Raw genomic sequence first — 49010 nt, 5'->3', positions numbered from 1 at the left:
GTCGGATGAGATCGTCCACCCGGCCCGGTGAGCCGCACGGGACGGATGAGATCGTCCACCCGGCCCGGTGAGCCGCACGGGACGGATGAGATCGTCCAGCAGGCCTGGTGAGCCGCACGGGACGGATGAGGCGGCCGAATACGACAGAATGGTCCCCGAGGTCGGAGAGGGGGCCAGATGGACATCGACTTCTGGCTTCTTCTGGGCGCGGGCGTGGTGATAGCGGCCATCGTCGCGGTGCGCATCGCCCACCGCACCGGCCTGCCCAGCCTCCTCATCTTCCTCGGCATCGGCCTGCTCGTCGGCGAGGCCGGCCTGGGCCTGCAGTTCGAGAACCCGCAGCTCGCCCAGCAGATAGGGATGATCGCCCTGGCCGTCATCCTCGCCGAGGGCGGCCTGACCACCAACTGGAACCACGTCAAGAAGGCCGTCCCCCTCGCGGCGGTGCTCGCCACCGTCGGCGTGGGGGTGAGCATCGTGGCCGTCGCCGTACCGGTCCACCTGCTGCTCCACATGGACCTGCGCACCTCCCTGATCATCGGCGCGGTGCTCGCCTCGACCGACGCCGCGGCCGTCTTCTCCGTCCTGCGCCGGCTGCCGCTGCCACGCCACCTCGCGGGCATCCTGGAGGCCGAGTCCGGGTTCAACGACGCCCCCACCGTCATCGCGGTGGTGCTGCTGAGCGCGGCGGGCTCCTCCTCGGTGGAGCACGCGCTGCTGGAGGTGGTCGTCGAGCTGGCGGTGGGCGCCGCCGCCGGCCTGGTTATCGGGCCCCTGGGCGTGTACGCGCTGCGCCGGATCGCGCTGCCGGTCTCCGGCCTCTACCCGATCGCCGTGCTGGCCCTGGCGTTCGTCGCCTACTCCGGGGCCGTCCACCTGGGCGGCAGCGGCTTCCTCGCGGTCTACCTCGCCGCACTGATCATGGGCAACTCCCGGATGCCGCACCGCGCCGCAACCCGAGGGTTCGCCGAAGGGGTGGCCTGGCTCGCGCAGATCGGCCTGTTCGTCATGCTCGGCCTGCTGGCCAGCCCCTCGGAGATGCCGTCGGCGATCATCCCGGGCCTGGTGGCCGGATTCATCCTGGTCGCGGTGGCCCGGCCGCTGTCGATCATGGTCTCCGCCTTCCTGGTACGGATCGCCCGGGTGGACCGGCTCGGCTGGCGCGAACAGGCGTTCCTGTCGTGGGCGGGACTGCGCGGCGCGGTCCCCATCGTGCTCGCCACCATCCCCTGGGCGGCGAGCACGGGCGGCGACGGCTCCGCCAAGCTCGTGTTCAACGAGGTGTTCGTCATCGTGGTCGTCTACACCCTGATCCAGGGGCCGACGCTGCCCTTCGTGGCCACGCGGCTCGGCCTGTCGAAGGTGGACGAGGCGCAGGACCTGGAAGTGGAGTCGGCGCCGCTGGAGGAGCTCAACGCCGACCTGCTGCAGATAAAGATCCCGCCGACCTCCAAGCTGCAGGGCGTGGAGATCTTCGAACTCCGGCTGCCCTCCGACGCCCAGGTCACGCTGATCGTGAGGGACGGCCGGACGTTCGTGCCCACCGACACCACCAGGATCAAGGTCGACGACCAGCTCCTGGTCGTGACCACCGCCGCCTGCCGCGACTCGGTCGAGCGGCGGATCAGGGCGATCAGCCGCCGGGGCAAGCTGGCGGGCTGGTTCGGCGAACTCGGCCGCTGACCCGCCGCCGGTCCGCTGTTGATCGACCGTCGGTCGCTTGCCGGCTGGTCGCCGGTTGCCGGTTGCCTGCTGACCGGAGGCTTTCCGGTTGCGGCCGTGTCGCCGGGCTTCGGGGGCCGGTGGCCTTCGCCGTACCGCCGATCATCCGAGCACTGCGCGGCGGGCCGCGGCGGCACGGTGGAATGGCAAGGGCCCGACTCGCGTTCACCCCTGTCAGCCGAATACCATTAGCAGTCGCGTCCGTAGAGTGCCAACCGGCGTGAACCAACGAGGAGGAGCGCGTGCCCACCTACCAGTACGCCTGCAACACGTGCGGCAACGAGTTCGAGATCGTCCAGAAGTTCTCCGACGACGCCCTGACCGAGTGCCCGTCGTGCTCCGGCCAGCTCCGCAAGGTGTTCTCGGCGGTCGGCATCGTCTTCAAGGGCTCCGGCTTCTACCGGACCGACAGCCGGTCCTCCTCCACCAGCACCGTGGGTTCCGCCGGCTCGTCGAGCTCCTCCGGATCCTCGGGCTCGTCGGACTCCTCGGCGTCGTCGAGCTCCTCAGGGTCGTCGGGATCGTCGAGCTCGTCCGGCGAGTCGAAGCCGTCCGGCTCCTCGTCCGAGTCCAAGAGCAAGGCCTCCGCCTCGGCGAGCAGCTCGGCCCCCGCCGCCTGATCGCGCCCGCTCCCAGCCGGGAGCGGACCCGCGGCATGAGCCGCCCGAGCCGACCCGCGGCACGAGCCGTCCGCACTGACCTACGGCATGAGCCGTCCGGGGCGCCGGCGGCTCACGGCGGAAGCGGGCGGCGGCACGCGGTGGCGGTCGCGATGGCGAGCCTCCCAGGCAGGAATGCCCTTCCATGCGGGGCGGCCTTCCAGGCAGGAGCCTCCTCCCGAACGGGAGCGGCCCCCAGGCAGGGCAGGCGAGAGCGGTTCCCCACGCGAGACACCGTCACACCGCCAGGCCGTCCCGCCCAGGTTGTCCACAGGCGAGGCCCGGCACCCGCCCGTTGTCCACAGGCACGGTCCGGTCTCATCGCCGGGCCGCCGGCCGCGCTAGTCTCGGCTCCATGGTCACTCGCGCGGAAATCGGGGTCATCGGCGGCTCCGGCTTCTACTCCCTGCTCGACGACGCCACCGAGGTCGAGGTCTCCACGCCCTACGGCCCGCCCAGCGACGTCATCACCGTCGGCCGCACCGGCTCCCGTACGGTCGCCTTCCTCCCCCGCCACGGGCGCGACCACCGTTTCGCGCCCCACCTCATCCCCTACCGCGCCAACCTGTGGGCCCTGCGCTCCCTCGGCGTCCGCCAGGTCCTGGCCCCCAGCGCGGTCGGCTCCCTGCGCCCCGAGGTGGGCCCCGGCGCCCTGGTCGTCCCCGACCAGCTCATCGACCGCACCTCCGGCCGCGTCCAGACGTACTACGACACCGACGGCGTCGTACACGTCGCCTTCGCCGACCCCTACTGCCCGGCCGGGCGCGCGGCGGCCGTCTCCACCGCCCGCTCCGCCCAGTGGGATCTGGTCGACAGCGGCACCCTCGTGGTCATCGAGGGCCCCCGCTTCTCCAGCCGCGCGGAGTCCCGCTGGTTCGGCTCCAACGGGTGGACGATCGTCGGCATGACCGGCTTCCCCGAGTCGATCCTCGCCCGCGAGCTGGCCATGTGCTACACCTCGCTGTCCCTGGTCACCGACCACGACGCCGGGGTCGAGGCAGGCGAGGGCGTCACCCACGAGGAGGTCCTGGCCTTCTTCGCCGCCAACGTCGAGCGCATGCGCTCCCTCGTCACCGAGGTCGTCACCGCCCTCCCGGAGGAGCGCGCCTGCCCCTGCTCCACCGCCCTCGACGGCCTCAAACTCCCCTTCGACCTCCCGGAGTGACCGCCCGTCCCGCCGGCCGGTGACGACCGGCGCCCGCCGTCCACGAACCGCCGGCTGATCCAGACCGGCCCCGCCGGTCGGCTCAAGCCGGTCCCGCCGGTCGGCTCAAGCCGGTCCCGCCGTGCGGTGACGGCCGAGGAATCGCCGTCACCGCCTCCCGGCAGACCGATCTCCCCACAGACCGCCTTTCCAGCAGACCGCCTGCCCCGCCGTACGGGGGAGCGCGGTCGCCCAGTCATCCACGGGTACCGCGCCACCCGGTTCTTCCCACTCTCACGATGGAGTCCGTCATGCGCGCGTTCCGCCGCCTTCTCGGCCGGTACCACCGCCTCGCCGCCACCGTTGTCACCGCTCTGGCCGCCACGTGCGCCATCGTCGCGCTGCGACCGGAGACCGCCTCGGTGACCGTCCTGGTGGCGGCCAGGAACCTCCCCGGGGGCGTGCTGGCCGCGCGCGACCTCACCACGGCCGCCCTCCGGCCGGAGACGGTCCCCGACGGCGCGCTCAGGCCCGGCGCACCGGTCGCCGGGAAGGTCCTGGCCGGCCCGGCCCTCCGAGGGGAGCCCATCACCGACGTGCGCCTCCTCGGTCCGGGCCTGCTGGCCGCGCACGGCCCGGGAACGGTCGCCACACCGGTCCGCGTCGCGGACTCCGCGGCGGCCCGGCTACTGTCACCCGGCGATGTCGTCAACGTCCTGGCCGCCTCCGCCAGCTGGGAGGGAGCGGTTCCGGCCCGGGTCGTGGCCGAGGGGGTCACCGTACTGGCCGATCTCGGCGACCGGTCGGACCGCGACGCCCTGGTCGTGCTGGCCACCACCGCCGAGCAGGCCGTAAGGCTGGCCTCGGCCCAGGCGGGCGGCCACCTGTCGATCACCATCGGCCCACGCGCCCGGTAGGGCCCGTGCTCCGACCGGCTGGTCCTCCGCTCAGCCCGTAAAGACCGGAAGGGCCGGAGGGGACGGAAGACCCCGAGATCCGTCCCAGGAGGGCATCACAGCAGCGAGCCGAGCTTGGGGTCGTACTCCCAGTGCCAGGGCTCGAAGGGGCTGACGTAGGCCCACTTCGGGTGGAACCACCCGAACTTCTTGCTGTTGGCCTCCAGCCAGTTGAACGGGGCCGACCGGAACTGCTGCACCCCGCCGCACAGGTCGACGGCGAGCCCAAGGCCGTGGTTGCTCCGCCCCGGAACGGCCGCGAAGCCCGGGCGGCGGTAGTAGACCGACTGCTGCTCGGCGAGGCTCCGGTAGCTGTCGGTCACGCACATCGACTTGCCGAACCGCTTCTTGTACGCCTCGTTCATGCTGATGAACGCGAGCGCCGCGTCCCCGCGCAGCTCGCTGCCGGGCTGCGGGAGCGGGCAGAGGTACGCCTTGGGGATCAGCCCGTTGGAGAACTGGTCCGACATGCCCACCTGGACCGGGTTGCATCCCTGGGCCGGCTGGCCCGACTTGTCGACCTTGACGCCCAGCTTCACCAGCGCCTGGGTCAGCGACTTAACGATCTTTCCTGACCGCGCCCGGAGAGCCTCGATCTCGGCGTTCGCCTGCGCCTCGGACAGCAGGGTGTCGGCCCGCAGTTCCTGGGCCTGGGCGGCCAGCTTCTCGCGTTCAGTCTGCAGGCGACCGCTCTCCGCGAGGACGCGGTCCCGCGCGGCGACGATCTGGGTGACGTCGGCCATTGCCTGCAACGTGTCCTCGTTCGTCTCCCCGGACAGGAAACCGGCCAGGTCCCCGCCCGTGGGCTGCTGGTAGAGCAGGCCGACGACGTCCGACAGCGGCTGCCGCATCTGGGCGAAGGCGCGGTCGGCGGCCTGGAGCTCGCGCAGCTTGCCCGACAGCTCCTTCTCCGAGGCCCGGATCTTTGCCTGCCGGTCCCGGAGCACCTTCGTCGCGTCCTCCAGCTCCTTGGTCGCCTTCTCGGCCTCGCGGCGCAGCTCCAGGAGGGTCGTCGGGTCACGCCGTAGCTCGGCCTCGGCGGAGACCTGCGATGCCGGCCGGCCCTGCGCGGAGAGCGGAGACCCCGACCGGGCCTGCACGGAGATCAGGGCTCCGGACCGGGCCTGAGCGGAGAGCGAGGATCCCGGTCGGGCCGGAGCGGAGGCCAGGGATCCTGACCGGTCCTGGGTGGAGAACGGGAGCCCTGACCTGGCCTGGCCGGAGGCCGTCGATCCGGTTCGCGCCTCCGCGGCCGCGGGGATGAGGGAGGTCATGGTCGCGACAACGGCGATCAGACCCACTGATCGACGAGGTGGCACTTTACGACCCCTCCGTTTGCGAACTCGTGACCTGGGTCAGGCACGCACGTTACTACAGCTCCCCAAGTGTCCGAGCCAGAGACGGTGCAGCCGTTATGTACGGAACTCACCTTTTGTCAGCCTGCTACCTCAAGCACCCTCCCACTCCTGTTCCTCGCACACCTCCCACAACCAGGTCCCCCACCACTCCTTCGGACACTCGAACACGGCGTCCGCGCTCTCCGGCCGCGGCGTCTCCGACACCTCGGGCGTCGGCTCCGCCTCCGGCCGCGGCGTCTCCGTGGGCTCCGCCGTCCGCTCGTCCCTCGGAACGGCCCCCCTGGGCACCGCCGGACGCCTCGCAGACTCCCTGACGGGCTCCGCCGGCCGGCGCGGCCGGGCCACCACGACCCCCGGCATCCACCCCTCGTACATCCGGTCGGGCCGAGGTGGAGGAGGCACCCACCTCGGCCCGAAGGCCGCGTCCGGAACAGGGACGACCACGTAAGGCAGAGCCGCGATGACGCCCCCCTCGGATGCCCCGCCGGCACCGGCGTCCCGGACGGCCTCGCCGTACCCGGTGAGGTCGGCCACCAGCAGGCCGATGGCGAGAAGCGCGGGAGCCAGCATCGCCCCGCAGAGCACCAACGGCCGCAGCGCGCGACGCTCCCGGCTGCGAACAGGTCGCCGTTCGATCACGCAGCGTGACACTAGCCATGCCCACCACGCCCCCACGCCGTCACTTGCCACGCCTTTACCGCAGCTCAGCGAAGGGATAACGCGCCTTCGCCCGCCACCACCCCACCCGGCGCGCACGCACGCCGAACTTTCGCTACCCTTGGAGGGAGTCCCCGCCTCCGTAGCTCAGGGGATAGAGCACCGCTCTCCTAAAGCGGGTGTCGCATGTTCGAATCATGCCGGGGGCACTCTTCCTGGATGAGAACTCCGGTGCCTCTCAGCCTGGTGTCCAGACGGCAGGTAGGAGTTCTGTCGCCCTTCGGTAGGCGTCCTTAAGGAACACGCGCCGACGGGCCGGGGTCGCGCCGGTCTGGGCTATGAGGACGTCGCGCAGCGGATGGCGCGATTCGATGAGGTCGTTGTTGCGCTGTTCGAGCCACGGCATCCACGACTCGTGCGGTGCCCGGTCCCGCTTCGCGTTGTTGCAGGGTTTGCAGGACAGGACCAGGTTCCAGACGGTGTCGACGTCGGGGCCGTTCCAGTCGCGGGTGAGCAGTTTCCAGGGCAGGACATGCTCGACGATGGGGCCACTGCTCTCCTGGACCATGAGCTGATCGCAGTAAGCGCAGCGGCCGTCCTGGTATCCGTTGAGGGCGGGGACGACTCCGGTGACACTCTTGCGACGCAGCTCGGTCCGCAGGACCAGGTGCTGGGTGCCGGAGTCGTAGACCAGCCGGGGGGCGGAGTCACGGACCAGCCGGACGCCGGAGTCGCGGGCCGGCTGGGTGCCGGGGTCGCGGACCAGTTGGACGCTGGAGTCGTAGGCCGCCGAGGGGACGAGTACGGCGCCGGAGACGCCGGTCGCCCAGGCCGTCTCCACCAGCCGCCACCGGGCGGCGGTCTCGGCGTCGAGGTCGGGAGCGTGCACCGATCGGGCGAGTTCGAGGAGTTCGTCGCGCAGCACCAGGCCCGGGGAGACGGGGCTCTTGCGCCGGTCCTCGTAGTAGCGCACCGGTGCCTGGTCGCCGCCGAGCTTGGGGAAGGCGTCGATGACGTTGGCGAAGCCGAGCTGGACGGTTCGCCGGTGCAGCGTGTCGAGGTCGATCTCGCCGGCGTTGAACGCGCGGCAGGCGGCCAGGAACCTGCTGCTCTCGGAGGTGCCCTGCCGGGGCTGGCGCTGGAGTGCTTGGCAGAGGAGCTCCGCGTACCGCGGCGCCAGTTCCTCCAGCGTGACGTGGTTCCGGCCGGTGGCGGCGATGTCCAGCAGGGTCGCGCCGAAGGCGAACTTGTAGGTGGCCGAGTTGGCACCGTACAGGACGATTGCGCGCCATACGCTCTCACCGGTGACCACGCCGCGCTGGTAATCCACATGCGGAGTATCCGCCAGGAGGGCGACATTCTCATGCAAAAACGGACAATCAAATACGGCAAGCTGGTCCGCGATCGGATTCCGGAGATCATCGAGGCCGACGGCGCGACGGCCGAGGTCCGTGTCCTCGACGAATCGGAGCTGGTCCCCGCGTTGATGGCCAAGCTCATCGAAGAGGCCGACGAGCTGCGCCAGGCCGGGCCCGACGAACGTTTGGGTGAACTGGCTGACATCTACGAGGTGCTGGCGGCCCTCACCGGAGCACTCGGACTCTCCGAGGAGCAGATCCGGGAAGCGGCACGCCGCAAGCGAACCGAGCGGGGCGGCTTCAGCCGCCGCCTGTGGCTCGACGAGGTGTCCGGGTGATCAGGATTCGGTGACGGCCGCCAGCCACGGCTCGTCCTCCTGGATCGGCACCGTCGCTGGCCACAGGTCGCCGTACCGAGCCGGTACGGTCGGCGGCCCGTACGTCGACGACTCGGCATGCGTCCCGGCGGGCTCATGAGGACCAGGCCGTGAGAAGTTCGGCCGGACCGTATGCCGCGTCGAGTCCCGTGCAGTCGGTCCCGCTGCGCGATACGGCGATCACCGGTACGGGGTCGGGTGTGAGCGCGGCGCGGTGGCGGTGCAGTGCCGCGAGGTCGTGCCGGTCGAACGGGGAGTTCTCCAGCCACTTCACCGAGCCGACGAACAACAGCTCCCCGGCGATCGGCGCGCGGTCCGCTCCCACGATGTCGATCTCCACGTCGTTGGTACGGGTCCAGTAGCCGCCGATGGCGGGGGCTGCGGGGAGGTGTGCGTCGGGCAGCAGCCGGGCCAGCGCCTCGCGGACCAGGGGTTCGACGGCTCTGCCGCGCCAACTGGTCCAGTTCTCGCGGATGCGCCCCAGCGTCAGGTCACCGCGGCCCCGCTCGATCTCCTCCATCGCCGGCCCCAGGAGCTTCAGCCAGAAGCGGAGATAGGGGTCTGCGATTCGGTAGCGACGGTCCTTCGAAGGCCGTGTGGACACGGGAAGCTCCGCCGCGATCACCCGCTTGTCCGCGAGGATCCCCAGTGACCGCTGCAGCGGGGTCGATTCGATGCCTCCGGCGGCGCGGGCGATGTTGGAGAACGTCCGCTCGCCGCTGCCGATCGCCGCGAGGACGGTACGGGCCTGCGCCTGCTGGGGGAACTCGGCGGCGAGTGAGCGCTCCGCCGACACCAGCAAGGCCGACACCGGATCGCTGAGTGCCGCCTGCAGGAACTCCCACATTCCGGCACCGTGCGGCCACTCCGCGCAGATCAAGGGCAGTCCACCGGTGATCAGGGCCGCGTCGAAGGCCTCGGCGGGATCGAGGCCGAGCATCTCGCCCACCTCCGCCGGGTTGAGGGGGCCCAGCACCATCTCCCGTCCACGCTGGTGGAACGGACGTGCGTAGCTGTTCAGCGCCTCCATCATCGACAGGTCGGAGCCGATGAGGACCAGCAGGACCGGTTTCGTCTCCAGTGCTCGGTCCCAGGCCCGCTGGAGCATGCCTTCGAAGGCACCCTTCGCGTCCATCAGGTAGGGCACCTCGTCCATGACCACCACACTCGCCCGGTCGTGCGGCAGTGCCGCCGCCAGCACATCGAATGCGGCGTCCCAGCTCTCCGGACGGGCCGCGGACAGCAGATTCGCCAGGGGAAGGCTGGAGGACCGCGCGTCCTGGCTGAGCCGTTCCAGGTCCGTCTCCGGCGATGCCCCGGTGGCGGCGTAGAAGAGGAACGGCGCGCCGGATCTCTCGGCGAACCGCTCCACCAGCCGCGACTTGCCCACCCGGCGGCGACCTCGGAGCATCAGGCACCGTCCGGATCGCTCTCCACCGATTCCGGCGGTCACCTTGGCCAGCTCTCGATCCAGCGTCGCGAGTTCGTGTCGCCTGCCTACGAAGTCCGCCATATCGCCGCCTTCCAGAGTTCACCCAGAGCCCACCAGAATACTAACATCAATGTTAGTAACTTTTAAGTTAGTAACGGAATGGCAGTTCGAAGGATGCCACCGGCTTCTGGAGGCCGTCGGGAGGAGTCGGCCTTCGGTGCAGATGACGATCTTGAAGGCGTTTCCCGGGTCAGACGGGGCTCGTGTCTTGCCTGACCGCAGATTCGCGAGCGTTCGCCTCGGTCCGCTCCCCTTCGGCGGGACTTCGCCGACCCCGTTTTGTCGGTGCCGCAGTGTGTTCTTCACTCCACCCCCGAAAGGAGTCACAGGCATGCATGACGACGAGTCGGCGTTACACGACGCGGCCGAGGACGGTTCGCCCAAGGAGGTCGCGGAGCTGGCCGGGCGGGTGGAGGACGTCGACGCCCTGTATGAGGGCCGTACCGCCCTCTGGGTCGCCGTGTACGAGGGGCGTCACGACAACGTCCGCGTTCTGGTGGCCGCCGGGGCCGATCCGTGGAAACCGATGATGAGCGGCTGGTCGCCCGGACGTCTCAGTCTGGCCGGTCCGGAACCGGACCTGTTCGGCCGGCCCGCCGGGGTGAGCGGGCTGACGGATGACGAGATCGCCGCGGTGGTGGAGGCGGAACGGCTGAGGGCGGCGCTGGGCGAGCTCGACTACGAGGGCACGGGGCTGGCGTGCGTGGCCGGGATAGACGCGGCCGAGGCGGCGCGGCGGCTGGAGGCCGCGGTCGAGAGCGTCGATCCCGAGGAGTTCCTCGACGAGATCGACCCCTTCGATGACGAGTCGATGGCCTACGTCGGCGTCACCGACGTGCCCGGCGGCTGCGTCGTCACCCAGCCCTGGGGATACATGCCGCAGGCGTCCGGTATCAGTAAGCGGCTGTCCGCGGGGACCGTCTGCTACGGCCTGTACGCCAATCCCAAGAGCGGTGATCAGGGCAGCGTCGTTCGTGACGGCGAGATCGTCGGGTGGGATCTGCATCCCGGTGGATCTCCCTGGGAGGACGACGGGTCCCTTGAGGTCCTTTTCGCCTACCTCTACCGGTACGACGCGGTCGCCTACTCCTGCGCCTACGCGGGTCTGCGGTTGACCGACGCGCGAGCGGTCACCGGCCCGCCTGACGTGTGGCTGCGTCTGCCGGAGCGCGACCACTGGCGCTGACCTCGCCTTTCTCACGGGCCGGGCCTGTTTCCCGAGCACTCTCTACGGGCCGGGCCCGCTATCCGAGCACTCTCACGGGCCGGACTTGTTGCCCGAGCACCGTTCCACTCAAGATCGAATACCGACAGGATGGGCGCCATGCAGGACTGGATGGTTGATTTCGCCGAGTACGTCCGAGAGCTGTTACCCGAGGAGCTCGCCGAGCCGTTCGTCGCCCTGGCTCGTCCGGCCGTCCGGCTGTCGATCGCCGAGGAGGGCGAGACCGTCGTCGGCCGGCTGGGCGGCCTGCCTCGGCTGCCCGCCGGAGTGCCGTGGCCGGGCACCGAAGACGGCGGTTCGGGGATGGAGTTCCTCGCCGAGCTGGACTGCGCGGCGCTCGCGGCGTACGAGTCGGACATCGATCTGCCCGCCGAGGGCGCGCTGCTGTTCTTCGCCACCTGGGAGGGTACGGCCGCGCGGGTGATCCTGCTCCCTCCCGGGGCCGTACGCGTGCCCGAGAAGGAGGCGCCCGTCCGCGGGGAGGCGCGGGTGTTCCCCGAGGTTCCGCTCGCCGCCGAGACCGTGGCCACCTGGCCCACGCGTGGCCATGACGAACTGTTCAGGCTGGGCGACGACTTCTGGGACCGCGTCGTGGGAGAGGATCCCTGGGAGACCTTCGGCGACATGCTCGCCGACTTCGCCGAGGCGGAGGGCGGACGGGCGCACCAGGTCGGCGGCCACTCCGACGCCCTGCACCGGCCGGTCGAAGCCGCTGCCGCGTACGCGGCCGGGGTGGACCCGAAGGATCCCGGCTTCGCGGCGGAGGCGTCCCGGTGGGTCAACCTGCTCCAGCTCGACGAGGACAACGGGATGATGTTCGGAGACGGAGGGACCTTGATCTTCGGCATCCGGTGGGACCGGCTCGCCACCCGCGACTTCGGCCAGGTCTTCCCCTACCTCCAAGGGCACTGACGCCGGCCGCTCTCCTCACACCGGGAGGGGCCGCGGCCGCGTCGGCCGCGGCCCCCGACGGTTGTTCGTCAACCGGTGCCGCCGGGCACCACGGTGACCGGCGGCGTGGTGACCGTCAGCCGGTGCTGCCGGTCACCGTGGTGCCGGACTTGGTGAGGTTGTAGGTGATCTTCGTGCCGCTCCAGAAGTGGAAGGTGAGGGTGACGCGGCCGTCGTTGACCTCGGCGAAGAACTCGGGCTTCATGATGATGGTGTTCGCGGCGTAGTCGGGCTGGAAGGTCGCCCAGAACTCCTTGAACGGGGTCCAATTGGCCGGTCCCGCGTTGCTTCCGTCGGCGTACTTGGCCTCCATCGTGGCGAGCTGGTCGCCGCGGAACTGGGTGGGGATGGTGAACGAGCCGGTCGTGCCGGTGGCGGCGGCCTGGGTCGGCGGGTCGGAGGTGATGACGCTGATCTGCCACGGCACGCCCTGGGAGAAGCGGGCCTCGATGGTGGCGTTCACGCCGTAGGCGCGGTTGCCGGCAAGCCGGGTGAGGGCCGCCGCGGTGAGGGTCAGCGTGTCGCCGGACACGGTGTAGTCGGTGCCGGCGGCGAGCTTGGTGCCGCTCTGCCACAGGCCCTGGAACGAGGTGCCGTTGGGGTTGAGCGTGAGCGTCCTGGCGGTGATCGAGCCGCTGCGGGGGACGTACACCTGGTCGGACGAGGCCGTGCCTGAGCGCGTGGTCCAGCTGGCCTTCATCATCTCGTAGACGCCCTGGTCACGCCATCGCAGCTCGTTGCGGTTCAGGAACTGGCCCGCGTCCCAGAGCATGGTGGTGAGCTTCCGGGTGCGGGCGTGGTAGCCGACGGCCTCGATGAACTTCAGGAACTCGCCGCGTTCGATGATGCCGGGCCGGGTGTGGTCGTAGGCGAGCAGCGCCCACTCGCCGATGATCACGGGGATGCCGCGGGAGACGAACGTGTCGTGCACCCGGTCGAAGGTGCCGACCAGGTCCTGTTCGACGTTGCTGTCGTACCGGGTGCCGCCGGCGATGTTGGCGCTGAACGGCCACCACCCGTAGAAGTGCACGGTCGCGGCGAGGTTGGGGTCCTTCAGCTGGTCGAAGGTGGTCTTCAGCGCGTCCAGCCGGGCCTGCTCGCCGCTGGTGTGCAGGGTGGGCAGCACGAGCAGCCGGGTGGCGTTGCCGCCGCCGGTCCCGCGCACGAGGCGGACGAACTCGGTGTTGAGCTCGTTCAGCACCTGGTCGCTCGCCGCGTCTCCCGAGGTGCCGGTGAACTGCGGTTCGTTGATGCTCTCGAACACCAGCTTGGAGGAGTGGTCGCGGAACGTGCCGGCGATCTGCTTCCACAGCGCGGTGTACCGGTTCATCACGGTCGTGCGGTCGCCGGGGTAGGTGTTGATCCACTGCCAGGAGTCGTGATGCAGGTTGATCATCACGTAGAAGCCCTCCGCCAGGGACCAGTCGACGATCTCGCGGACGCGGTTCAGCCAGGCGGCGTCGATGGTGTGGTCGGGGGCCGGGCCGTGGTGGTTGCTCCAGGTCACCGGGATCCGGATGCTGTTGTACCCCTGGGATCGCACGTGGTGCAGCAGGGCCCGGGTCGTCAGCGGGTTGCCCCATGCCGTCTCATCGGGGATGGCGTCGAGCGTGTTGCCCAGGTTCCAGCCGGGCTGCATCGCGGCCACCGTGGCCATCGCGTCGCCCGGCCGCGGGGACGTCGTCGGCGAGGGGCTCGGACTGGGTGACGTCGTCGGCGTCGCGCTGGGGGACGGGGTTCCGCCGGTCCCTCCGGTGCAGGTGACGCCGTTGAGTGTGAACGCGGCCGGGGCGGTGTTGCTCCCGGACCACGATCCGTTGAAGCCGAAGGAGACCGTCCCGTTGGTCGCGACGGCCGCGTTGTAGCTCGCGTTCGCCGCGGTGACCTGCGCGCCCGAGGAGGTGACCGTCGCGTTCCACGCCTGGGTGACCTGCTGGCCCGAGGGGAACGTCCAGGCCAGGCGCCAGCCGTTGATCGGGTCGCCGAGGTTGGTGACGTTCACGTTCGCGGTGAAGCCGCCCGCCCACTGGGCCGCGACCTCGTACGCCACCCGGCAGCCCGCGGCCGCCTGCGCGTTGACGGCCGTCGTCATCCCCGCGGCCAGCAGCACGGCCAGCGTGCCGACGACCATGCGCACCCGCAGCCGGGCTCTTCGGAGGAATTGCGGATTCAAGAGCGCTCCCTTGCCTTGTACGGGTCGGCGCGAGCCGGCCGCCGGTGGTGACGTGAGGGGTGAGACGCCGACACGAGGGCGATCCCGACCGTGCAACAGAAACACGATGCGCAGGGAAACATAACATGGTGATTTTCCGTGAACCACTGCTCGCCGCATGGCCACCGGATCGATGCACGGGCCATTTCACCAGCACGTACTTCGGGAGACGGTCCCCTGGTTCGTGCCGCAGGTCAGCGACGGTGTCACCGCCTTCTTCCGCAACCCGGCCTCATGCGCGGAGAGGAAGGCATAGAAAGTTTCTAAGCCATTGCTCTGAAAATTTCAGGCTCGATGAATGTGCGACCGGGTGGGCGGAAGCCTCCCGGCCGCGGCGAGGAGGCTTTCAGATGGAGAGGATCACCAGAACGGTGAGGCCGATGCTCAGTGCGATGAGGACCGGTGTCCTCCCCTGCTCGGCGGCCTCCCTCCGCGAGGAGACCACCAGCACCGCGCCCACGGCCACCGCCGCCGCCAGGTGCAGGCCGTACCACAGGGGATAAGACAGGCTGGGCGATCGGCATCGTCCAGCCTTCCCGGGTGGGTACGGCGCGGCGTCAGCCGGTGATGAGGGTGGTGAGCGTGAGGGTCTCCTCGCCCGAGGGGCCGGCGAGGCGGACGGACAGCTCCCACCCGCCGCCCATGGAGAACAGGTCGCCCTCCGCGACGAAGTGACCGGGGGCGGTCTTCCTGGCCGTGACCTCGGGCATCGCGTGGCCCATGGCGGGCATCACGGCGGCGACGGTGACCGTGTCGGCCTCTCCCCTGTCCAGCCGTACGTCGATCGTGTTCCGGTCGGCGGTGACGGTGACGGCGTAGTGGGCGCCCGCCGTGGTCACCGGGTCTCCGCCCGAGGCACGGGCGGCGAAGAACACGATGATCACGACCCCCAGAATCCCGATGAGCATCAGGCCGCCCAGACCTCCCCGGGCTTTCTTCCGGATCATCGGGGGACCTCCACGGTGAAGGGCACGGTGGTGATGCCGCGGTCTGTGGCGTACTGCGCCCAGGTGAAGTAGCGGCCCGGCGCGGGGAATCCGAACGTGAAGCGCAACCGGCTGCCGGGCGTCCCCATCTCGTGGACGTGGCCGAGGAACTCGCCGTCCTCGGCGCGCACGATGAGGTGTCCCGTCATTCCGAGCCACGGCCGAGGCGTCCCGTTCGTGACCACCTCGACGGTGGCGGGCCTCCCCGCCTGCGGTACGGCGGGCGTCATCGTCACCGTCCCCGCTTCGGCGCCGTGGATCCCGGGGCCGGGTGAGGACGCGGGGTCCGGGTCTCCGGCACCGGGCGAGGCCGTCGCGTCCCGGCCGTCCGAGGCGTCTCCTGTCTCGGGCGGGGCCGTCGCGTCCCGGGCGTCCGGGTCGGGGGAGGCCGTCGGGGAGCTTCCCGGGCCGGCGACCGTGAAGGAGGCGGTGAGGAGCTGGCCGCCCGAGTCGGTGCGTTCGAGCTCGACGTAGGCGAGGTAGCGGCCGGGACGGTCGGCGCGCAGCCGCGCCTCCAGCCGGCCCGGCGCGGTGCGCAGCGGATGGACGTGGCGGAAGTAGCGGCCGTCCTCGCTGGTGACCACCAGGTGGGCCATGGCCTCGTGGTGGACGGCGAGGTCGTCGACGGGCCGCCCGGTGGATCCGTCGAACAGTTCCACGCGCGTCACGAACTCCTCCCCCGCCACCGGATGGGCGGGAACCGTGCTCACCACCCGCTGGACGTACGGCCTGCCGAGCGCGGAGCCCGTGGGCCGGGGCTCGGCGCCGTCCGGCGACCCGGCGGGCAGCCAGGGTTCGAGGACCACGATCAGCGCGGCGACCGAGATCCCCGCGGCGGCGACCGCGGTCACGACGAACGCCGGCCTGCCGCGCCGGTTGAACGCCCCGCTGAGCAGGCCGCCCACCAGGAGCAGACCGGCCGTGAAAAGGCCGCCGTAGATCAGGTACTCCCACCCGGAGCCGCGGTCCACCAGGACCCGGAACGGGATCGTCGCGGTCTCGCCCCCGGCGGCGACGGTCAGCTCGTGCGGCCCGGTCTCCTCGACCCGCAGCCGGGCGGGGCGGCCGGGCGCCGCCGTACCGTGCGTGACGCGCCCGTCGGTCATCGACCGGAGCCGCAGGTCCAGCGCCGGAGCGGTGGGGAACCCGACCACCTCGACGCGCAGCGGCCCCGGAACGCGGGTCGTGGCCTTGATGACGAGGGTCAGCTCGGCGCCCGCGATCGTCTGCGCGATCCGCAGGTCCGCCCCCGCCCTGACGTCGTGCGCCACCGCGGGCGACGCCGACGCCATCGTCAGCAGGACGGCCAGGCAGAACAGCCGGAGCAGCCGGATCATGTCTGTCGGACGCCTGCCCCGCCGGTCTGCGCGGGCGTCCCGCTCGGAAGGAGACCGGTCTCCGTGGATGTCCCGTTCGGGAGGAGGCCCGTCTGCGCGGGCATCGCGTTCGGGAGGAACAGGACGCCGAGCGCGAGGCCGATGAGACCCGCCACGATCGGCGCGCCGGTCCACAGTTCGGGTACGGCGGGCAGCCGCCCCACGACCAGGGAGGCGACCGCGACGTACAGGGACCAGGTGGCGAACGCCGACAGGCCGGCGAAGGCCCAGTAGGCGGCCCGGCGCTCCCGCGAGGGGCGCAGCCACCGGATCAGCAGGTCGCCCACCAGCCCGGCGATGACGAACGTCAACAGGATCGGCACGTTGCCGAAGGCCGTCTGCGCGCCCGGCATCAGGACGCCCACCACGGACAGCACGGTCACGCTGCCGAACGGCAGGCGCCACCTCCGCAGGAGGAGCAGCACGGGGGCGAGCAGCATCACGTTCGTAATGATCATCGATGCGGCCAGGGCGCCGGCGCCGCCGTCGTCCGCACTGGAGAAGGCCCGGACGACGCTCTCCGCGCCCCACTGGACGGCGTTGCCGTACGACACGAACAGCGACACCAGCGCGGCGCCGAAGCCGAGCCCGACCAGCGCGGGCAGCAGCCGCGACAGGCTGGGCCGGTCCCCGAGGTCCGGGGCGTTCCAGGCCGAACGGAGCGGGCTCGTGATGATGAGCATCATCGTCACGATCAGCCCCAGGTGGGAGGGGCTGAACAGGATGTCGACGGTCTGCTCGATGCCCAGGAACGTGTGCCACATCAGGTCGGCGAACCCGAACGCGGCGAACCCCGGGATGGCGAGCAGCCCCGCGAGGTATCCGTCCGGCACCGCGGACAGGCCGCTGCGGCCGGTGCGGACGTTGCGGTAGACCTGCCAGATGATCCACGCCGACACCGCCGCGAACCCCGAGTAGAAGGCCGCGTGCCAGGGCGTGAAGAACGTCTCCAGCTCGGCCAGGTTGCTGTGCGCCCAGGCGTCGATCATCAGCCCGACGCCGAACCAGACGCCGAGCAGCGCCGTGACCATGTCGGTCCGGAGGCTCACCCTCGGGCGCACCTGCCCGGAGTCCGCGAGCAGCCGCCGTACTCCAGCGTCCACCGCCATCAGTGTGTTCCTTTTCCGTCGATGACTTTTCCGTCGAGCCGATCATCGACGACGGCAGCCGGAGGGGGAACCCGGCTGGCACCCTTCGAAAGGTGCGGTTACCCGCACCCCTCACGCGACCGGGCGTCGCCGGCCGTACGGGGATTGCCTGTCACGCGTTCAGGTAGCGCAGCACCGCCAGTACCCGCCGGTGGTCGTGCGCGCTCGCCTCCAGGTCGAGCTTGGCGAAGATGCTCGTGCAGTGCTTCTCCACGGTGCGCTCGGCGATGGCCAGTCGTTCGGCGATCGCCATGTTCGTGCGTCCCTCGGCCATCAGCCGCAGTACGGCGCGCTCGCGGTCGGTGAGCCGGCCCAGCGGGTCGCCGGGCTGCCGGTGGCGGCCGACGAGCTGCTCGACGACGACCGGGTCCAGCACGGACCCGCCCGACCCCACCCGGCGGATGGCCGCGGCGAACTCCGCCAGGTCCGACACCCGGTCCTTCAGCAGGTAGCCCACCCCCTCGGTGCGGCCGCCGAGCAGCTCGACCGCGTAGCTCACCCGGACGTACTGCGACAGCACGAGCACCCCCACCTCCGGGTGCCGTTCCCGCAGGGTGACGGCGGCGCGCAGCCCCTCGTCGGTGTGCGTGGGCGGCAGCCGGATGTCGAGCACGGCCACCTCGGGCGGGTCCTGCCCCACGTGGGCGAGGAGTTCGTCGGCGTCGTCGACGCACGCCGCCACGGTGAACCCGGACTCGGCCAGCAGCCGGGCCAGTCCCTCGCGGAACAGCGTGGAGTCCTCGCAGATCGCTACGCGCACGGCAGGACCACCCTCAGCACGGTTCCCTCCCCCGGGGGACTGTCGATCGTGAGCCTGCCGCCGTTGGCCTCTGCGCGGTCGGCGAGACCCGCGAGCCCCGAACCCCGCGCGGGGTCGGCCCCGCCCGCGCCGTCGTCGCCCACCTCGACCAGGAGGCGGCCCTCGTGGCGGGCGAGCCGTACCCATGCCTTCGACGCGGCGGCGTGCCTGGTCACGTTGGCCAGGGCCTCGTTGACGATGTAGTAGGCCGCGGTCTCCACGGACTGCGGCAGCGGCCCGGCCGCCTCCAGGTCGCAGGTGACGGCGACGGTGACGGAGGAGACGGCGGCCAGCTCCTTGACCGCACCGGCCAGGCCGCGCTCGGTCAGCACCGGCGGGTGGATGCCGTGGCTGACGGCGCGCAGGTCGTCCAGCGCGGCGAGCACCGCCGTCTTGGCCTCGCCGATCAGCGGTGCGGCCCGCCCGGGGTTCGCGCCGGCGGCCTCGGCCAGTCCGAGCGTCATCGCCACCGACAGCAGCCGCTGCTGCACGCCGTCGTGCAGGTCGCGTTCGATCCTGCGGCGTTCGGCCTCGCCCCACTGCAGCATCCGCCGCCGGGAGGCCGCGAGCTGCCGCAGCCTGGCCCGCAGGTCCGCGGTGAGCCGCTCGTTCTCCAGGGCGAGGGCCGCGGCGGCGCACGCGGCCTCGACCAGCAGGGGCTGCTCCAGCAGGGCGGCGTCGTGCACGAGTACGGCGAGCGGCGCCTCGCCCTGGTCGACGCGGGTGACGGCCCTGCCCCGTCCCGGATCCAGGTCGACGGGGCGGCCGTCGGCGTCCACGTAGCGGTCCTGGTCGGCCGTCCAGTAGCCCACGGTCAGCCCCGGGTCCCGCAGGGTGGCGGCCAGCTCGTCGCGCAGCGTGTCCGGCCGTTCGCGCCTGCTCAGGTGGACCACGAGCTCGGCCACCCGTCCGTGGTCCATGCGGCTTCGCATCAGCCCGGCGAGGTACGCCAGCGGGACCGCCGTGAAGGCCGCCAGCATGACGAGCGCGGTGGGGAGCTGCACCGGGTTCGGGGGGAAGAGGTTGGCCACGCGGTCCCCGGCGAAGGCGACCGTGGCGACGATCGACGCGCCGGTGACCGGTGCGATCGCCCGGCGCTGCGCCACGCTGGCCCGCTGCCAGCGTTTGACCGTGAGGACGAGCACCGCGCCGGAGATGAGGACCGTCGCCTGCCAGGACGAGGTGTCGATCGCGACGACGATGTGCTGGAGCGGCGTGGGCAGCGGAAGGCGGACGAGGGCCTGGGTCACGGACAGCACGAGGGACGCGACGTACGCCAGGCCGGTCACCACCCGGTACGACACGTGGCCCAGCCTGCCGGTGGGGAAGGCGAGGAACAGATGGCAGGCGATCGCCGCCCAGACGCCGCACAGTGCCAGCGCCCACAGCGGGTCGCCGGGGAGGAACAGTATCTGCTGAGGGATCCACGCGAGCCCGAGCAGGACCATGAGCGGGCCGACCTGGTTACGCGGATGCTCCCGGGCGATGACGATGCCGATCGTGAGGAAGGAGAGGCCGGCCAGCGCGCCGAGCGTCCAGATCAGGCCGCTGCGCCAGATGCCGCCCTGGCCGATCCCCAGACCGGTGACGAACAGCAGCCACGCCGCTCCGGCCGCGACGGCGAGCAGGGCGGTGCCGCCCATGGAACGGGACGCGACACCGCCCGTGGAACGGGAGGCGGTGACGTCGGTGGAACGCCGTGACGCGGCGGCGCGGGCAGGACGCGCCGACGCGGTGGTGCCCGTGGAACGCGGTGCCGCGGTGGTATCCGTAGAACGCGTGGCCATCGCCCACCCCCGCTGGGGATTGTACGGACGAATTCCCCGGAATGCCGCTGATATCGACCTGGCGCCGATGCCCCGTCTCAGGCCTTCGTCGTCCTCACCGGTCCGCCTGCCGGGCAGGGAGCCTTTTCAGGCCGCGCGCTTCGTCCCGCCCAGCGGTTCGGCGGCGGTTCACTGGGCTCTGGCGTACCGGAACGGAGGGAGGCCGACCATGTCGGCGAAGTCCCGGGTGAGGTGCGCCTGGTCGCTGTAGCCGAGATCCGCGGCGAGCCGGGCCAGATCGAGATCGGTTTCGCCGGTCGCGCGAGCGGCGGCCTCGTGGAGGCGGTGGCGCCGGATCACCCACTTGGGGCTGACCCCGGCGTAGTCGGCGAACAACCGTTGCATCTGCCGGACTCCGATGCCGAACCGGCCGGCCAGCTCGTCGACGCGGGTGACGCCGGGGTCGGTGGCGGAGTGCGCGATGATGGCCGCGACGAGTTCGGCCGCGGGGTCGGGGTGCCGGGGTGCCCGGGTGGCGAGGAAGCCATCCGTGAGCGCCACCGCCGCCGGATCGTCCGCCGCGATGACGGCGTCCTCGAGGTGCCGTCCGGCGGCGCCGAAGACCTCGTCCAGGGCGAGGAACCGGTCGGTGATCGTGGATATCGGCGCGCCGAGGAAGGGACGGAATCCTCCGGGCTGGAATCGGACGCCGAAGACACGTCCCGCGTCCTGGAGAACCTCCGAGAATCTGCCCTGCGGCACCCCGGCGATCCGGCACCGGCCCGCCTTGAACGTCATGTTGACCGCCGGGTGGGGCAGCACCTGCTGCTCGTAGGGGCTCTGGCCCCGCAGGTCCCACGTCACGATCCAGTAATGGTCGACGAACGCCGTGAGCTCCGGGGCGGGTTTCACCGCCTGGAACCGGAACTTCCGCTGTCCTGCCCCAGGATGGAGAATCGCCGGCACGAGTGCAGGGTAGCAAGCACCGGTGTGATGTCGCGTTTGTTCAATACCGCGGCAGGACCACCGCTTAATCTGCGCCTATGCAACTTCACTCGCTGGTGCGGCAGGCGGCTTCCCGGACGGCCGACGTGGTGCGGGGCGTTGCCCCCGGGCATCTCAGCGCACCCACGCCATGCCGTGACTGGGACGTACGGGCCTTGGCCGGCCATCTGCTTCAGGTGGTCCACGCGCTGGGTCTCGCCGGCCGCGGACAGGTGGTGCCGGGCGAGCTGTGGGGACGGGACCTGATGTCCGGCGAATGGACCGAGCGCTTCGGCGATGAGGCCGCCGCCGCCATCACGGCCTGGGGTGACCCGGCGGCGTGGGAGGGAACGATCGACTTCGGCGGGATGGAGATGCCGGCGCCGCTGACGGCCACCATGCTCACCAGTGACCTGGTCATCCACGGCTGGGACCTGGCACGAGCGACCGGACAGGACTACCGTTGCGCCGGCGATGTCGCCGAGTCGGCCTACCGCTTCATCGTCGACATGGGCGAACAGGGTCGCCAGATGGGCATATACGCTTCACCACTGCCCGTGAAAGACGAAGCGCCGGCGCTTGACCGGGCGCTCGCGCTCAGCGGCCGGGATCCGTACTGGTCCCCTCCGGTCGATCACGCCCTCAGAACGGGGTGAGAAGCCTTGCGCGACAGAGGCGGGCGGCCCGCGGGTCGTCCCGCGTGACGATGACGGCAGAGGAATCCCTCCATCCCCCTGGCGCCGGGAACGGCGCCAGGGGGATGGAGGGAACACGATCGGTCATCCGTACACCCGGGTGGGCCGGCGGCTCCCCGCCGGCCGTCGGCCGTGGAGCGGGTGCGGGGGCCGTGCGGCGGTCCGCCGCGGTCGTCACGCCCTCTCGGATGCGGGGGTCCGCGAGGGCGTCAGCAGCGTGGACAGCGCCCATCGGCCGGGGCCGAGGACCGCGACGAGCAGGAAGCCCCAGCAGAAGAGGGCGGCCTTCTCCCCGCCGTTCTGGATCGGGAACAGCGCGTGGGACTGGTGGACGGTGAAGTAGGCGAACGCCATGGTGCCCGAGCAGATGACGGCGGCGGTGCGGGCGCCTAGGCCGAGGAGGACGAGGACTCCGCCGACCAGCTCGATGACCGCGGCCCACCACGAGGGCCACTGTCCGAGGGCGGGCACGTGGCCGCCCTCGGGACCTCCCAGCACGTTGAACAGGGTCGCCGCGCCGTGGCAGGCGAACAGCAGCCCCAGCACGATCCGGTACAGGGCCATGAACAGTCCCTGGCTCCCGGCGGCCGTGTCGGCGGTGACGCCCTTTCTCAGCGGGAGAGAGAGACGCCGTGCCCCCGTCAGGGGACCGAGACGCCGCCCCGGCTCGGGGACCGGCGTTCCGTGTGGTGTGGTGGGAAACGCTTCATGTGTCGATGACATGCGGATCTGACCCCCAAGTGGAGTCGGAGGGAGAATGGGAGCGCTCCCATGCGACTTTTCAAGATCGGGCCTCGCATGTCAACGGCGCACCGTCCGGGGGGCGGCGCGCGGGTGTTCGCCACCCCTATAACGTGGGCGAACACCCGGAGGAATTCTTCGTGATAGTGAAACTTTCAACTATCACGCAAAATTATCGAATCGCATTCGGGAAGAACCCGGGCTCGCCCGGCCGGCGCCGCCCCGCCGTTCGAACCGGTGGACGGGCGACCGGGCGGCTCCGGAGTCACCGGGAGAACCGCGCCGCGGGCTCGCCCGTGAGCCTGCCCGGCGGCAGGCGCCGCCCGCAGACGACGAGAAGCAGGTCCTGCGCCGGGCCCCGGAGCGGTGCCCCCGTGCCGTGGCTCCAGTCGATGTCGGTCGCCTGCAGCCTGACCCCCGTGAGGTCGGTCCCGAAGAACGCGATGTTCTTCGGCCGTATCCCGGCCAGCACCATGGCGACCCGCTCCGGCGGAACCCGGCGGCCGAGTCCCAGACCCACCGTGATGTCGAGCCCATGGATAACGTCGTGCGCGAGCGCCCCCGCGGCGCCCCCTCCCGGCGGCGTCCACGGGTGCTCGACGTTGTCCCGCAGCGAGGCGAGCAGCATCTCGGGTGACATCGTGGCCGCGTCATGGCGCGCGTGCCGGTCGGCCATGCGGTTGAAGCTCCCGCGTGCCCTCACCAGTCCCAGCAGCATCCTGCCGAGCGAGGCGCGGAAGGGCATGGTCGTGTGGGCGACGACCTCGCGTACCCGCCACCCCTCGCACAGCGTGGGCGCGTCCCACTGTTCCGGGCTCAGGGTGGCGAGCAGATCCGCCTGCTCACCGCGCTCCGCCGCCACCGCCTTGCGGATGTCGTCCTCGGTCATCACGATCTCCTGCCGGTGCCGTTCGTCCTGTGGTCTCGACAGGGGTACGGATCCGGGACCGGAAACTCATCGGTCCCGCCTCCGGCCGCCGCGCACGACCGCTTCACGGTGCCGGCCGGGGGAGAGGCGGAATGTGTCGGCGGCGGCGCGTATGGTCGGGGGATGGTCAAGATGCCGACCGGCGAGGTGTCCCGGCTGGAGCCGTTCCGGACAGAGCTGACCGGTTACTGCTACCGGATGCTCGGCTCCGGCTTCGAGGCCGAGGACGCCGTGCAGGAGACGCTGCTGCGCGCCTGGCGGTCGTTCGACCGCTACGACGAGCGGCGGGCCTCTCTGCGCACCTGGCTCTACGGCATCGCCACCAATGTCTGCCTCGACATGCTGCGCAGCGTCCAGCGCCGCGCCCTGGCCATGGACCTCGGCCCGGCGTCGGAGGCCGGGGCGGGCATCGGCGGGCCGGCGCCGGAGCGGGCCTGGGTCCAGCCGGTTCCGGACGCCCTCGTGTTGCCGCTGGACGGCGACCCGGAGGAGCTGGCCGTACGGCGTGAGACGATCCGCCTGGCGTTCGTCGCCGCGTTGCAGCGTCTGCCGCCCCGGCAGCGGGCCGTGCTGATCCTGCGCGACGTGCTGCGGTGGAAGGCCGAGGAGGTCGCGACCCTCCTGGAGACCACCGTCGCGTCGGTGACCAGCGCGCTGCAGCGGGCGAGGACGACGCTCCGGGCGGCGGGCACCGTGCCCGGTGAGCCGTTCCGGCCGTCCGACCCCGCCCAGCGCGAGCTGCTCGCCCGCTACTGCGCCGCGTTCGAACGGCACGACGTCGCCACGCTCGTCGCCCTGCTGCACGAGGACGCGATGCTGTCGATGCCTCCCTTCGCCTGGTGGCTGCGCGGCCGGGAGCAGATCAGGCGGGCGCTGCTGGCCCCCGGCGCGTCCTGCGAGGGCGCGCGGCTCATCCCGGTCGAGGCGAACGGCTCACCGGCGTTCTGGCAGACCAGGCCCGGCCCCGACGGCGTCCACGTCCCGTTCGGGCTGGTCGTCCTCGACGTGTCCGGAGGGCTGGTCACCGGCAGCACCACCCACCTCGACGTCGACCGGCTGCTTCCGCTCTTCGGTCTCCCCGCCGGCGCGTCCATGCCCACTGGTTCGCCCCTGGCCGCCGGCGCGTCCATGCCCGCCGGTTCCTCCTTGGCCACCGCGAACGCCCCCGGCCGACGCGCGCCCCTGCGGCCGTGAGCGGTCCGGTCCCGCCGATGAGTTTCGCGCCGCCGCGCCGTACCACCTCGGACAGCGACGTGAAGTGAACGAAGGAGCGGATATGACGACCGTCCAGCCCATCATCATCACCCCCGACCTGCCCCGGATGCGGTCCTTCTACGAGCGGCTGCTCGGCGCGGTGGAGACGAGCCGTTTCCCGGACGACGGCCCCGTCTTCTTCGTGGGACTGAAGCTGGGCGACTCCGAGCTCGGCCTGGTCAGCGACGAAGCCGACCTGTCCGCGCCGCAGCGGTTCGCGCTGAGCGTGCGGGTCGACGACGTCGACGGGCTGCTGGAGCGGGTCGAGGCGGCCGGCGGGCGCGTGCTCGGCCCGCCGAACGACATGCCGTGGGGCGAGCGGGTCGCCCACGTCCACGACCCCGACGGCAACATGGTCAACCTGACCCAGCTCCTCTGAGGCGTCCCGGGGCGGCCTCGGGCCGCTCGCCCCCGCCGGATCGGTCGGCCGCGGCGCCGGCCGTGGCTTCGGCGGTGTCGGCGTCGGCGTGGACCGCCACGTTTCCGCCCGAGAGGACGGCCGTCACGGGTCCGGGCGGCAACGTGGCACGGTGGGTGAGGTAGGCCGCGGTGGTCACCGCGCCGCTGGGTTCGGCGCGCTCCCCCAGCTCCCGCCGGAGGAGGTCTGCGGCGGCCCCGATGCTCTCCTCGCTCACGGTCAGCATGTCGTCCACGTACCGGTGGATGTGCTCCCACGCCAGAGCGCCCAGGACCGGGCCGCGCAGGCCGTCGGCCACGGTGCGGTAGGTCCGTCCCACCGGCCACGCGATCCGGCGGCCCGCGCGGAAGCTGTCCGCGCCGTCGGCGGCCAGCTCGGGCTCGACGCCGATGACCCTGATCGCCGGGTCGACGGCCTTGGCGGCGACCGCGACCCCGGCCAGCAGGCCGCCGTTGCAGACGGGCACCAGGATCACGCCGGCGCGGGACTGGTCCCGGGCGATCTCGTCCCCGACGCTGCCGTGCCCGGCGATGACGTCGGAGTCGTCGGAGCCGACCACCGTGGCCGCGAGCCGGTCGGCGAGGGCCAGGCAGGTGACCTCCCGCAGGGCGGGCGGCACGATCACCACCTCCGCGCCGAACCGGCGGGCCGCCTCGACCTTCAGCGCCGGCGCGGTGTCGGGCAGGACCACGGTGACCCGCAGGCCGTGCCTGCCGGCGGCGTACGCGACGGCCTGGGCGTGGTTGCCGGAGGACTGGGCGATGACGTGCCCGACACCCCGTTCGGCCAGCCGTCCCACGGCGTTCAGCGCGCCCCGCACCTTGAACGAGCGGGTGGGCTGCCGGTTCTCCGGTTTGATCCAGAGCCGTTCCCCGGGCAGGCGCAGCAGCGGTGTGCGCCGTACGAACGCCGCGATCCTGGTCGTGGCCGCGGCCACGTCGGCCTCCGTCACCAGGCTCACCGCGTCAGGCTCCGTCACCAGGTTCGCCGCGTCGGCCGCCGTGCCCCGACTCGCCGCGTCAGGCTCCGTCGCCCGGCACGTCCGCTCGGCTCCCCGGTCTCCGGCGACGTCCGGGCCGGTCTCTCCGGTCGTCCGGCTCATCGGCTCAGTGCCTCGTCCCTGCTCAGCACCCCGTCCTGGATGGCGTCCAGGTCGGCCTCGGCCTCCGGCGGCGGCGCGGCGTCGGGGACCAGGTCCTCCAGGCGGTACAGCGGGCGGTGGCGCAGTCCGAGCAGTCCCCAGACGACCAGGAACACGCCGCTGACCAGCAGCACCACCGCCGCCCCCCGGCCGGGCCCCGAGGTGTGCGGCTGAACCCAGTCGGCCAGCGGGCCGGCCGACAGGAAGCCCAGCGGCTGCATGGCCGTGGCGAGCATGACGTTGACGGCCAGCACCCGGCCCTGCAGCTCGGGTCCCACCTTCACCTGGATGATGGACAGCCAGTGCGCGTTGCCGATGCTCATGCAGGCCAGGCGGAGGAACAGGCCGGCCGCGACCAGCCACACCGCCGGCCACACGCCCATCAGCACCACGCCGAGCCCCGACCCGGCCACGAAGCCGATCATGCCGACGGTCCTGCGCCGGGTCCCGCCCCACACCAGCACCACCGCGGTGCCCACGGCCGCGCCGAGGCCGCCGGCCGCGGTCACCGCGCCCAGGGACGCCGGGGAGCCGATGGCCAGGACGACCGGGGTGACGAGCACCCACATCAGCGCGGTGCAGAAGTTGACCACCGCGAAGTAGAGCGCCATCACCAGCAGCGGACGGCGGCGGGTGAGGAACCGCCAGCCGCCGGTCAGCGCCGCCCGGAACGTCTCCTCCCGCCGGTGGAACAGCCGGTTGGGGAACCGGACCACCAGCAGGGTCACCACCCCCAGCCCGAACGAGACCACGTCGATGGCCACCACCGACGACAGGCCGAACAGGCCGATCAGCGCGCCCCCGGCGAGCGGGGCCACCACGTTGCCGACGCCGAAGCCCAGGTTCGCCACGGCGTTGGCCTGCGGCAGGTACGGCTTGGGCACCAGTTGCGCGATCGCGGCCAGGTAGGCGGGCATCTGGAACGCGGTGACCACCGACGTCGCGCCGACGATGAGGCACACGTTCCACAGTTCCAGCCGGCCGGTGACCATCAGCAGCACCAGCGCCGCCATGGCGAGACCGGAGATCGCGTCGCAGGCCAGCATGATCCGGCGACGGTCCCACCGGTCGGCCAGCGCGCCGCCCAGCGGGGTGAGCAGCACGGTCGGGATCTGCGCCAGCATCACGATCAGGGCCAGGTCCAGGATCTCGCCGCTCTGCTGGTAGGCCCAGACCCCGAGGGCGAACGAGCTCAGCGCCGTTCCCACCGCCGAGGCGAACTGCCCGGCCGCGACGGTGTAGAAGGGGCGCAGGCCGGTGCGGCCGGTGCGGTCGGGCGGGCGCACCGGGACGGGCAGCCGGTCCGACGCCCAGTTCCGCAGGTGTTCGGTCACCAGGGCGGCCAGCGGCTCCGCCTGGTGCCGCAGGAAGTAGTGACCGGCGCGGGGCAGCACGGCCACGTCCGCCCGGGGCGCGAAGGCCGCCCACTCCGCGTACCGCTCCTGGTACAGCTCGGTGGCGCGGTCCCGTTCGCCCACCACGCACAGGAGGGGGGCGCGCAGCGGCGCCCCCGGGGCGGCCAGCTCACGGCCGAACCACTCCCGCGCCTGGTCGGCGTCGTGGCGCATCGCCCGCACCGCGACCTCCTTGGCGGCCTCGTCCATGTCGTCCAGCAGCCCGCCCGCGGCGCGCAGCGCGTCCCGGAACATCCGGTCGGAGACCCATCGGTCGCCGCGGAACAGCCGCTGGGCCAGGCCGGGCAGCCGGGCGCTGGGGAAGCTGCCGCCCGCGATCACACCCAGTACGGGGATCCCGTCCGCCTCCAGCCGGCGGGCGAGGGCCACCGCGGGCGCGGATCCCACGCAGTGACCGTAGATCGCGATCGGGGCGGATGCGGTCGTGGCCACCTCGGCGGCCAGTGCCTCGACCAGCTCGTCCAGCGGCAACGGCGACTCCTCCGGCCGGGCCGGGTCGTGACCGGGCGGCTCCGCCGCGAGCACCTCCACCCCCTCGCCCAGCGCCCAGGCGAGCGGCTGGTACACGGCCGCCGACCCACCGCCGTACGGCACGCACACCAGGGTGAACTCGCTGGTACGGCCGCCGCCCAGCCGGTGCAGCAGCCCGCCGCCGTCGCGATGGTCCAGGAACGCGGCCAGTTCGGCGACGGTGGGCCGGGTGAACAGGTCGATCACCCGCAGGCCGGAGCCGATCTCCTTGACCGCGCGGACCGCGGCGAAGGAGTCCCCGCCCAGGGCGAAGAAGTCGTCGTGCGCCCCGACCTCGGCCACGTCGAGCACCCGCGCCCAGGCCCGGGCGACCAGTTCCTCGGCGGCCGTGGACGGCGGCACGAACACGGCGGTCTCCGCCTGCGGCGCGGGCAGGGCGGCCCGGTCCACTTTGCCGTTCGGGTTGAGCGGAAGCCGGTCGAGGACGACGAACCGGGCCGGGACCATGTAGTCGGGCAACCGCTCCCGGAGCGCGGCCCTGACCGCCGCGGTGTCGACCGTCCTCCCGGTCTTCCCTGTCTTCCCGGTCTCCCCGGCTCCCCCGGCCTCCCCGGTCTTCCCGGCCTCCCCGGTCTCCCCGGCTCCCCCGGTCTTCCGGGTCTCCCCTGCGTCCCCGGCCTCCCCGGATCTCCCGGCGGACGGTGTCACCCAGGCGGCGAGCTGCCTGGCCTTCCCCTCGCCCACCGGCAGCACCACGGCCTCGGCGATCTGTGGCAGGGCGCGCAACGCGGTGGTGATCTCACCCAGCTCGACCCGGTAGCCGCGCACCTTGACCTGGTCGTCCACCCGGCCGCGGAACTCCACCCGGCCGTCGGCCGTGACGCGCAGCAGGTCGCCGCTGCGGTAGCAGCGTCCCTGCCCGGTCAGCGGGTCGGGCACGAAGCGTTCCGCGGTCAGCTCGGGCAGGCCGATGTAGCCGCGGGTCACGCCCGGACCGCCGACAACCAGCTCGCCGGGCACCCCGACCGGCACCGGCCGCATGCTCGCGTCCACCAGGTGCCCGTACACGCCCGGCAGGGGCCGGCCCAGCGGCACGATCCCGGTCCGGTGCGCGACCGGGATCTCCTCGGTGTCGCAGACCAGGCAGATCATCGTGGACTCGGTGTGCCCGTAGTGGCTCTGGATCCGCAGGCCCGGCCGCGCGGCCCTGGCCCGCTCCACCAGGTCCCACGGGCACGCCTCCCCCGCCAGGATCAGCAGTCTGCCCGGCAGGACGGCGGCCAGGTCGCCGCCGGAGGCCAGCAGCTCCAGGTGGCTGGGCACGCACTTGACCACGTCGATGTGGTGCGCGCCGAGGTAGCCGGCGAACGCGCCGGGGTCCATCGCGGTCTCCCGGGGCACCAGGTGCACCGTGCCGCCCGTGGTCAGGGCGCCGAACACGCAGGTGAGGCCGAAGTCGGCGGCGGGGGTGGACACCACCGCGTACGAACCGCCCGGCACGTCGATCCGGGGCAGCATGCCGTTCAGGTAGTTCACCACGCCGCGGTGCTCGGCGGCCACGGCCTTGGGAGTGCCGGTGGAGCCGGAGGTGAAGATCACGTGGTGCAGGTGCTCCGGCCGCACGTCGACCCGCGGCCGGGTCGCCTCCAGGGACGGGAGCCGGTCGAGTGCCAGCACGCGGCGGCCGGCGCCGGCCAGGCCGGAGAACTCGGCCGTGGTGACCACCGCCCGCACGCCGGCGGCGTCGAGCATGGCGGTGATCCGCGCGGCCGGATACGCCGGGTCCAGCGGCAGGTAACCGCCGCCCGACTTCTGGATCCCGAACAGGGCGCAGGCCAGGTCGGCTCCCGGCTCCAGCAGGACGCCGACCGGCTCGTCGGCGCCCACCTCCGCGTCCAGCAGCCAGTGGGCGATCCGGTTGGCGTCCGTCTCCAGCTCGGCGTAGGTCAGGGCGCGGTCCGCGCCCACCACGGCCGGTGCGTCGGGACGGGCGTCCACCCAGCGTTCGATCAGCCGGTGCACCGGCGTGTCCAGCGGCGCCGGCGTGCCGACCGTGGTGGCCGGGGACACTGAGCCCACCGCCCCCACCGGACCCGCCGCGCCGGCCGTACCGACCGGGTCGGCCGGGGACGCCGGGCCCGCCGTACCAGCCGGGTCGACCGGGGGCGGCAGCGGTTCGCCGGCCAGGATCGGGCCGGTCACCGGCTCCAGCGGCACCGCGCCCACGGGCGCGTCCAGGTCGGCCAGCATCCCGTCCAGCAGGGACACGTACCACCGGGTGAACCGGGCCGCGGTGTCCGCGTCGAACAGGTCGGTGCGGTAGCCGAGGCCGCCGCGCAGCGGCGTGCCGGGCCCCGCGTCGACGACGTGCCAGTTCAGGTCGAACTTCGCCGTCAGCTCCGGCAGGTGGATCTCGGTCGCCTCCAGGCCGGGCAGCCGCGGCCGTCCCACGGCGGTGACGTGGTTCAGCATCACCTGGAACAGCGGGGTCGCGGCCAGGTTCCGTTCCGGCCGCAGCAGGTCGACCACCCGGTCGAACGGCGTGCCCGCGTGCGCCAGGGCGCCCAGCGCGCCCTCCCTGACCCGGGCCAGCAGCTCGTGGCCGGTCGGTTCGCCGCCGACCTCGGTCCGCACGACCACGGTGTTGAGGAAGCAGCCCACCACGCCCTCGGTGTCGGGGTGGTCCCTGCCGGAGACCGGCACACCCACCGCGATGTCGGTGCCGGCCGACAGCCGCGCCAGCAGCGCCTGCAGCGCGGCCAGCAGCACGATGAACGGCGTCGCCCGGTAGGTGGCGGCCACCGTCCTGACCCGCTCGCCCAGCTCCGCCGGCAGTTCGAGCTCCACCGAGGCGCCGCCCGGGTCGGGCACCGCGGGACGCGGCCGGTCGGTGGGCAGGTCGAGCACCGGCGGCAGGCCGCGCAGCCGCTCGGCCCACCACTCCAGGTCCGCCGTGTCGGGGACCGGCGCCACCTCGGCGTACTGGGCCGGCGGCGCCTCCGGTGGCGGGCGCAGCCCGAGCCGGGCCGCGTACAGGTCGGACAGCTCCGACAGCAGCAGCCCGCGGGTCCACGCGTCGGTGGCGATGTGGTGGAAGGTGAGCGAGAGCACGTGCTCGGTTTCGCCGACCGTGAGGAGCACCGCCCGCATCGGCGGCTCCCGGTCCAGCGCGAACGGCGTGGCCAGGTGGGCGGCGACCGTCGCCTCCACCTCGGAGGCGTCGACGTCCGCGGTCGACACCGGCACGTCCTCGGCGGGCCGTGTCACCAGGACCGGTTCGGCGCCGGAGTCGTCGATCACGCCGCGCAGCACCCGGTGCCGCTCGGCCAGGTCGCGGACGGCGCCCAGCAGCGCCTCCGCCTGGAGCGGCCCGCGCAGCCGCAGCGCCAGCGGCACGTTGTAGGCCGTGCTCTCCGGCTCCAGCTGCGCCAGGAACCACAGCCTGGCCTGCGCCCCCGACAGCGGGGCCGGGCCGTCCGCCGGCTGCCGTCGCGCCCTGGTCTCCGTGGCCGGGCGGGGCAGGCCGGCGGCCAGGTCGGCGAGCACCGGGTGTTCGAACAGCAGCCGCACCGCGACCGGCGCGCCCAGTCGTTCCCGCAGCCGCCCGGCCACCCGGGTCGCGGCGAAGGAGTGCCCGCCGAGGGCGAAGAAGTCGTCGTCCGCCCACACCCGCGGCAGGTCCAGCACCTCCGCCCAGATCCCGGCGACGAGGTGCTCCTGCGGCGTGCCCGGCGGCACCCGCACCGCCGGACCGGCCTCGGGGACCGGCAGCGCCGCCCGGTCCACCTTGCCGTTCGGGGTGAGCGGCAGCGCGTCCAGCGCGCCGATCGCGGCCGGCACCATGTAGTCGGGCAGCCGTTCCCGCAGCTCGGCCCGCACCCGCGCGACGTCCACGGTCGCGGGGGTCACCCAGGCGGTCAGGCGCCGCTCCGCCCCGGCGCCGACCGGCTGCACGAACGCCTCCGCCACCTGCGGCAGGGACCGCAGCGCCGCGGTGACCTCGCCGAGCTCGACCCGGAATCCACGCACCTTCACCTGGTCGTCGATCCGCCCCAGGAACTCCACCAGGCCGGACTCGTTCACCCGCACCCGGTCCCCCGTGCGGTACCAGCCGCCGGTGAACCGCTGCGCCGTCAGGTCGGGCCGGCCCAGGTAGCCGCGGGCCAGGCTGGGCCCGCCGATCCACAGCTCCCCCGGAACGCCGTACGGCACGGCCCGCCCTCCGGGGTCGGCCACCCGGCACGCCACGTCGGCCAGTGGCCGGCCCAGCGGCGCCACGCCGGGAGGCACCTCGTCCGCGTCGCAGGCCAGCACCGACACCGTCGTCTCGGTGGGGCCGTAGTGGATCTGCACCGCCAGGTCGGGCCGTGCCCGCCGTATCCGCTCCAGCAGGTCGGGCGGCACGGCCTCACCGGCGAGGATCAGCAACTTCGCGGGCAGGGCGTCCATCCCCAGCGGTTCCAGCTGGCTGGGCACCATCTTGACCGCGTCCACCGGGCGCGCGGCCAGGTAGGCGGCGTAGGCGGCCGGGTCGGTGGCCGTCTCGTGGTCGATCAGGTGCAGGGTGGCGCCGGAGGTCAGCGCGCACAGCACGTTGGTCAGCCCCAGGTCGGCCGCGGCGGTGGACACCAGGGCGAAGGAGGACGTCCCGGCGGGGATCCGGCCGGCCACCGCGCCCAGGTAGTGGGTGATCTGCCGGTGTTCCACCGCGACGCCCTTGGGCTCTCCGGTGGAGCCGGAGGTGTAGATCACGTACGCCAGGTGGTCGGACGGCACCGCCACGTCCGGGCGGTGCTCCGGCTCGTCCCCGGCGGCGGCGACCTCGGCCTCGGTGAGCACGATCCGGGCCCCCGAGGCGGCCAGGACGGCCTCGGTCCGCCGCGCCGGGTAGACCGGGTCGAGCGGCAGGTAGGCCGCGCCGGCCTTGAGCACTCCCAGCAGGGCGACCACCAGTTCGGGCCGCCGTTCCATCAGCACGGCGACCGGTTCCTGCGGCCGCACCCCGAGGGCCAGCAGCCGGTGCGCCACCTGGTTGGCCCGCCGGTCCAGCTCCGCGTAGCCGAGCCCCGCGAGCCCCGCGAGCCCCACGGCGCCCGCGGATTCCGGGGACTCCGGGGACTCCGGGGACTCCGGGGACGTCGTGAGCCGCGAAGGGGCGGACGAGACGACCGCGAGCGCGTCGGGACGGGCGTCGGCCATCCGCTCGACCAGTGTGTGCAGCGGCACGTCCGTCGGCAGGTCCGCGACCGGGCCGAGTAGATCGGGGCCCTCGGGGAGGCGGACCGGCGCGCCGGTGTCGGTGAGCATCCCGTCCAGCAGCGCCAGGTACCACTCCACCAGCCGCCGGACGGCGGTCTCGTCGAACAGGTCGGTCCGGTAACGCAGCTCGCCGGTGAACCGGCTCCCGTCGTCGCCGAGCGCCAGGTTCAGGTCGAACTTGGCGGTCGGCGCGGGCACCGGTTCGGTACGGACGTCCAGGCCGGGCAGGGTCACCGGCGCACCGGTGTCGTAGACGTTCAGCATCACCTGGAACAGCGGGGTCACCGACAGGTTCCGCTCCGGCCGCAGCCGCTCCACGATCCGCTCGAACGGCGTGCGGGCGTGGGCGAACGCGTCCAGCGCGGCCGTACGGGCCCGGTCCAGCAGTTCGGCGCCGGTGGGATCGCCGGAGGTGTCGGTGCGGATCACCAGGGTGTTGATGAAGCAGCCCACCACCTTCTCGGCGTCGGGGTGGTGCCGTCCGGCGTGCGGCACCCCGACGGCGATGTCGTCGCCGCCGGACAGGCGGGCCAGCAGCGCCTGCAGGCCGGCCAGGAACACCATGAACGGCGTCGCGCCCGTCACCGCGCGCACCTTAGCGGACAGGGACTCGGGCACCTCGACCTCGATCGCGGCGCCCTGCCAGGCGGAGACGGCCGGGCGCGGCCGGGCGACCGGCAGGTCCAGCACCGGCGGCAGGCCGGCCAGACGCCCGGCCCACCAGTCCACGTCGTCCTCGGGCCGCCCGGCCTCCCACGCGGCCACGTCCGCGTACTGCAGGGCCGGGGGCTCCGGTCGCGGCGCCAGGCCGAGCCGGGCCGCGTACAGCGCCGAGAGGTCCTCCAGCAGCAGCTTCTCCGACCAGGCGTCGGTGGCGATGTGGTGCAGGGTCAGCGCGAGCACGCACTCGTGGCCGCCCAGCCGGAACACCGTGGCCCGCAGGGGCGGCTCGGCGTCCAGCCGGAACGGGCGCCACGCCTGGGCGGCCAGCTCCCGCTCCAGCTCCGCGAGCTCCGCGGGGTCGGTGTCCACCACGGAGACGGGGACGCCGTCGGCCGGCCGTACCCTCGTCCCGTCGATGACGCCGCGCAGGATCCAGTGCCGGTCGGCCAGGTCGGCCACCGCGGCGGTGAGCGCGCCGACGTCCACCGGCCCGCGCAGCCGCAGCGCCAGCGGAACGTTGTACGCGGGGGAGTCCGGCTCCAGCTGGGCCAGGAACCACAGCCGTTCCTGGGCGGGCGACAGCGGCATGTCCGTCTCGGAACGTGCCGGGATGCTCGTGACGCCGGGGGCCTCGGCCGCCGCCTGGGCGGCGGCGAACCGGGAGCGGAGCAGTTCGGCGAGCCGGTCCTGAGCGAGCTCGGTCATGCGTGGCTCCCATCCGTCAGTTCGGCGACCAGCAGTTCTTCGAGTCCGGTGGCGAAGTCGGCGAGCACCGGCCGCTCGAACAGCATCCGTACGGGGACGGCCAGCCCCAGCGTCTCCCTGATCCGGACGGCCACGCGGGTCGCGGCGAAGGAGTGCCCGCCCAGAGCGAAGAAGTCGTCGTCGGCCCAGATCGCGGGGCGTTCCAGGACGGCCGCCCAGATGGTGGCCGCCAGGCGTTCGGCGTCGGTGGCGGGTGCGACCCGTCGCGCCTCCGGGGCGTCGACCGGCTCGGGCAGCGCCTTCCGGTCGATCTTGCCGCTGGGCAGCGTGGGCAGGGCCGGCAACGCGACCCACCGCCGGGGCACCATGTGGCCGGGCAGCCGCGACCGGACGTGGCTCTCGACCGCGGCCAGGTCGGCCGTCTCCGGCGCGACGTAGCCGACCAGGTGGGCGTGCGCCTCCGAGCCGGCCACGGTCACCGTTCCGTCGGCCACCTCCCGCAGCACCGCCTCGATCTCGCCCAGTTCGATCCGGTAGCCGCGGACCTTCACCTGGTGGTCGGTGCGGCCGTGGAACTCCAGCGTCCCGTCCGGCCGCCACCGCACCAGGTCCCCGGTCCGGTAGCACCGCCCGCCGGGTGTGAACGGGTCGTCGACGAACGCGTCCGCGGTCTGCCCGGGCCGGCCCCGGTAGCCCCGGGCCACCCCGGCGCCGCCGAGCAGCAGCTCGCCCACCGCGCCCGGCGGCACCAGGCGCAGCCCGGCGTCCACCACGTAGGCCCGCTCCCCCGGCATCGGCGGCCCGATCGGCACCCCCTCGGACGCGGGCGCCCGGACCCGGTGCAGGGTCGAGGTGACCGTGGTCTCGGTGGGACCGTAGGCGTTCCACAGCTCGCCGACCCGCTCCAGGATCCGCTCGGCCAGGGCCGCGTCCAGGCTCTCCCCGCCGGCGACGGCCCGCAGCGCCGGGTCGCCGGTCCATCCGGCGGCCAGCAGCAGGCGGTACGCGGTGGGCACCAGGTCGATCACCGTCGCCCCGCAGGAGGCGATCAGCCCGGCCAGCGCGTGCCCGTCCACGGCCGTGGCCCGGTCCACCACCACGCAGGTGCCGCCGCGCGCCAGGACGCTCCACAGCTCGGAGGCGGAGATGTCGAAGGTGAGCGGCGCCACGGCCGGCTGGACGTCGCCGGGGCCCAGCCGCAGCGCGGCGGCCATCCCGGCCACGTAGGCGGCCAGGCCGCCGTGGGTGATCTCCACCCCCTTGGGCTCCCCGGTGGAACCGGAGGTGTGGAGCACGTACGCCAGATCCCCGGGTCGCACGACCGGCAGTTCCGCCCGCCCGGGGTGGGCGGCCACCAGGTGGTCCACGTCCAGGGTGTCGAGGCCCGGGACGGTCACCCCTCCCCGGGTGAGCACCGTCCGCACCCCGGCGTCGCGGGCCAGCCGGCGCAGCCGTTCGGCGGGATGCTCCGGGTCCAGCGGCAGGTACGCCGCGCCGGCCCGCCACACCGCCAGCAGGACCGCCGGCATCAGGTGGTCGCGTGGCAGGCAGACCCCGACCACCTCCCCCGGCGCGATCCCGTGCTCCAGCAGCGCCGCCGCCGCCCGCCCGGACCAGTTACGCAGCTCGGCGTGGCCGAGCGAGGTCCCGTCCGGGCCGATCACTGCCGTCCCGCCGGTGTGAGCCGCCAGCGCCTCCGGGACCGTCGGGAGGGTCTCCGGCAGCTCCGGGCCGGCTGCGGCGGCCAGCAGGGCGGCGCGTTCGTCCGGGGTGACCCGCTCGAACGCCGCCGGGGGCCGGTCCGGGTCGGCCAGCGCGCACCGCAGCAGCCAGGTCAGCCGGTCCAGGTACGCCTCGGCGCGCGGCGGGTCGAGGTGGGCGCGGCCGTACTCCAGTTGCAGTTCGGTGCCGTCCACGGTCCGGTTGACGAGCACGCTGAGCTCGTGGACCGCGGCGCCCGAGCCCAGGTCGGTGAGCAGCTCCAGGCCGCCCAGGCGCACCGGAACCTCGGCGTGCTGCATGGCCAGCAGCACCGGGACGCGGGGCAGCTCGGCGGGCGGGATCTCCTGGTGGACCAGGGCCCTGGTGGTCGCGGCGGCGGCCTGCCGGACCAGGTCCCGGAAGGTCGGCTCATCGGCCGGCCGCAGTCGTGCCGGCACCATGTCGATCAGCGGGCCGATGACGCCGGTCAGCTCCGGCCGGGCACGCCGGGCCGCGGCCACCCCGACCAGCGTGTCGGGCTCACCGCTCGCCAGGGCGAGGGCCGCCAGGTACACCGCGAACGGGGTGGCGCCGCACTCCCGGGCCAGCGCGTCCACGTCCGCCGTGAACTCCCCGGGCAGCGGCCGGATCACCCGGCCCGCCGTCAGGTCCGCGGGCGCGGGGGGCCCGGGGGGCGCGCCGTCCAGCTCGGCCCGCCAGAACTCCCGCAGCCGCTCCAGGTCCGGCTGTTCCTCCTGCCACACGGCCACGTCGCCGACCTGGACCGCCGGTTCGGGGACGGCCTCGCCGGCCAGCTCGGCGGCCAGTTCGCCCATCAGCACCCCGACGGAGCCGCCGTCGAAGGCGATGTGGTCCACCACGACCACCAGTTCGGCCTCCGCGTCGCCGGCCGGGCACAGGGAGGCCCGCATCAGCGGCACCTCGCTCGTCACGTCGAACACGTACGACGCCGCGGTCCTGGCCACGGTCTCGGGATCCTCGCCCGCCGCGTGCTCGGTCAGCGGCACCGGCGCCGGTGGACGCACCACGGCGTACGGCGTGCCGTCCCCGTCGACGGCGACCGTGCTGCGCAGCACCTCGTGCCGGCGCACGACCGCGTCCAGGGCCGCGCGCAGCGGCGCGACGCCCGGCAGGCCGCGCACGCGCAGCCGGATCCCCAGCGTGGTGACCGGGCTTCCGGGGTGGAACTGCCGCAGGGTCCAGAACTGGCGCTGCGTGCCGGTGAGCGGGTGCCGGGTCCGGCCGGCCCGCCGTACCGGTCCGGAGCCGGACCGGCGCAGCCGGGTGGCCAGGCCCGCGGCGGTCGGCTCGGTCAGGAAGGCCGCCAGCGGCACGGTGTGCCCCAGCCGGCGGGACAGTTCGGTGACGACCCTGGCGGCGGCCAGGGAGTGCCCGCCCAGGTCGGCGAACCGGTCGTGCACGCCGACCTCGGGCAGGCCGAGGACGTCGGCGATCACCTCGGCCGTCAGGCGCTCGTCGTCGGTGCGCGGTGCCACCGGCGCCGGGCCGGCCGGCCGGGCGGCGCCGAGCCGGGGCAGGGCCGCGCGGTCCACCTTGCCGTTGGGGCCGAGCGGGAGCTCATCGGCCACGCCGATGCGGGTCGGCACCAGGTGGGCGGGCAGCCGGGCGCGCAGCCAGTCGCGCAGTTCCGGCTCGCCCACCCCGGAGGCCGCCGCGTGGCCGGCGAGGTAGGCGATCCCGTCCTCGTCGGCCGCGGCCAGCACGACGGCCCGCCGTACCGCGGGGTGGCGCGACAGCACGGCCTCCACCTCGCCCGGTTCCACCCGGTAGCCGCGGATCTTGACCTGGTCGTCGGCCCGCCCGGCGAAGCGCAGCTCGCCGTCCACCCGGCGGACCAGGTCCCCGCTGCGGTAGACCCGGCCGCCGTCCGGATCGGTGCGGAACGCGGGCGAGTCGCCCCGCAGGTAGCCGCGGGTCACCACCGGCCCGCCGATCCACAGCTCGCCCGCCTCCCCGTCCGGGACGGGGTCTCCGGCCGCGTCGCGGACCGAGAACACGGCTCCGGCGATCGGTTCGCCCAGGGACGGCTCGCCCTCGTGGTCCCGGCCCACCTCGGCGACGGCGCAGGTGGTGGTGCACTCGGTCGGGCCGTAGAGGTTCAGCACCCGGCGCACCCCGGGGTTGGCGTAGATCCGCCGCACCAGGGCGGCGGTCAGCGGCTCGCCGCCGGAGAACACCGCGCGCACCCCGCTCGGCAGCGGCTCGCGCAGCAGCGCCGTCAGCGCGGAGGGGACCCCGTAGACCGTGGTCACCTCGTCGCGGGCGGGCAGGTCCGGCAGCGCCAGCAGGTTGTCGGCCAGGATCACCGTCCCACCGGCGACCAGCGGCAGGAAGAGCTGGCTGATCGACGGGTCGAAGCAGATCGAGGCGGTTGCCAGCATGCCGCCCAGTTCCTCGGCGGTGTACGCCGACGCCTCCCAGCTCAGCAGGTTGAGGGTGTTGCGGTGCTCCACGACCACGCCTTTGGGCGTTCCGGTGGAGCCGGAGGTGTAGATGACGTACGCCGCGTCGCCCGGGTCCCCGTCGCGCGTCGCTTCCCCGTCCGGCTCCCCATCGCCGGACGCCCGGGATGTCCCGTCGCCCGGATGACCGGTCGCCCCGGGCACGCCGGGTGCGCCGGGTGCCCCGGGTGCGCCGGGTGCGCCGGGTGCTTTGCCGCCCGGTGCCACATCGTCGGGTACTTCGCCGCCCGGCGCCACGTCGCCGGGTGCTTCGCCGCCCGGTGCCACGTCGTCCACGAGAACGGGCCGGGCGCCGGTGAGGGCGGCGGTCCGGCGCAGCGCGGCGGAGGTGAGCACCGCGGTCACCGCGGAGTCCCCGGCCATGAACCGCAGCCGCTCGGCCGGGTAGGCGGGGTCCAGCGGCACGTAGGCCGCCCCCGCCTTCCACACCCCCACCAGTGCGGGGACCAGCCACTCGTCGCGCTCCAGGCAGACGCCGACCAGGTGGCCGCGCCCGATGCCCTCGGCGGCGAGGGCGCGTGCGACGCCGTCCGCCCTGCGGTCCAGCTCGGCGTAGCTGATCCGGGTGGTTCCCGCCACGACGGCGACGCGCTGCGGAGTTTGTCTGCTTTGGGCCTCTATCGCCTTGTGGACGCGCCCGTATCCCTCAAACGTCTCGATCGCCCCCGACCGTTCCGTGCTCACTATGAGCTTTTTGTGCCATAGGTGCTCGCGTGTGCAGCGTGGTATTTGATGTCCACGCCTTTTCGCACAGGCTCGCCGAGGAGACGTTATGGGGCGATACGGATAACAGTAAGACCCTTCATTAAATCGTTAGGCTATCTAGTCTTTTTCCGCTTTTGTCTACTTATATAGATTTTTAGGCGCATTGTCGGCATAGCGGGGAACGTCTGGGGCCGCCCTCATGGGCGCTCGGACCGGGGTGGACTCCCGCGCCCTCGGAGCATCCATGCTGGGAGCGTGAACGAGGGACATCTGCCGATCGGACGGTTCGCCCGGCTCTGCCGGCTCAGCGTCAAGCAACTGCGCCACTACGACGAACTGGGGCTGCTGGCCCCCGCCCACGTAGACCCGGACAGCGGCTACCGCTACTACCGGCCCGACCAGGCGCGCGCCGCACTGCTGATCGGCCTGCTGCGCTCCCTCGACGTGCCCCTGCCGTCGATCGGGCGGGTGCTGTCCGACGGGACGGGCGCGCTCGGCGGCGTGCGCGACCGCATGGAGGCCGACCTGGCGCGCCGTGAGCGCAACTTCGCCGCGCTGGAACGCATCCTCTCCCGCGGCCTGCCCCACGCGGAGGTGACCGTCGTGCGCGAACCCGCCCGGCAGGTGGCCACCGTACGGGACACCGCGACGCTGGAGCGGATCGGCGCCGTCACGTCGGCGGGCGTGGCCCGGCTGATGACGGCCGTGAACGCCGTGGGCGCCCTGAGAACCGCGGGCGCCGTGGCCTCCGCGGGCATCGCCGGCGGGCCGGAGGGAACCGCGGGTGACACGGGCGGGCCGGTGAACGCCGCGGGCGGGCCGACGGGGTCGCCGATCGGGTTGTTCCCGCTCGACCTCACCGGGGAGATCGCCGTGACCATCGCGGTGGAGACGTCCGCGGACGTCCCCGGGACCTCCCCGGACGTCCTGCCGGGCGGCCTGTACGCCTCGGTCACCCATGTCGGGCCGTACGACCAGATCTCCCTCACCACGCACGCGCTGCTCGCCTGGCTGGGCGAGCGCGGCCACACGCCCGACGGCCCGCTGCGCGAGGTGTACGTCTCCGACCCCAGGACCACGTCACCGGACCGGCTGGTGACGCACCTGATGATCAAGCTGGAGGATCCCGGGTGAGCCCGGCCTGACATCCGATGGCGGAACGGAACCCAGGGGCGCCGTCCGCCGGCGCTCTCACCGCCCGGCTCTCGGCTCGTCCGGCCCGTCGGCACCCTCATCGTCCGGCGCGTTCAGCGGGCGGAGCATGGCCGAGGCCTCGTCGTGGTCCATCCCAGTCGCCTCCAGCAGATCGACGGCGATGGACCGCAGCTGCGCGAGGGTGACGTTCGCCGAGAAGCCCAGGTTCGTGGGTCGTTCCCGCTCGGCGACGGCGATCAGCGCCTGCCGGGCCAGCATCGGCTCGCGTCCGGCCCCCAGTTCGAGCTGGAGCAGCAGCGCCGCCTCCGAGACCTCGCGCAGCGAGTCGGCCAGCACGACCGGCGGCGGACCGGCCTCCCCCAGCGCCGCGAGCGTACGGCGGGCCAGCACGCGGGCATTGCGCAGCGCGAGGTCCACCGGCATGGCGGCGGTCTCGTACCGGGTCAGCTGGGCCCGGTGGTGCCGGCGCAGCGGCGAGATCATGATGATCTCCTTGCTGTTCTCCAGCGCCGCCTCGAACTCCTCGACCACGTCCTGGGTCCTGCGCCCGCACTCCAGGGCCTCGGCGGCCAGGTCCATGTCCTTCTTCTCGATCGCCTCCGCGGACTGCTCCAGCACGGTGGAGAGGGCGTCGAGCACGCCGGACAGGTGCCGGCCCGCGATGGCGAGCGGGCTGGCGGGCAGCAACGCGACCGCGACGATGCCGACGACGCCGCCGGTGAGCGCGTCGGCCATCCGGTCCAGCCCGCCGACGTCCTCGCCAGGCACCAGCATGGCGACCAGCACCGCGGACGAGCCGACCTGCGACACGAACAGCTCACCGCTGCTCACCAGCCCCGCGACGGTCATGGACAGCGCGATCACGAGCGCCATCTGCCAGGGCCCCGAGCCGATCCAGGACCCCAGCAGGTCGCCGATCCCCACGCCCAGGCTGACGCCGACCACCAGTTCGACCAGCCGGCGCAGCCGCTGCCCGTGCCCCACACCCACGCAGATCATCACGGAGATGGGCGCGAAGAGGGGCCGGGGATGGCCGAGCAGGTGGACGGCGACGATCCAGGCCAGCGCGGAGCCCACGGCGCACTGCACGATGGAGGGCATGATCGGGCCGAACGTGCTCAGCCGCTTCCTGACTTGATCACCGAGCCACGTCCACACCCTTCCACCATGGCCGATCTTTGTGACACTGGGGTCACATTTGCCCTAGGTTCCCCTAGTACGGGTGATTCGACGGGGGACGGGCCGGTCCGGTCGGTCCGATCAGGCCGGTCATCTCGGCGAGCCGGCTCCCGCCCCTGCCTCCGCCGCCGCGGTTCAGCCTGGTCTCCTCGACGAGCACGCCGTCGCGCAACGAGACCAGCCGGTCGGCCACGGCCGCGACGCGGGTGTCGTGGGTGACGATCACCAGGGTCTGCCCCGCCGTGCGCAGGCCGTCCAGCAGGCGCAGCACGTCCGCGGTGGCGGCGCTGTCGAGGTTGCCGGTCGGCTCGTCGGCGAGCACGACGAGCGGTTCGTTGACGAGCGCGCGGGCGACGGCGACGCGCTGCCGCTCGCCGCCGGACATCGCCGACGGCAGGCGCCGGGCGCGGTCGCCGAGACCGACGTGGTCCAGCAGCTCCGCGGCGCGGCGGCGGGCCGTACGGAGTGAGCGTCCGGCCAGCAGGGCGGGGAGCTCGACGTTCTCGGCGGCGGTCAGCTCGTCCACCAGGTGGAACGCCTGGAAGACGAACCCGATCGACCGGCGGCGCAGGCGGGCCAGGGCTTTCTCGCTCATGCCGTCGATGCGGCGGCCCGCCAGCCACACCTCCCCGGCCGAGGGGCGTTCCAGGCCGCCCAGCAGGTGCAGCAGCGTCGACTTCCCGCTGCCGCTCGGCCCCATCACGGCCAGCGTCTCACCGGCGGCGGCCTCCAGTTCGACCCCGTCGAGCGCGCGTACCAGGCCGGGGCCCCGGCCGTACCGCATCCGCAGGTCGTGCGCGCGCAGCACGACGCCCCTGTCGGCGTGCAGGGCGGGAAGCCCGGGTGCGTCCGTCATCGGCCCTCCCCCGGCGCCCAGTACCGCGCGCAGGCGTCGAGCCACTGCAGGTCCGCCTGCAGTCTGAGGACCACGCCTTCGAGCAGGAGCGCGGCGGCCGAGTCGGCGGGTTCGGCCAGCGCGGCCCGCTGGGCGGCGGCGAGCTCGGCCAGCAGGGCGTGCCGCTGGGCGTCCACGAGCCGTCCGGGATCGGCGAGTCCGGCCGCCGACGCGGCCACCAGCTTCAGGTGGAACTCGGCCGGTGCGGGTTTGGGCCAGCCGGTGTCGTCCAGCCACGCGGTGACCCGCTCGCGCCCGGCCTCGGTCAGCTCGTAGACCTTGCGGTCCGGACGGTCGGTCTGGCCGACCCGCTCGGCGGTCACCAGGCCGGACTTCTCCAGGCGGCTCAGCGTGACGTACACCTGGCCCGCGTTCAGCGCCTCCGCCAGCGGGCCGAGCGCGAGCTGGAGCCGTGCCCGCACCCGGTAGCCGTGGGAGGCCTCGGCGGCCAGCAACGCCAGCAGCACCTCCTGCACGACACGCAGCCGATAACCCTGGGACGGTTCCCTGTCCGGCGCGTCCGCCGTTCTGGTATCCACGCCATATATTTAACCGTTAGCGACTCAGGCCGGCGGCCGGACACGGCGGGAGCCGTCCCCTCGCTGGCCGCCCACCCGGACTGGGCCCGCCCCTGCGGGAGCTTCGACCTGCCGGTGTCCAAGGCGACCCGCAGCCACCACTTCGCCGTGCTGCGCGAGGCGGGGCTCATCGAGCAGCGCGACGAAGGGCCCCGCCGGTACAACCGCCTGCGCCGCCCGGAGTTCGACCGGGCCTCCCCCGGCCTGCTCGACCTGATCCTCACCACCCCGGAGCGGCGCTGACGCCCGCACGAAGCGTGACGGCCGGTACGGAACCGGACACGACGCCGGATAGAATCGCGATGACGTCATGATCGGTGCAAGAGGGATGCTGTGAGAGGGCCTCGATTCCCCGGCCCGGGCGGCAGGGTGGGCACGTTCACCGTCGACGCCGGCTCCACCGGTGTCGGGCGGGAGACCTGGCAGCCGTTCATCGACACCTGGAACGACCGTATGGGAGACCTCTACCCGCTCCCGGAGTTCACCGCCTCCACGGTCGACGGCTTCCGTGGAACGATGCACTCGGTGACCCTCGGGGACACCGCCGTCAACGAGTTGTGGGCGTCCTCGCCCCTGAGCACCCAGGCCGTCGGCGCACAGGAACAGGACCTGGTCCGGCTCCACGTCGGGCTGCGCGGCGTCCTGACCCTGACCGACCCGCACGACCAGGGCGACGAGGTGCGCGTCCCGGCCGGCGCCTACTTCATCCACCACTGCGTGAAGGAGAACCACTTCCACTCCACCCCCGCGATCGGCACCCGGATGTTCGTCTTCCCCGGGGAGGAGTTCCGGCGGCTGGTCAGCGGGAGACCACGCGTCGGCCGGATCGCCTCACCCACGGGACGGATCCTCATGGCACACGTCGACATGCTCCAGCGGAACGTCGGCGGCCTCGGTCCGGACGGCGCGCAGGCGTCCCGCAACGCCCTGCACGAACTGGTCAGGGGTCTGATCCTCGATCGCTTCGACGACCGCGAGCCCGCCTTCACCCCGGCGCTGGCCCAGGCGGCCAGGGACCTGGCCGACGCCCGGCTCACCGACGCCGGGTTGTCCTCCGCCATGATCGCCGCACGACTGCACGTCTCGGTCCGCACCCTCCAGCGGGCCTTCGCGGGTCTGGACGAGTCGCTGACCGCCTACATCCGCCGCCGGCGCCTGGAGGAGGCGGCTCAGGCGCTCCTCGCCCCCGTGCCGAGGCTCAACGTGTCACAGGTCGCGGCGATCTGGCATTTCACCGACGGCAGCCACTTCATCCGTTCTTTCAAAAAGCAGTTCCACATGACACCGATGGAATTCGCGCGTACGCACGGAGCCCGATAGCACCGGGGAGGGCTCCGCAATCGGGATCAGGTCAGGTCCTCGCGATGTTCCGCCAGGAAATCGGTCAGGCCGACCCAGTCCGGGTTGATCTCGTGCGCGACCTCCAGGTCGCGGCGCCCGAGATAGGACTCGGGAAAGTCCGTGTAGTAGTGGAACATGTTGCCCAGTTCCTCCGCCCCGGGGAACCCGAAGCCGCGGAACTGATCGTGGGTGGGCGGGCGGTACGCCACCGGCTCGCCGATCACCGCGCCGAGGGCCGCCGCGATCTGCTCGCCGGTCAGGTGCTCGCCCGCCACGGGCAGCGTGGCGCCGATCGTCTCCGCCGGCCTCTGGAGCACGCGCAGCATCGTCCGGCCGATGTCGTCCGAGGCCACGCCGGCGATCGCCGTGTCGCCGATCGGCAGGTGCAGCGCGAGTGTCCCGTCGGGGTCGCGCTGCGGCCTGAGGCCGGTGAGCAGGTTGTCCCAGTAGAAGGACATCAGCAGGTACGTGACGGGCAGGCCGGACTCGGCGAACAGGGCGTCGGCGGCACCGCCCTTCACGTCGAAGTGCGGCACCCGGTAGCCGTCGTCGAGGAACGGCATCCGGTCGTCGTGAGCCGGGATGGCCTCCCGGGTGTCCTCGAGCGTCGACCATCCCACGTGCCGCAGGCCGGCCGCCTTGGCGGCGCCGATCAGGTTCTTCACCTCGGCCAGTTCCCGGGCAGGAGAGCGGTGCTCCCAGAACGGGGTGACCAGGAACGCGCCGTAGGCCCCGTCGAACGCCGCGCGCAGGCTGCCCTCGTCGTCGAGGGTCGCCTCGACCACCTCGGCGCCGAGCTCGGCCAGGGCCTTCGCCTTGCCGGACGTGGCGTCGCGTGTCACGGCCCGTACGGCGAACCCACCGTCGGCCAGCAGCGCCCGCGCCACCGCGCCGCCCTGGGTGCCGGTCGCGCCGAGGACTGTGATCAGTTTCTTGCCGGACATCGATGTCCCCTGTCTTCGGTCTGTTCCGGCCGGATCTCCTCCGGCCTCGTGATTCCGCTTCGCATTCGAGGCGTACCCGGTCCGGGCCAGGTCAGGCCGCGTGTCCGACCGGGTCGCCGTCTCGAAGGCGAGGCGGCCGGTACGGTCGCGCTAGATCGACCTGAGGACCCGGACGCGGTCGGCGACGGCACGCCGGGCGACGTCGGAGCCGAAGGCGATGGAGTCGAACTCGTGTGGGACGCCGGGGTGCAGGTGGAACTCCACCGGTACCCCGGCGCGGCTGAGCTTGGCCGCGTAGGCGATGTCCTCGTCGCGGAAGGCGTCGAGCTGGCCGACCTCGACGTAGGCCGGCGGCAGGCCGGTCGCGTCGTCGAGCCGGGCCGGAGCGGCCGTGGCCGGGACGTCGGGCCCGCCGGCGGCCTCACCGAGCAGCGCCGGCCACGCGGTGAGGCTGTCGTCGTAGGACCACACCAGGTAGGGCTCGATGTGCGGGTCGGGCGTGGTGGTGCGGTCGTCCAGCATCGGCATGAGCAGGATCTGGCGGGCGATCTCCGGGCCGCCGCGCTCACGGGTGAGGATCGTCAGCGCCGCGGCCATGCCGCCCCCGGCGCTGTCGCCCATCACCCCGATCCGGCCGGGGTCCACACCCAGCTCGGAGGCGTGTTCGTGCAGCCAGCGCAGCGCGGTGTAGGCGTCCTCGAGCGGCGTCGGGAAGGGGTGCTCGGGCGCGCGGCGGTACTCGACCGACAGCATCGGCACGCCGCTGGCGGACACGTAGCGGGAGACCGGCCCGTCGAACAGGTCGATGTGGCCGAAGATGTAGCCGCCGCCGTGGAGGAAGAGCACGGCCGGGCCGGGCGCCGCGCCGTCCTTGGCGTACCAGCGCATCGTGATCCGCGCGCCGTCGTCCGCCGTCGCGTGGTACTCGCTCGTCCGCACGTCCTCCGGGATCGGCTGGGCCGTCCCCGCGGCGCCGATGATCGGCTCCCACATGGCGCGGCGGCCCATGACGTCCCCCACGGCCGGCGGCTCGGCCGCGGCCATCGCGCCGGCCATCGGCGCCAGCGCCTCGGCGATCTCGGGATCCAACGAGAGTGACATGGTCGTTTTCCTTTCGGTGTTTCCGGCGGACCGGTGTCTCCGGCAGCCCGGTGTCTTCGGCAGCCCGGTGTTTCCGGCAGGCCGAATCGAGTGGGACGTCAGGCGGCGGACACGACGACGACGACCTTGCCGCTGGGCAGCGTGCCCGCGGCGGCCCTGGCGTGGACCGCCGGCAGCTCGGCCAGGGGCGCCCGCTCGGCGACGTCGACGCGCAGCTCGCCGGAGTCGACCTGTGCCACCAGCCGCGACAGCTGCTCGGCGTCGCTGCGGACGAACAGGTCGATGCCCCGCACGTCGCGCTGCTCGTCGGAGGGCGCGGGCATCCACACCGTCGTGTTCACCAGGACGCCGCCCGGCCGGACCAGGCCGAGCAGCGCGGCCAGCCGCGGGGGGTCGATCGGCGCGAGGTTGAGCACGACGTCGACCGGCTCGCTCACCGCCGCGGTGACCTCGGTGGCGGTGTGGTCGACGACCTCGTCGGCCCCCGCCGTCCTGACCCGCTCGCCGCTGCGCGGGCCGGCCGTGGCGATCACGTACGCGCCGGCGCCCTTGGCCAGCTGTACGGCGTAGCCGCCGACCGCGCCGCCGGCGCCGTTGATGAGCACCCGCTGCCCGCTCGTGAGCTTGGCGTGGTCGAAGAGCGCCTGCCAGGCGGTCAGGCCCACCAGCGGCAGCGCGGCGGCGTCGGCCAGCGGGACGGCGGTGGGCGCGGGCGTCAGGACCTCGGCCGGCGCGAGGACGTACTCCGCGGCCGCGCCGTCGTCCGTCATCGGCAGGAAGCCGACGACCTCGTCACCGGCCTCGAAACCGGTCACGCCCTCGCCCACCGCGTCGACCGTGCCGGCGACGTCGCGGCCCGGGGTGTGCGGCAGCCGTACCGGGATGGGGCCCTGCATGAAGCCCGCGCGGATGTTGCCGTCGACCGAGTTGAACGACGTCGCGGCGACGCGGATCCGCACCTGCCCGGCGCCGGGGACGGGCTGCTCGGCGTCCTCGTGACGCAGGACGTCCGGGTCGCCGTACTCGTGGAAGCGAACTGCCTTCATCGGAGATCTCACTTTCGATCGGTCATCATTTGCTTCGATTTCGAAGCACATTGGAACCATAGCATGCTTCGAACTCGAAGCAAGACATTCGTGGTGCGAACCGGCCGGCGCCCGAAGGGGCCTAGGCGTCCACGGCGTTCAGGAGCCGGAGCTTCTCGTCGCTCGGGGAACCGGGCGCGGCCGTGAAGACCAGCAGCTCCTGGGACAGCTCGGGATCCAGCAGCGGCTGGCAGTACAGCTCCAGTTCCCCCAGCTCGGCGTGCCGATAGCGCTTCAGATCGTGGTGGTGGACGACACCGACCTCGTGCAACCGCCAGACCTCGGCGAACTCGGGGCTGACCTTGAGCAGTTCCGCGACGATCTCGCCGGCCCTGCCCCCGGGCTCCGCCGTGTACGCCGCCCGGATCTCCGCGGTGAAGACCCGGCCGCGCTCGGGGTGATCCTCAACGGGGTACAGGTCGCGGGCCACCGGGTCGGTGAACCAGCGGTAGACCAGGTAGCGGTCGAATCCGCTGAACCGGGTGTAGTCGCCGAGCAGGGCGACCGCCGGACGGGTCTGCAGAAGCGTCTCTCCGAACCGGGACATCACCAGCGCGGGCGTGTCCGAGAGACGGTCGATGATGCGCTTCATGGTGGGGCTGGGGTGTTCGTCGCGAAGGGTCCGCCGCGGCGCGGCGTGCCCGCCGAGGGCGAAGAGGTGGTCCCGCTCGCTCGGGCTGAGGCGCAGTCCCCGGGCGAGCGCGGCGAGGATCCGCTCGGACGGGATCGGGCCGCGCCGCTGTTCGATCCGGCTGTAGTAGTCGGCCGACATGCCGGCGAGCTCGGCGACCTCCTCCCGCCGCAGGCCGCCGGTACGGCGCCGGCCTCCACGCGGGAGCCCGACGTCCTCCGGCTGCAGCACCTCGCGACGCGCCCGGAGAAAGTCGGCCAGCAGCCTCCGGTCCATCCGCTAATGGGAGCTACCGGGTCGGCTGATCAGGCAGACTCGGTGCCTGGTAGCC

The 49010-nt window shown here is 72.9% G+C and carries 36 protein-coding genes, 1 tRNA gene and 1 pseudogene; 14 read left to right on the top strand and 24 right to left on the bottom strand.

Annotation, left to right across the window (positions count from 1 at the left end):
• Positions 1-177 precede the first annotated feature (177 nt).
• Positions 178-1683 carry a potassium/proton antiporter gene (locus AB0D67_RS07165; protein ID WP_362930868.1) on the top strand — a complete coding sequence of 502 codons (1506 nt, stop codon included), beginning with the start codon at positions 178-180 and terminating at the stop codon, positions 1681-1683.
• A gap of 281 nt (positions 1684-1964) precedes the next feature.
• Positions 1965-2057 (top strand): annotated as a pseudogene (locus AB0D67_RS07160) (zinc ribbon domain-containing protein); the annotation flags it as partial.
• A 62-nt stretch (positions 2058-2119) separates the two neighbouring features.
• On the opposite strand, the gene AB0D67_RS07155 reads toward AB0D67_RS07160, so the two are convergent.
• Positions 2120-2302, bottom strand: a complete 183-nt coding sequence (locus tag AB0D67_RS07155; protein WP_362931244.1) for a hypothetical protein — start codon at positions 2300-2302, stop codon at positions 2120-2122.
• Between the two features lie 434 nt (positions 2303-2736).
• Between AB0D67_RS07155 and AB0D67_RS07150 the strand changes: the two genes are divergently transcribed.
• Positions 2737-3546 (top strand): S-methyl-5'-thioadenosine phosphorylase, encoded by an 810-nt coding sequence (locus AB0D67_RS07150; RefSeq protein WP_362930866.1) that lies wholly within the window; start codon positions 2737-2739, stop codon positions 3544-3546.
• Between the two features lie 290 nt (positions 3547-3836).
• Complete coding sequence (locus AB0D67_RS07145; protein WP_362930864.1) at positions 3837-4442, top strand: flagellar biosynthesis protein FlgA; 606 nt, start codon at positions 3837-3839, stop codon at positions 4440-4442.
• Between the two features lie 95 nt (positions 4443-4537).
• Here AB0D67_RS07145 and AB0D67_RS07140 read toward each other — a convergent pair whose 3' ends face one another.
• Positions 4538-5755, bottom strand: a complete 1218-nt coding sequence (locus tag AB0D67_RS07140) for a D-alanyl-D-alanine carboxypeptidase family protein (RefSeq protein ID WP_362930862.1) — start codon at positions 5753-5755, stop codon at positions 4538-4540.
• 174 nt (positions 5756-5929) lie between these two features.
• Complete coding sequence (locus AB0D67_RS07135; RefSeq protein WP_362930860.1) at positions 5930-6478, bottom strand: hypothetical protein; 549 nt, start codon at positions 6476-6478, stop codon at positions 5930-5932.
• A 154-nt stretch (positions 6479-6632) separates the two neighbouring features.
• Between AB0D67_RS07135 and AB0D67_RS07130 the strand changes: the two genes are divergently transcribed.
• A tRNA-Arg gene (locus tag AB0D67_RS07130) sits at positions 6633-6705 on the top strand.
• Between the two features lie 29 nt (positions 6706-6734).
• Here the strand turns inward: AB0D67_RS07130 and AB0D67_RS07125 are convergent.
• Entirely contained in the window at positions 6735-7826 is a 1092-nt protein-coding gene (locus AB0D67_RS07125; protein WP_362930858.1) for an HNH endonuclease signature motif containing protein, read from the bottom strand.
• Here AB0D67_RS07125 and AB0D67_RS07120 point away from each other — a divergent pair, their 5' ends adjacent.
• Positions 7827-8192, top strand: a complete 366-nt coding sequence (locus AB0D67_RS07120) for a nucleoside triphosphate pyrophosphohydrolase (RefSeq protein WP_362930856.1) — start codon at positions 7827-7829, stop codon at positions 8190-8192. It abuts the gene before it with no gap.
• 133 nt (positions 8193-8325) lie between these two features.
• On the opposite strand, the gene AB0D67_RS07115 is transcribed toward AB0D67_RS07120, so the two are convergent.
• Positions 8326-9744 carry a DUF234 domain-containing protein gene (locus tag AB0D67_RS07115; protein ID WP_362930854.1) on the bottom strand — a complete coding sequence of 473 codons (1419 nt, stop codon included), beginning with the start codon at positions 9742-9744 and terminating at the stop codon, positions 8326-8328.
• Between the two features lie 310 nt (positions 9745-10054).
• Between AB0D67_RS07115 and AB0D67_RS07110 the strand changes: the two genes are divergently transcribed.
• Positions 10055-10909 (top strand): ankyrin repeat domain-containing protein, encoded by an 855-nt coding sequence (locus AB0D67_RS07110; protein WP_362930852.1) that lies wholly within the window; start codon positions 10055-10057, stop codon positions 10907-10909.
• Between the two features lie 138 nt (positions 10910-11047).
• On the top strand, positions 11048-11860 hold the full coding sequence (locus tag AB0D67_RS07105; RefSeq protein ID WP_362930850.1) for a DUF1963 domain-containing protein: 813 nt from the start codon (positions 11048-11050) through the stop codon (positions 11858-11860).
• 115 nt (positions 11861-11975) lie between these two features.
• On the opposite strand, the gene AB0D67_RS07100 is transcribed toward AB0D67_RS07105, so the two are convergent.
• The 7 genes from AB0D67_RS07100 to AB0D67_RS07070 all read right to left on the bottom strand — a co-directional run bounded on the left by AB0D67_RS07100 (position 11976) and on the right by AB0D67_RS07070 (position 21098).
• The gene (locus AB0D67_RS07100; RefSeq protein WP_362930848.1) at positions 11976-14072 is read right to left on the bottom strand and encodes a cellulase family glycosylhydrolase; all 2097 of its coding nucleotides are present in this window, start codon (positions 14070-14072) and stop codon (positions 11976-11978) included.
• Between the two features lie 596 nt (positions 14073-14668).
• Positions 14669-15058: a hypothetical protein gene (locus AB0D67_RS07095; RefSeq protein ID WP_362930846.1), complete on the bottom strand. Its 390-nt coding sequence runs from the start codon at positions 15056-15058 to the stop codon at positions 14669-14671.
• Positions 15055-16434, bottom strand: a complete 1380-nt coding sequence (locus AB0D67_RS07090) for a hypothetical protein (RefSeq protein WP_362930844.1) — start codon at positions 16432-16434, stop codon at positions 15055-15057. Before AB0D67_RS07090 ends, AB0D67_RS07095 begins: the two co-directional genes overlap by 4 nt.
• On the bottom strand, positions 16431-17582 hold the full coding sequence (locus AB0D67_RS07085; RefSeq protein WP_362930842.1) for a hypothetical protein: 1152 nt from the start codon (positions 17580-17582) through the stop codon (positions 16431-16433). Before AB0D67_RS07085 ends, AB0D67_RS07090 begins: the two co-directional genes overlap by 4 nt.
• 151 nt (positions 17583-17733) lie before the next feature.
• Positions 17734-18381, bottom strand: a complete 648-nt coding sequence (locus tag AB0D67_RS07080) for a response regulator transcription factor (protein WP_362930840.1) — start codon at positions 18379-18381, stop codon at positions 17734-17736.
• Positions 18372-20063: a sensor histidine kinase gene (locus tag AB0D67_RS07075; protein WP_362930838.1), complete on the bottom strand. Its 1692-nt coding sequence runs from the start codon at positions 20061-20063 to the stop codon at positions 18372-18374. Before AB0D67_RS07075 ends, AB0D67_RS07080 begins: the two co-directional genes overlap by 10 nt.
• 312 nt (positions 20064-20375) lie before the next feature.
• The gene (locus tag AB0D67_RS07070; RefSeq protein WP_362930836.1) at positions 20376-21098 is read right to left on the bottom strand and encodes a helix-turn-helix domain-containing protein; all 723 of its coding nucleotides are present in this window, start codon (positions 21096-21098) and stop codon (positions 20376-20378) included.
• A gap of 131 nt (positions 21099-21229) precedes the next feature.
• Between AB0D67_RS07070 and AB0D67_RS07065 the strand changes: the two genes are divergently transcribed.
• Entirely contained in the window at positions 21230-21826 is a 597-nt protein-coding gene (locus AB0D67_RS07065) for a TIGR03086 family metal-binding protein (RefSeq protein WP_362930834.1), read from the top strand.
• Positions 21827-22039: 213 nt separating this feature from the next.
• Here the strand turns inward: AB0D67_RS07065 and AB0D67_RS07060 are convergent, their stop codons facing one another.
• Positions 22040-22429, bottom strand: coding sequence for a DoxX family protein (locus AB0D67_RS07060; RefSeq protein WP_362930832.1), 390 nt, complete (start codon positions 22427-22429; stop codon positions 22040-22042).
• A 442-nt stretch (positions 22430-22871) separates the two neighbouring features.
• Positions 22872-23495: a maleylpyruvate isomerase family mycothiol-dependent enzyme gene (locus tag AB0D67_RS07055; RefSeq protein ID WP_362930830.1), complete on the bottom strand. Its 624-nt coding sequence runs from the start codon at positions 23493-23495 to the stop codon at positions 22872-22874.
• Between the two features lie 162 nt (positions 23496-23657).
• Here AB0D67_RS07055 and AB0D67_RS07050 point away from each other — a divergent pair, with 162 nt between their 5' ends.
• Together AB0D67_RS07050 and AB0D67_RS07045 are read left to right on the top strand one after the other, a co-directional pair.
• Positions 23658-24728: a sigma-70 family RNA polymerase sigma factor gene (locus AB0D67_RS07050; RefSeq protein ID WP_362930828.1), complete on the top strand. Its 1071-nt coding sequence runs from the start codon at positions 23658-23660 to the stop codon at positions 24726-24728.
• Between the two features lie 82 nt (positions 24729-24810).
• The gene (locus AB0D67_RS07045) at positions 24811-25167 is read left to right on the top strand and encodes a VOC family protein (protein WP_362930826.1); all 357 of its coding nucleotides are present in this window, start codon (positions 24811-24813) and stop codon (positions 25165-25167) included.
• Here AB0D67_RS07045 and AB0D67_RS07040 read toward each other — a convergent pair.
• From AB0D67_RS07040 to AB0D67_RS07030, 3 genes are all read right to left on the bottom strand, one after another.
• Positions 25145-26167, bottom strand: coding sequence for a pyridoxal-phosphate dependent enzyme (locus AB0D67_RS07040; RefSeq protein WP_362930824.1), 1023 nt, complete (start codon positions 26165-26167; stop codon positions 25145-25147). The two genes, AB0D67_RS07045 and AB0D67_RS07040, sit on opposite strands and share 23 nt — an antisense overlap.
• A gap of 137 nt (positions 26168-26304) precedes the next feature.
• Positions 26305-34860, bottom strand: a complete 8556-nt coding sequence (locus AB0D67_RS07035) for an amino acid adenylation domain-containing protein (protein WP_362930822.1) — start codon at positions 34858-34860, stop codon at positions 26305-26307.
• On the bottom strand, positions 34857-39749 hold the full coding sequence (locus tag AB0D67_RS07030) for an amino acid adenylation domain-containing protein (RefSeq protein WP_362930820.1): 4893 nt from the start codon (positions 39747-39749) through the stop codon (positions 34857-34859). Before AB0D67_RS07030 ends, AB0D67_RS07035 begins: the two co-directional genes overlap by 4 nt.
• Positions 39750-40025: 276 nt before the next feature.
• Between AB0D67_RS07030 and AB0D67_RS07025 the strand changes: the two genes are divergently transcribed.
• Complete coding sequence (locus AB0D67_RS07025) at positions 40026-40904, top strand: GyrI-like domain-containing protein (RefSeq protein WP_362930818.1); 879 nt, start codon at positions 40026-40028, stop codon at positions 40902-40904.
• A gap of 57 nt (positions 40905-40961) precedes the next feature.
• Here the strand turns inward: AB0D67_RS07025 and AB0D67_RS07020 are convergent, their stop codons facing one another.
• From AB0D67_RS07020 to AB0D67_RS07010, 3 genes are all read right to left on the bottom strand, one after another.
• A complete protein-coding gene (locus AB0D67_RS07020) occupies positions 40962-42083 on the bottom strand; it encodes an FUSC family protein (RefSeq protein WP_362930816.1) in 1122 nt (373 codons plus the stop codon).
• Between the two features lie 55 nt (positions 42084-42138).
• Positions 42139-42888, bottom strand: coding sequence for an ABC transporter ATP-binding protein (locus tag AB0D67_RS07015; RefSeq protein ID WP_362931222.1), 750 nt, complete (start codon positions 42886-42888; stop codon positions 42139-42141).
• A gap of 68 nt (positions 42889-42956) precedes the next feature.
• Complete coding sequence (locus tag AB0D67_RS07010; protein WP_362930814.1) at positions 42957-43538, bottom strand: PadR family transcriptional regulator; 582 nt, start codon at positions 43536-43538, stop codon at positions 42957-42959.
• 114 nt (positions 43539-43652) lie between these two features.
• On the opposite strand from AB0D67_RS07010, the gene AB0D67_RS07005 reads away from it, so the two are divergent.
• A complete protein-coding gene (locus tag AB0D67_RS07005) occupies positions 43653-43820 on the top strand; it encodes a helix-turn-helix domain-containing protein (protein ID WP_362930812.1) in 168 nt (55 codons plus the stop codon).
• A gap of 90 nt (positions 43821-43910) precedes the next feature.
• The gene (locus tag AB0D67_RS07000) at positions 43911-44897 is read left to right on the top strand and encodes a helix-turn-helix domain-containing protein (RefSeq protein WP_362930810.1); all 987 of its coding nucleotides are present in this window, start codon (positions 43911-43913) and stop codon (positions 44895-44897) included.
• A 26-nt stretch (positions 44898-44923) separates the two neighbouring features.
• Here the strand turns inward: AB0D67_RS07000 and AB0D67_RS06995 are convergent, their stop codons facing one another.
• The 4 genes from AB0D67_RS06995 to AB0D67_RS06980 all read right to left on the bottom strand — a co-directional run bounded on the left by AB0D67_RS06995 (position 44924) and on the right by AB0D67_RS06980 (position 48955).
• Positions 44924-45862, bottom strand: a complete 939-nt coding sequence (locus AB0D67_RS06995) for an NmrA/HSCARG family protein (RefSeq protein ID WP_362930808.1) — start codon at positions 45860-45862, stop codon at positions 44924-44926.
• Between the two features lie 150 nt (positions 45863-46012).
• The gene (locus tag AB0D67_RS06990) at positions 46013-46963 is read right to left on the bottom strand and encodes an alpha/beta hydrolase (protein WP_362930806.1); all 951 of its coding nucleotides are present in this window, start codon (positions 46961-46963) and stop codon (positions 46013-46015) included.
• Positions 46964-47061: 98 nt separating this feature from the next.
• A complete protein-coding gene (locus AB0D67_RS06985; RefSeq protein ID WP_362930804.1) occupies positions 47062-48009 on the bottom strand; it encodes an NADP-dependent oxidoreductase in 948 nt (315 codons plus the stop codon).
• A gap of 121 nt (positions 48010-48130) precedes the next feature.
• Positions 48131-48955 carry a helix-turn-helix transcriptional regulator gene (locus tag AB0D67_RS06980; RefSeq protein ID WP_362930802.1) on the bottom strand — a complete coding sequence of 275 codons (825 nt, stop codon included), beginning with the start codon at positions 48953-48955 and terminating at the stop codon, positions 48131-48133.
• Positions 48956-49010: the final 55 nt, after the last annotated feature.

The organism is Streptosporangium sp. NPDC048047 (assembly GCF_040653115.1).
Lineage (GTDB): Bacteria > Actinomycetota > Actinomycetes > Streptosporangiales > Streptosporangiaceae > Streptosporangium.
This window is presented reverse-complemented; position numbering and strand designations above follow the sequence as displayed.

Coding starts and splice junctions, on each gene's coding strand:
- AB0D67_RS07165 (WP_362930868.1), top strand. CDS start 178: ATGGACATCGACTTCTGGCTTCTTCTGGGCGCGGGCGTGGTGATAGCG.
- AB0D67_RS07150 (WP_362930866.1), top strand. CDS start 2,737: ATGGTCACTCGCGCGGAAATCGGGGTCATCGGCGGCTCCGGCTTCTAC.
- AB0D67_RS07145 (WP_362930864.1), top strand. CDS start 3,837: ATGCGCGCGTTCCGCCGCCTTCTCGGCCGGTACCACCGCCTCGCCGCC.
- AB0D67_RS07140 (WP_362930862.1), bottom strand. CDS start 5,755: ATGACCTCCCTCATCCCCGCGGCCGCGGAGGCGCGAACCGGATCGACG.
- AB0D67_RS07120 (WP_362930856.1), top strand. CDS start 7,827: ATGCGGAGTATCCGCCAGGAGGGCGACATTCTCATGCAAAAACGGACA.
- AB0D67_RS07115 (WP_362930854.1), bottom strand. CDS start 9,744: ATGGCGGACTTCGTAGGCAGGCGACACGAACTCGCGACGCTGGATCGA.
- AB0D67_RS07110 (WP_362930852.1), top strand. CDS start 10,055: ATGCATGACGACGAGTCGGCGTTACACGACGCGGCCGAGGACGGTTCG.
- AB0D67_RS07105 (WP_362930850.1), top strand. CDS start 11,048: ATGCAGGACTGGATGGTTGATTTCGCCGAGTACGTCCGAGAGCTGTTA.
- AB0D67_RS07095 (WP_362930846.1), bottom strand. CDS start 15,058: ATGATCCGGAAGAAAGCCCGGGGAGGTCTGGGCGGCCTGATGCTCATC.
- AB0D67_RS07090 (WP_362930844.1), bottom strand. CDS start 16,434: ATGATCCGGCTGCTCCGGCTGTTCTGCCTGGCCGTCCTGCTGACGATG.
- AB0D67_RS07085 (WP_362930842.1), bottom strand. CDS start 17,582: ATGGCGGTGGACGCTGGAGTACGGCGGCTGCTCGCGGACTCCGGGCAG.
- AB0D67_RS07075 (WP_362930838.1), bottom strand. CDS start 20,063: ATGGGCGGCACCGCCCTGCTCGCCGTCGCGGCCGGAGCGGCGTGGCTG.
- AB0D67_RS07065 (WP_362930834.1), top strand. CDS start 21,230: ATGCAACTTCACTCGCTGGTGCGGCAGGCGGCTTCCCGGACGGCCGAC.
- AB0D67_RS07060 (WP_362930832.1), bottom strand. CDS start 22,429: ATGGCCCTGTACCGGATCGTGCTGGGGCTGCTGTTCGCCTGCCACGGC.
- AB0D67_RS07055 (WP_362930830.1), bottom strand. CDS start 23,495: ATGACCGAGGACGACATCCGCAAGGCGGTGGCGGCGGAGCGCGGTGAG.
- AB0D67_RS07050 (WP_362930828.1), top strand. CDS start 23,658: ATGGTCAAGATGCCGACCGGCGAGGTGTCCCGGCTGGAGCCGTTCCGG.
- AB0D67_RS07045 (WP_362930826.1), top strand. CDS start 24,811: ATGACGACCGTCCAGCCCATCATCATCACCCCCGACCTGCCCCGGATG.
- AB0D67_RS07035 (WP_362930822.1), bottom strand. CDS start 34,860: ATGACCGAGCTCGCTCAGGACCGGCTCGCCGAACTGCTCCGCTCCCGG.
- AB0D67_RS07015 (WP_362931222.1), bottom strand. CDS start 42,888: ATGCGGTACGGCCGGGGCCCCGGCCTGGTACGCGCGCTCGACGGGGTC.
- AB0D67_RS06995 (WP_362930808.1), bottom strand. CDS start 45,862: ATGTCCGGCAAGAAACTGATCACAGTCCTCGGCGCGACCGGCACCCAG.
- AB0D67_RS06990 (WP_362930806.1), bottom strand. CDS start 46,963: ATGTCACTCTCGTTGGATCCCGAGATCGCCGAGGCGCTGGCGCCGATG.
- AB0D67_RS06985 (WP_362930804.1), bottom strand. CDS start 48,009: ATGAAGGCAGTTCGCTTCCACGAGTACGGCGACCCGGACGTCCTGCGT.
- AB0D67_RS06980 (WP_362930802.1), bottom strand. CDS start 48,955: ATGGACCGGAGGCTGCTGGCCGACTTTCTCCGGGCGCGTCGCGAGGTG.